The sequence below is a fragment of the Poseidonocella pacifica genome, assembly GCF_900111875.1.
Classification (GTDB): Bacteria; Pseudomonadota; Alphaproteobacteria; order Rhodobacterales; family Rhodobacteraceae; genus Poseidonocella; species Poseidonocella pacifica.
Window position 1 is genome coordinate 624,627 of the sequence record NZ_FOJU01000003.1, and the last position, 54,732, is coordinate 679,358.

A 54,732-nucleotide genomic window follows, 5' to 3' on the forward strand; every position below is an offset into this window, starting at 1 on the left:
TATCCGCAATCGGGCCGTTGCCGTCGAAGCGCAACGGATAGGCGCCGGTCAGGTAGGTCTTCGCGGCCGCGAGTTCCTCCGCCGTGACGCCGTTTTCCGCCATGTCCGCCCATACCTGCCTCGTGACCTCGACAGCCTCGGCAATCCGGTCGTTCGCCGAGGAGACGGACCCCATGACAAGCTCGGCGTAGTCCTTCGGCACAAGGTAAGAGTAGATCCCATACGTCAGGCCGCGATTTTCACGCACCTCCGTCATCAGTCGGGACTCGAAGTTTGATCCCCCAAGGATGGTGTTGACGATATACGCCGCGAAAAAGTCCGGGTCGTCGCGCTTCATGCCCAGATGACCAAAGAGCGCCACGGATTGCGGCGTCGGGAAATCCACGACGGTCGTGCCACCTGTCAGCGCAACGTCCACATGATCCGGCATCGGCGCGCCGGTCTCCGGCAATCCGCCGAGAAGATCGTCCAAGAGCGGGCCGAGTTCTTCGGCCGTGATGTCGCCAACTGCCGCCACATAGATCCGATCACGGGCCATGACGCGATGCTTGGCGGCCAATAGGTCGTCGCGGGTCAGGGCGGAAACGCTCTCGACTGTGCCAGACCGATCGGAGCCATAGGGATGATCCCCAAAAGCCAATCGGTCAAAGGTTTTGCCAGCGATGTCGTCGGGATCTTTCTCGGACGAGCGAATGTTTGACAGAACCTGCGCGCGAACCCGTTCGATGGCATCGCCATCGAAGCGAGGTTCGGTCAGGGCGGTTTCCAGCAAGGCTATCGCCTCCGGTCTGTTTTCCGTCAACATTCGCGCGGAAACCGAAAGGGCATCGTCATAAGCGGAGAAGCCAAAGGATGCGGCCAGCCCATCCCGGGTCTCGGAAAAGGCGCGGGCATCAAGCTCCCCGGCACCCTCTTCGAGCAGGGCGGTCATAAGATTGGTCGCACCGCGTTTCCCTTCGGCGTCGAGCGAGGAGCCGCCACTGAACCGGATTTCCAAGGACAGAAAGGGGATTGAAGGTTCCTCGACCAGCCAAGCGGTAATCCCGCCGGGGGAGGTCACCTCCTGGATATTCACCTCGGCGCGTGCCGGGAGCGCAGCCGCGAATGCCAACAGCGTCAGGGCAAAACGGATCATTGAATGGCCTCCTCAGTAGGGGAACCGGACACCAGATAGCCGGTGACGGAGCTTGCGGGCCGCCAAAGATCCCGAGCGGCGGCGAGTATGTCGTCTTCGGTCACGGCCTCAAGGATCGCGGGCCATTCCTGCACGTCCTCGACCGTCAGTCCCGAAGTAAGAGCCGACCCATAGCGCCGGGCCAGTGCGGCCACGTCGTCGCGCTCATAGACAGTGGAGGCACGTATTTGCATCTTGAGGCGATCAAGCGCGGCGGAATCCACACCCTCTTCAAGGAAACTTTCCATCGCATCGTCAAGCGCGGCCTCCGCCTCTTCGAGCGTGACACCCTCAGCCGGCACCACGATCAGGCTAAAACTGGTGTCGTCCAGCGAGGTCGCCCGGTACCCCGCGCCCGTATAGACAGCGATCTGTTGCTCGAACTGCAATTTGCGCGCGAGGTGCGAGGTTGTCCCATCCCCGCCCAGAAGATCGGCGAGCAGCGTCAGGGCCGCTGCGCGCTCCTGCGCGCCGGGATCGCGCTCCGGTGCGAGGTAGGTTCGCGTGACATAAGGCTGTGCCACCCGCACATCGCTGAAGACCATGCGCCGCGCGGCAAGATGGGTGGGTTCCTTGACCCGTTCACGCGGCTTCAGATCGGGGTTCGGCGGAAGCGGGCCATAGTGTTTCTCCGCGAGGGCCAGCACATCCTCCGGGGCAACGTCGCCCGCCACAACGAGGATCGCGTTATTGGGGGCGTAATACTGCTTGTAGAAGGCGAGCGCATCGTCGAGGCCCAGCGTCTCCATCTCGTGCCGCCAGCCGATGACCGGTGTGCCGTAGGGGTGATGCAGATAGAGGGCGGCGTCGCGCTGTTCGCCGAACAGGGCGGAGGGATTGTTCTCTGTGCGCTGGTTGCGCTCTTCGATGATGACGTTGCGCTCCGTCTCGATCTCTTCTTCGCCAAGTTGAAGGTTGACCATCCGGTCTGCCTCCATCTCCATCATCAACTCAAGCCGGTCGGCGGCGACGCGCTGGAAATAGCCGGTGTAGTCGTTGGAGGTGAAGGCGTTATCAGAACCGCCATTCTCGGCCACCACGCGCGACAATTCGCCCGGCTCCATTTTTTCAGTGCCCTTGAAGAGCAGATGTTCAAGGAAATGCGCCACCCCGGAGGAACCCTGCGGCTCATCGGCGGCACCTGCGCGATACCACACCATGTGGACGACAACAGGGGCGCGATGATCCTCGATCACGACGACCTCCATCCCGTTGTCGAGGGTATAGGTCGTCACCATGTCACTGGCACGGGCCGGAAGGGCAAAGAATAAACTGGTGAGAATGAGGGCAAGCAGGCGCGGCATGGGCATCCTCCATAAGGCGTGCGCCATAGGTACGCAGAAGCGCAGCGCGTTCAACCATATATACGCAGACGTGAGCGGGCGCGACTACGGTAAGGGCGGCCGCTGCGGCAGGGACTACTCTGCGGGCGGCGCGCTCGGCGTCGGCAGGCCTGCCGCACGGAAACGGGCAGCTTCGGCCGCTGCATCCAGCGCTTGCGCCGAATAGGCCGCAAAGTAAGGATCCGACCCGCCAAGGCCGCCTGTGCTTATCCGGCCCCGGCGTGCGCGGAAAGCGGCATCCTCCTGCGCGAGCAAGGCACGAATGCCGACCCTTGTCCCAGCCTGAGACACCGCGGCAACGAGGGCCGCGTCCGAGGCGGGAAGATCGCCCGCCACCAGCGCGCTCGGGCTTCCACCAAGCGCAGCCACGGCATCGGCCTTGGGGTGCTGGTCTGCGAGGTTGGCTCCCGAGGCGGGCGGCGGCAGGACGGCCATGGACTGTGGCATCTCTAGCGGGCGCGCAGGAAGCGCGCGAAATTCCTCTGGTCCCCCGCTTATCTCGTTAAAGCGGTGCAGGCGATCATTGCCGCCACAGGCCGCAAGAGCCGAGACAAGACCGGTGCAGAGCAGAATGTGAGCCAAGCGCATGAATTTCCCCCGGTTTGCGGACCGCGACCAGTGTTAGCCGATCTCTTTGGCGGCGTCACCAGCCGATTGAGCCCTACTTCTTTCCCGTAAAAAGCACGAGCCCGATCGCGCCTGCAAAGATCGCCACATCGGCAACGTTGAACGCAAAAGGGTTCTCGATCCCGCAACAGGACATGTTGATGAAATCGGCCACTGCCCCATAGGCAAGACGGTCCACCACGTTGCCGAGCGCGCCGCCGACCAGCACCCCGGCGCTGATCTCGGCCCATTTTCCCGGGCGCTCGCGGCGCATCCAGATCAACACGGCGATCACGATGGCAAAGGCCACCGCGATCAGGATCCAGCGCGCGCCCTGCCCCGAAAAGAGACCGAAGTTGATCCCGGTATTCCAAGCCATCCGAAAATTGAGCCAGGGCGGCAGTACGTCGATACCGCCGCGCAGGCGCAGATCAAGCCATTGCACCACCAGAAATTTGGTCGCCTGATCCAGCAAAAAGACGATTAGTGCCGCGGCCGAGAGGTGTGGGGAAACCGGGCGCATCAGTGGCGGAAGTGGCGCTGGCTGGTGAAGACCATGGCAAGCCCGGCCTCGTCGGCCGCCGCGATCACCTCGTCATCCCGCATGGAACCACCGGGTTGGATCACGGCCGTGGCGCCTGCCTGCGCAGCGGTCAGAAGGCCATCGGGGAAGGGGAAAAAGGCGTCTGAGGCGACAACGGAGCCCTTCGTGGGGCTTTCCGGCAGGCCCAGCACTTCGGCCATGTCTTCGGCCTTGCGCGCGGCGATACGCGTGCTGTCCACGCGGCTCATCTGGCCCGCGCCGACGCCAACGGTCGCGCCGTCCTTGACGTAGACGATGGCGTTCGATTTGACGTGCTTGGCCACCTTCCATGCAAAGAGCATATCGGCAATTTCCTGCTGGGAAGGAGCGCGTTTGGTCACGACCTTGAGGTCGGCTTCGGTGATCACGCCATTGTCCTTGTCCTGCACCAAGAGACCGCCCGAGACTTGGCGGTAAGTCAGCGCGGCTTCGGCAGGATCGGCGAGCCCTTCGGTCAGCAGCAGGCGCAGGTTCTTCTTGGCGGCAAATATCTCCTTCGCGGCCTCATCCGCACCGGGGGCGATGACCACCTCGGTGAAAATCTGGGTGATCTCCTCGGCGGTCTCCGCATCCAGGGGACGGTTGAGCGCGATGATCCCACCGAAGGCGGAGGTGCGGTCGCAGTCGAAGGCGCGTGTGTAGGCGTCCTTCATGGAATCGCCGCGCGCCACGCCGCAGGGGTTGGCGTGTTTGATGATGGCGCAGGCCGGGCTACCGCCGCCAAATTCGGAAACCAGTCCAAAAGCGGCATCGGTGTCGTTGATGTTGTTATAGGACAGTTCCTTGCCCTGAAGCTGCCACGCAGTAGCGACGCCGGGCCGCGTGCCGCCATCAGTGTAGAACGCAGCACTCTGATGCGGGTTCTCGCCATAGCGCAGGGTTTGGGCGAGGGTTCCGGCAGTCACGCGACGGCGCGGCGCGCGCTCACCTATGGCGCTGGCCATCCAAGTGCTGACGGCGGCATCATAGGCACCGGTACGGGCATAAGCGATCTGGGCCATACGCTGACGGAAGGCGAGCGTCGTTTGCCCCTCATTGCTATCGAGTTCAGTGAGCAGCGCGTTATAGTCCTCCACGTCGACGATCGTCGTAACCGCGCCGTGGTTCTTGGCCGCAGCCCGGATCATTGCCGGGCCGCCAATATCGATGTTCTCGATGCAGGTGTCATAATCGGCACCCTTGGCCACCGTCTCTTCAAACGGGTAGAGGTTCACGACGAGCAGGTCGATCGGAGCGATATTGTGCTCCTCCATCGCCGCCACGTGCCCCGCATTGTCGCGCAGCGCCAGAAGCCCGCCATGTACCGCGGGGTGCAGCGTCTTGACCCGACCATCCATCATCTCGGGGAAACCGGTCACATCCGCGACATCACGCACCTCAAGCCCCGCCTCACGCAGGCTCCGTGCAGACCCGCCGGTGGAAAGAAGCTCCACGCCCCGTTCGGCAAGCGCCCTGCCTAGGTCGATCAGGCCCGATTTGTCGGAGACAGAGAGCAAGGCGCGGCGAAGGGGGGCAAGGTCGGTCATGGGAACTCCGGGTCAAACAAGAGGATTCGCGCATCCGTTACGACAAAACCCGGTCATGTTGAACCGCGAAGGTGCCCCGACACCGTTTCACGCGGGCACAAGAGGCAGTGCTGCGGCGATCAGATCGCGGGTAACAGAGTGATCATCAGGCGTGCGCGTCAACTGCCAGCGCACCCGCGTCGCCTCCCCGGTCGCCCGCCCTGTCAGGATGATCTGATCCGTGGGACGCGGCTCACGCTGGCCCGCCTCGAGATATACGGACGGCGCGAATGTAAGCTCGGCGTGCCCATCATGATCGAAATGCCAGCGTTCGCCACTTGGCAGGACAAGGATCACACCACCATCGGGGTGCGGGGAGGCTTCGACATCTGGATGCAGGTGGAACCGGATCTGGACTGGAATCCCGCCCCCTCCGGTGTTGGCCAGAGCGCGACGGAATTGCGCACCAGCGGCGGCGTCGAGCGTGACGACGAGATCTTCGCCGGATAACCCGCGCCCATCGGGGGACAGGTCGAGAATGCGCGCATGGGTCAGCCCGGTCGCCGCAACATAGGCGTCATGTCCACCTTCAAACCGCAGGCTGCCGCCATGCAGAGACAGCTTGGCCGGAACGTCGCGCGGGCCATCGGTCAGCATATCCGTCTCAGGTTGCAGCCGCGCGGAAGAACGCCCGTCGAGAACGAGACCCGAATGAGACAGCGACGCACGTCCGGCGCGGCGCCAATCCGCATCAACGTCCACACTGGTGCCGCAACTGACGATGATGGGGCGACGCCCGGAGGTAAGCTCAAACGCGAGAGTCGAGGCGTGCGCCGATCCAGCTGCGGGCCCGGTTGGCGGCGGCGCGGCATCCACGATCAACGTGCTGCGTCCGGCCGTACGCCGCGCATACCCCATGGCCAGACCCTGCGCGGGTCCACCGCGCAGCCGTGCCTGCGCCAAGGCACGATCAATGGCGGCAGGATCCCCGGCACCGCCCCCGTGAAACCGCGCCAGAGTTCCATCGGCATGTCGTACAGCGCGGAGGATCGCCCCGGACCGGGTCAGCACGCGGTCAAGATCCTCCGACGGGGCGAGCCCCAAGGCGGCGATCGCTGCCCGCAGATCGGAGAGGGCGCGAAACGCGGCAAAAAGGTCATCCGGCGCGCGGCTGGCAACGCCGCCCTCGGGCGTGAGAATGGCGCTGATATCCGAGATCGCCGCGCGGATCAGTGGCCGGGCGGAAACCTCCGCCCCCTCCACGAATGCCTTCGCTTTCAGCAGGGCATTGATCGCCCGGAGTTGCGGCAGCCCCCGCGGGGCCGCGCGCCACCGACGCCGAAGAAACAACAGGTGCCGTCCGAGCGCACGAGAGACTTCCTCGGGGGCAGCGCCAGAGAGAAGGATCTCCGCATGGCTCAGCATCTGCCCGAGGCGAAAAGCTGCAAGCTCTGGCGTCCACCCCGGACCACCGCCGCGCCCAAAGCGCGTGATCCACCCCAGCGTCCACGTTTGCGCCAGCGTCCGGGCGCGCGGCGTACCCGCAGCGGACAGATCATCAAGCCAACCGAACCCCTGTCGCGCCGCTTCGAAATTTGCATTAGGTGCGGGAATTTCCCATAGGTCCGCCCCGTTCCCCGTCACGCCCGCGAGATGAACATGCCCCTCCACGAGTTCCTGTCCGCGATCGGGGTCGCCCGCTCCTTCGGGCAATGGCATCTCGCGCAATACGGTCATCGGCCGCGTCAATCCGCACAGCCGCGCCTGCAATCGGTTCATGGCACCGACCCCGCGAGGAACCCTTGGTTGGGACATCTTGCTCGCCTCCTCGGCCGCGCGCTTGCGGGCCAAGCTCAACCTAGCGAGGCAATCTGATCAAGTCACGCAGGCAGGCACCGCCACAGTCGATTTTCAATCCCGAGCAAGAAGCGCCATGTAAAATCCATCCATGCCACCCCGTTCCGGCCAAAAATCGGGGCGCAGGCGAACGCCCCCCTCCTCGGTGGTCCAGGCGGACTCGAATTCCGGGCCGCAGGCAGGGACCACGCGCAAGCCCGGATGGCGCAGCAAAGCGGCGTCAATCTGGCACTCGCCTTCGTCCGGAAGAAGCGAACAGGTGCAAAAGACCAGCCGCCCCCCCGGCGCGAGGAGAGACAGTGCGTGATCCAAAAGAGCCGCTTGAAGGTCGATCAATCCGGCAATTTCCGCCCCATCCCGCGCATGGGGCAGGTCAGGGTGCCGCCGGATGGTGCCCGTCGCCGAACACGGCGCATCCAGAAGGATCGCATCGTACTTTCCAGTATGCGACAACCCGTCCTCAGCCACTACCTGCGCGGATAGGTGGCACCGTGCCAAGTTCTCCTCCAGACGCACAAGACGCGCGGCGGAAAGATCCACCGCTACCACATCGGCCCCTGCCGCAGCGGCTTGCAACGTCTTTCCGCCCGGTGCGGCACAGAGGTCCAGCACGCGCTCCCCAGGTTTTGGGGCGAGCAGTTTTACTGGAAGCGCCGCAGCGGCATCCTGAACCCACCAATCGCCCTGCTCATATCCGTCAAGCGCGCTGACCTGAACTGTGCCGCGTAACCGCACAGAGCCGGTGGAAAGCACTTCCCCTCCCAAACGTTCAGCAAGTTCGGCTGCGCCCCCCTTGGGCGTGAGGTCGAGCGGTGCACCGGCGAAATGCGCATCCTCCATCCCCGAAACCGCGGGCGCGCCCCATGCTGCTACGAGCGGCTTGCGCAGCCAATTGGGCAACCGCGGGGTCCGCAGCTTCTCCCAGCCCTCCGGCATTTCCGCCGCTACCTTCCGCAACACGGCATTGACGAGGCCCTTGAGTTGCGCCGTCCGCTTGCCCGCCCCCGCGATCCCTACCGAGGCATTTACGACCCCGTGTGCAGCCGCGCCCTGTGCAAGTTCCAACGTTCCAAGCCGCAGGATGTTTCTGATCCGAAGCGGCGGCGGTTTGCGCAAATGGCGCGCAAGCATCCGGTCCGTCCGTTCCAGCGCGCGAAGCGTCTCGGTCGCGAGTCGCTGGGCTCTTGCGCGTTCGTCCGGAGCAAGCCGTTCTAAAAGCCCGCTGCCAATCGCATCGGACAGCAGCCGCCCTTCGCCAAGCACAAGGTCGAGCAGATCGACAGCCCTCGTGCGCGCATCGACGGCGATTCGCTTCTCCGATTGATCTTCCGATTGGCTCATCGTCTTACCCGCTTGTCCTGAAAAGTTCCGTGCGTATATCAAGGGGACAGAGACGAGGAAAGCCGACGCATATGACCGACCCCCACAAGGACCTTCCAGACGCTGCAAAACGCGCATTGGCCGAAGCAGAGGAGCGCCGGCGCGCGCAGGGCGATTTCAAACTGCCTAATGAGCTCGGAGGCCGTGATGGCCCCGAACCGGTGCGGTATGGAGATTATGAAAAAATGGGTCTGGCCGTCGATTTTTGATTTGAGATCGTCGGTTAAGCCTTCCTGACGCTGCGTCGTATTTAAAAGGTGGGGTATTCCCGACCCGACAGTGCTTCGGAATACTGTAGAGACACCCCACGCCCGTGCAGTCAATGCGCGGGCTTTGTGTTTGTGCGGCCATCACTCACGGTAAGATACCCGCACGAAGAAGGCCCCGGTGGGGATGCCGGGGCCGACTTTTACTTTGTACCGAAGCGCTCAGCGCGCTAGGGCGCTCTTACCGGTTGATTTCGCTGATCTTGCGGTCTTCGACCAACTCAAAGCGCGCGGGATCATATTCTGGCATTTCCTCGACTTGGTCTTCGGTCAAACCAGTGAGCACAATCTGTTCACCGTTGGCCTCAAAGTTCGACAGCGGAAGCGCGACCTTGTGCTCGCCAATTCCAAGGAAACCCCCTTCTGAAATCACGGCTACGACGGTGCCGTTCTCAAGGCCGACGGCGTCGATTTCCCCGATATCATCGCCCTCGGTATCAAAAACTTCGCGCCCGACAAGTTCGGCGGTTGTGAAGTTGTAGAACGGGCTTTTCGAAAGATCATCGGCCGCCAGTTCAGAGTTATCGGGTGTCTCGACGTTCACTGTGGCCTGATAGCCGTCCGCGAGGGGATCACGGTCCGGGCTGCCGGTGTCGCTGCGCGCGTCGCTCAGGACCGGGTCTTCCTGAGTAGTCTCGGAATCGCTCTCTGCGGCAATGTCCGCATCCGACTCAACGTTTGCTTCGGAATCGGAGTAGGCTGAATCGGCGGCAGAGATATTCTGTTCAATCGTCGTAGATGTGTCCGTATCTACCTCAGACTCTTGTGCGACAGCGGCGCCGGTGCCGAGAGCGAGGGTCAGAGCAGTCGTCGAAATGAGTTGCGTCATGCGGGTCATGGCAAGTCCTTTCTGTTGTTTTGGCGTGGCGGCATCATTGCCGCGTCTCGCCATCCCAACGTCAGACCCCCGCCGAACTGTTCCACTCAGGCATCGCCGGGTTCGGCGGATTTTTGCCTCAGATGATCTCATCCTCGTCAAACAAAGGCGCTGCGTCCTGATGATCGGCAAGACCCTGCGCCGCCGCACGGGCATGCGATTGAGCGCGAAGTTGCGCGATGTGGAACAGCGCATCGCCTTCGTTGACCACGGGCAGATTGCTCCGCCCGACGATGATGCCCGCGTCTTCGGCCCGCACTTCAGCCTCCGCCTCTCCGAAGGGATCGGAGATGATCCCGAGCACGGAACCGGCCTCCACGTAGTCACCCGAGGTCTTGAGCGTGCGCAACAGGCCTCCCGAGGGCGCGCGGGCCCAGGATGAACGCCCGCAGATGACGGGCTGACCACGGCCTTTTGGGACTCCCTTCGCAGGGATCATTTCAAGCGCATGCATGACCCGCAGAATACCAGAAACCCCTGCCCGCGCCGCGACCTCATCAAAACGCAATCCCTCTCCCGCCTCATAGAGAAGCACGTCGACGCCAATTTCCTCCGCGGCATGGCGGAGAGAGCCTTCGCGAAGTTTCGACATGAGAGCGACCGGCGCACCGAATACCTCGCCCATTTCCCTCAACCGCGCATTGCCAGGCGTGAGGCGAATTTGCGGCAGGTTCATCCGGCCCACCGCTGCAGAATGCAGATCAATCCCGATGTCAGATCGCGCGACGACCTCTGTCAGAAAGAGGTGTGCGAGCCTTCCCGCAAGCGAGCCTTCGGAATGGCCGGGAAAACACCGATTGAGATCACGCCGATCCGGCAGGTATCGGGAGTGATTGAGAAAGCCGAATGCGTTGACGATCGGCACCGCAATCAGCGTGCCCGACAGCCGTTGAACCGTGCCAGCGCGCAGGAGTCGGCGGACGATCTCCGCACCGATCACCTCATCCCCGTGAATCCCCGCGGAAACGAACATCACTGGGCCGGGTTTGCGGCCGTGTATCACATGCGCCGAAAGGTTGACCGGGGTGTGATCCGACATGACGCTGACAGGCAGATCGACGGTTTCGCGGTGCCCGGGGGCGATGATCCTGTTGCCGATTTGAAACCCGTCGCGCATATCAGCCTGCTGCCCCATAGAGATCATGCGCCCGACGTTCGAACGCCCGTACGATCCGTTGCATCGCTTCGTTGAACACCATTCCGATGATCCCGCGCAGCATGGCATTGCGAAACTCGAAGTCCACGAAGAACGTCACTTCGCAACCGCCCTCCACATCCACGAAGGCCCAGTTCGACACCATGTATTTGAACGGCCCGTCGATATATTCGGTGTCGATCTTCTTTGGCTCTGGCCAAAGCGTCACGCGGCTTCCGAACCGCTCGCGAAAGACTTTGAAGGAGATCACAAGATCCGCCTCCAGAATCTCCGAGCCGTCCTCGCCGGGGCGTGTTTCACGAATCCGGGCCGCTGCGCACCAAGGCAAAAATTCAGGATAAGAGCCGACATCAGCCACCAGATCATACATCTGTTGGGCGGAATAAGGCAGCGAGCGGGTTTCGGAATGGGTTGGCATGGGGCTCCGGGCGTCGTAGGCGTAACTGCGGGTTTCGACCAGCAGAACGGGAAAATCAAGGGCGTGCAATGTCTCAGGGTACCTATGTCATCGACCGGATGATCTCTGCCAAGCAGATAGCCGCCCGGATCGAAGAACTTGCGCGTGAGATCGAGGCGGAGTTCTCTGGAACCACCAAGTTGGTCGTCGTCGGGTTGTTGCGGGGCAGTTTCGTCTTTATCGCGGACCTCGTTCGCGAGCTTGATCTGCCTGTTGAGGTGGATTTCCTGGAGGCCTCCTCCTACGGGGACGGCACGGAATCCAGCAGGGAGGTGCGCATCCTGAAGGATCTGCGCGGTGCCATTGAGGGGCGCGATGTTCTGGTGGTCGAAGATATCGTCGACACTGGTTTCACACTGCATCACGTCATCGCCCTGCTGAGTTCGAGGGCTCCGGCCAAACTCCGAACGATCGCGCTGCTCGACAAGCCGTCGCGGCGCGAAACGGATGTGCGTGCCGACTGGATCGGCTTTGAAATACCCGACGAATTCGTGGTCGGGTACGGGATCGACTATGCACAGCGCGACCGTAACCTGCCCCATATCGGCAAGGTCAGGTTCACGTGAGATGAACCCGTTCTGGCTCTTGCGCATGTCGAAATGGGCGCGCCGCCCTCCCTCGCGGCGGCGGGTCATGCTGGTACTCGCCATCGCGGCGGTTGGCATCGGCATCGCGCTGGTCGAGAATTACCTCGGCTGGCCAGATTGGGCCACGCTTGAACCGCGGGGCCGTTCCGGTCTGCCGCGGTGACGCGCACGAAAAGGTGAAGTGCCCGCCGGGAAATGGTGTTTCCCCAAGGGCAGTTGTTTTTGCATAGTCACAATAGTTCAGGATCGACAGGGAGTTGACCATGAAGACATTTTTTTCCGCCGCCCTTGCGGCATCGCTTGTTCTCGGTGGCGCGGCTACAGCGCAGGATTACGCGGGACATCTCAAGGCGCGGCAGGGGCAATTTCGGATCCTGGCCATAAACTTGGGAATTCTCGGCAGTATCGCGAAGGGCGAAACCGCATACGATGAAGCAACGGCGGGCGCGGCGGCACAGTCAATCAAAGCGGTCACCATGATCAACCAAGCCCCGCTCTGGCCCGAAGGGTCGGACAACATGTCAATCGACGGGACCCGCGGTCAGCCGTCGATATGGGATGATTTCGCCGATTTCGAAAGCAAGTGGTCCGCTCTGGGCACCGCCGCTGATGCAATGGTCGTCGCTGCCGCCGAAGGCCAGGGCGCGATCGGCCCCGCATTGGGACAGTTGGGCGGCGCCTGCAAGGCCTGCCACGAGAAGCACCGCGCGCCCGAAAACTGATGCGCCGGGTCATTGGCGCTGGCCTCGGCCTAGCGGTGCTTGCGGGCGGCATCGGTTGGTGGATTACCCGGCCGGTTCCCGTCCCCCCGGAGGCAGTGGCGGATGTCACCGGCGATGCCTCGCATGGCGAGGAGGTTTTCTGGGCCGCGGGATGCGCATCCTGCCACATGGCCCCTGACGCCAAGGGAGAAGCACAACTGGTACTCTCAGGGGGGCAGCGTTTCGAAACGCCCTTCGGCACTTTCGTCGCGCCGAATATCTCTCCCAGTCCGGCAGGAATCGGCGGATGGACCCTTGAGGACTTTGCCAGCGCGGTGACCCGAGGCGTCTCTCCCTCAGGGCAGCACTATTATCCGGCGTTTCCCTATGCGTCCTATACCCACATGCGACTGCAGGATGTAGCCGATCTGAAAGCCTTCTTCGAAACGCTGCCGCCATCTGACACGGAGAGCCAACCGCACGAAGTTCCCTTCCCCTTCAGCATCCGCGCCAGCATCGGCGCATGGAAGCTGCTCAACCTTCGGAAAGATTGGGTGATGACCGATGCGGGCGGAGAGGAGATCGCGCGCGGACGCTATCTGGTAGAAGCGTTGGCCCATTGCGGCGAATGCCACACTCCCCGAGATGCCCTTGGCGGGCTCGACCGATCCGCATGGCTTGAGGGCGCGCCAAACCCTTCGGGCGAGGGGCGGATCCCGGGAATCACTCCGGCCCAACTTGACTGGAGCCAGAGCGATATCGCCTATTACCTAGAAACGGGGTTTACCCCGGATTTCGACAGCGCAGGGGGCCATATGGCGCATGTGGTCGCCAATTTCGCGCGGCTTCCCGCATCTGATCGAAACGCCGTCGCCGCATATCTCAAGGCACTGAACTAGAGGCCCAGCACGTCGACCATGTCGTATTGCCCCGGTCCCTTGTCCTGCCCCCAAAGCGCTGCGCGCAACGCTCCACGTGCGAAGACCGACCTGTCGGACGCCACATGACGAAGCACGATCCGTTCGCCCGCTCCCGCGAACAGGACGTCATGCTCACCGACAATGTCGCCCCCTCGAATGACAGAAAAGCCGATATCCCCCCGCTTGCGCGCGCCGGTGATCCCGTCGCGGGCCCGATCAGACACATCGTCGAGCCGGACGCCCCGCCCCTCGGCGGCCGCTTCGCCAAGCATCACGGCGGTGCCCGAGGGCGCGTCGACCTTGCGATTGTGATGCGCTTCGATGACTTCGATATCGTAGTCTTCGTCCAGCGCCGCCGCGACCTTTTTGGTCAATTGCATCAAAAGGTTCACACCAAGGCTCATATTACCTGCGCGGACCACGGTCGAGTGATGAGCCGCCGCCGCGATCTTCGTCAAATGCGACTCAGAGAACCCGGTCGTTCCGATGACATGCACGGCCCGCGCCTGCGCCGCGAGGGCTGCGTACTCAACTGTCGCCTCGGGGGCGGTAAAATCGATGACGGCCTGCGCGCGGGCAAAAAGCTCCAACGGATCATCACTGACCATCGCCCCCACCCGGGCACCGCCCATGGCCTCACCGATATCGCGCCCGACCCATTCGTGGCCCAAACGTTCCAGTGCTCCAACCAGCCGCGCTCGATCGCTTTCCAGCACCGTGCGGATCAACATCTGTCCCATCCGCCCGGAGGCGCCAGTTATCACGATTCCCGGCAGGTCGGTCATGCCATATCTCCTTTTCAGCAGCTTCCCTCTAGCGGCTATGGCGATACTTGGCAAAGCCTGCGCGAAAGCCTAAGTCTCGGCCATGGCCAAAAACACCTTCCATACCGGATCGGGACCCAGTCAGCGTCAACTTCGTGTTGGCGAACTTGTCCGTCGGACCCTTTCCGAAGTGCTCCAGCGGGGCGATGTCCACGATCCGGAGTTAAATAGCCTGTCGGTCACGGTTGGCGAAGTCACCGTCTCCCCGGATCTCAAGATCGCGACAGCGTATGTCCTGCCGCTCGGCGGCGAGGGACAGGATGACGTGCTGAAGCTGCTTGCCCGCAACCGGAGTGAGTTGCGCCGTCTGATCGGTAAGAAGGTCGCGTTGAAATATTCGCCCGATTTGCGGTTCCGCATCGACGAGACCTTCGACCGTCTCGATGAGACGCGCCGGCTTTTCTCGCAAGAAGCCGTGCGGCGCGACGTCGACGGCGAATGATCCGCTGGGTCCTGTTTGCATTGCTCTGGGCCATGCCTGTCGCAGCGCAGGTTGATTGCCGTGACGAAACGCATCTCGGTCAGGGGTTCGCGGTCTGCTCGGTAGATTTGGCGCAAGCCGACCTGCGCACCTTTCTCCGCGATTCCGAGGGTAAGATCCTTGGGAGTTTCTCCCGCGTGGCTCAACGTGTCGAAGCCACGGGCGACACGCTCGCCTTTGCGATGAACGCCGGCATGTTCCACGCTGATCGCTCGCCTGTGGGCCTTTATGTCGAGGATGGCGCGGAGGCCATGCGCGTCATTCCGAACGCTGGGCCGGGCAATTTCGGCATGTTGCCCAATGGTCTTCTGTGCATTGGCGAGGATCGCGCCGACGTGCTTGAGACGCGCGCGTTTATGGCGTCCGAGACGCGGTGCCGATTTGCGACCCAATCGGGTCCGATGCTCTTGGTCGAAGGCGATTTGCATCCACGATTTCTGCCTGACAGCACCTCACGATACGTCCGCAACGGGGTCGGCACCAGCGCCGATGGACAAACCGCGCATTTCGCTATTTCCAACAGCCCCGTGACCTTTCACGAGTTCGCGGAGTTCTTTCGCGATGTGCTGGGGTTAAAGACCGCACTCTATTTCGACGGCTCTGTGTCACGGCTTTACGCGCCGTCCCTGAACCGACATGACCGTGGGCTCCCGCTTGGACCGATGGTGGGGGCGGTGATCCCCGCGAATTGACAGCCCGCAGGACAGGCGCTAGGCAACCGCCCTTATCCCGCAGAGATTTGAGGACTTCCATGGCACGCAAACGCAAGGGGCGCGATATTTCCGGATGGATGATCGTGGACAAGCCTGCCGGGCTTTCCTCGGCCGCTGTGGTCAACAAGGTTCGCTGGGCGCTCGATGCCAAAAAGGCTGGTCATGCGGGAACGCTCGATCCGGAGGCAACCGGTGTGCTGGCCGTTGCACTTGGCGAGGCGACGAAAACGGTGCCTTACGTCACCGATGCTCTGAAAGCTTACGAATTCACCGTTCGGTTGGGTCAGGCGACGAATACCGACGATACCGAAGGCGAGGTGATCGCCTCATCCGACGCGCGCCCCACTGACGCGGATATTAAGGAGGCGCTGCACGGCTTCGTCGGAGAAATCCAACAGGTCCCACCGAAGTTTTCGGCTGTGAAGATCGACGGGGAAAGGGCCTACAAGCTTGCCCGCGACGGGGAAGAGGTCGAGATTGAGGCGCGGCCACTTTGGGTCGAAAGTCTGCTCATGCTGGACCGCCCCGACCAAGATCACGTGACGCTGGAACTTGTCTGCGGCAAAGGCGGCTATGTGCGGTCCATCGCGCGCGATCTGGGGGAGACGCTCGGCTGCCTTGGCCACGTGTCGCGTCTTCGCCGTGTCTGGTCGGGGCCATTTCATTCCAAAGAGGCGGTGACGCTGGCAGAGATTGAGCGGCTTGCCCGCGATCCCGCATTGGATGCGCATATCCTGCCGCTGGAAATCGGCCTTGCCGACCTACCCCAAGCGCGGATCACTCCGGAATCGGCGGCGAGGCTTCGGAATGGCAATCCGGCGATGGTGATTGCGACGGACTTGGAGTACGGCGACGAGGTCTGGGCCGCGCTCGACGGGCAAGCCGTAGCCGTTGGGACGTATCGCGCGGGAGAATTGCACCCCAGCCGTGTGTTCCTTCACTGATGGGCGCGGGGGCCCTGATCGAGCGTGGTTTCCTCAAGGGTGACGCGCAATCGACCGCGATCTATTCCCCTTGCGAGCGCTATAGGTATTCTCTCACTCGCATTTGGGACGAACGTGAACGGCGGGCGCTTTTTGTCATGCTCAATCCCTCCACGGCGACGGAGATACAGAACGATCCGACAGTGGAGCGATGTGAGCGGCGCGCACGCGCATTGGGGTTCGGCAGCTTTACCGTGACGAATATCTTTGCGTGGCGCGACACCGATCCGCAGGCGATGCGCCGCGCAGAAGATCCTGTAGGGCCACGAAATGATGACGCGATCCGCGCTGCGGCGATGGAGGCGGACCAAATCATCGCGGCCTGGGGTACCCACGGCGTTCACTTGGGTCGCGGTCCCGCCGTTGCAAACCTGCTGAGAGAAACCGGGAGGCCGCTCCATCACCTCGGCTTGACGAAGGATGGCCACCCGCGCCACCCGCTCTACATTGGGTATCACGTACAACCGACACTCTGGACCTCGGCCGACGAGCGAGCCCGCGCATGACCGACCGCCTCCCCGATACCGAATCCATTGAGGGCTTGCGCCGGGAACTGGCCCGGATGAACAATCACAGGTTCATCCGCATCCACAATTCCGCCTACCGCCTGATGTGGTTCCAATTTCTGAGGGGGCTGGCATTCGGCTTGGGGTCCGTGCTCGGCGCATCTATCCTCGTATCGATCCTGACCCTGATCTTGAGCCAGTTCGAGTTCGTTCCGGTGGTCGGAGAGTGGGCCGCGCAGGTCGTCGAGGAAATCCGGCGAGAGCTGCCGGATCTGGACCAGTAGCGCGATCCATTAACCTACCATCGCGTTTCCGGCTATTTGCAAAGGGCTGTTTCGCATAGGTTCTTCGGGATTTGGTGTGAGGCGCGTGTTCATGTTGGCTATTCTTGGTTTACTGGGCCTAGTGACCACCGGGGTGGCGATGTCCGGCCTGCTCGACGAGGGCATGGATACCGACGACGCCAATGGCGAATTCTCAGAATCGGCGGAAAACGAAGACCAGCCGCACAACCAACATGCCCCCGATCTTCTGGAAGAGAGCCAGCATGATCTTGCCCGGGAGGATACGTTTTCCGGCAACCAAGGCGCGGATGGTGGAGGGTCCGTTTCGGAAATCCATGCGGGCCGCTACGCCAGCGCCGAAGACGACGCCGAGCTTCCACAGATGCCTGAAGAGCACCCCGGCGAAGTCCCCGAGTTCACTGAATTCGATCCCCGACAAGATATCTTGTCGATCTATTATCAGGAGACCGGCACGGGCCAAGCGCCCGAGCTTATTGTCGAGCCCGACCCCCAAGACAGCGGCGTCACCCTCGTATCCGTGGATGGACAGCCCGTCGCCCGCATGCTCGGGGAACCAGAGGAAGTCGCTTCGGCCATCGCGCTTTTCCCAGAACCCAACGTCTAAAGCTTCTCATGGGTCCGCATCTAACACGTGGCGGACTTGCGACGACGCCGGTAGGTTGGTAGCTGTCCGCCCGTGTCTGGACACCGATGGAGGATGCCATGGACGAGACGACGCCGGAGCTCCTCAAATTCGGTTGGGAAGAATGGGTGGCCCTGCCCGGGCTTGGTGTGCCCGCCATTCGGGCAAAGGTAGATACCGGCGCGCGCACCTCTGCATTGCACGCCTACGAGATCGAAACGTTCGGCCCCGCGAATGAGCCGAAGGTTCGATTTCTGCTCCACCCTGTGCCCGGACGTGACGATCTCGTGATTCCATGCTCTGCACCGATCCTTGATCGACGCGAGGTGACGTCTTCGAATGGTGAAAGCGAATCCCGCTTCGTAATCGAAGCGCGGCTTGAGGTCGGCGGTCAGGCGTGGCCCATCGAGATCACCTTGACGAACCGCGACCGGATGAACAGCCGGATGCTGCTCGGGCGGCAAGCGCTGAAAGATCATATCTCCATCGTCGCGACGGATCGCTTCTGTCAGCCGGAGTTGAGTTTCGACGTCTACACGACCCGCAAGATGCGCGAACAGGCGCCCAAGCGCTCGCTGCGCATCGCCGTGCTTTCCCGTGAAAATAACTACAGCACTCGGCGTCTCGTCGAAGAGGGCGAAGCGCGTGGCCATACCGTTGAGGTGATCGACACCACACGGTGCTATATGGCGATCAACGCACTGGCGCCCGAGGTGCACTATGATGGCAAGCGCCTCCCCCGATATGATGCCGTGATCCCGCGCATTGGCGCGTCGATCACGCCCTATGGCACGGCAGTCGTGCGTCAGTTCGAAACCATCGGGACCTTTTGCGTCAACGGTGCAGCAGGCATCACGGCCAGCCGCGACAAGCTTCATGCCCATCAAGTTCTGGCCAGCCAGCGTATCGGCATGCCGACCACGGCGTTTGCGGCTTCGCCCAAGGACACCTCAAACCTGATCGGGTTGGTCGGGTCCGCGCCAATCATCGTGAAACTGCTCGAATCGACCCAAGGCAAAGGTGTCGTTCTGGCGGAAACCAAAAAGGCCGCGGAATCGGTGATCGACGCATTCCGCGGGTTGAAGGCGAACTTCCTCGTTCAACATTTCGTCAAGGAAGCCGCGGGCGAGGATATCCGCTGTCTTGTCGTTGGTGGGCGGGTCGTCGCCTCAATGAAGAGAACCGGCGCCGACGGCGATTTTCGATCCAACCTGCACCGCGGCGGGTCCGCGACCGCAGTAAAGATCACCAAGGCAGAGCGCGAAACAGCCGTTCGGGCCGCCAAGGCCTTTCGTTTGGGTCTTGCCGGTGTCGATCTGCTGCGCAGTTCCGAGGGGCCAAAGGTGCTCGAAGTCAATTCCTCACCCGGCCTCGAAGGGATCGAAGGCGCGTCGCGCAAGAATATCGCGGCCCTGCTCTACGATACGATCGAAACACGTGTTCGCCCGGCCCCCGTTCGCAAACGCGCTGTCCGCACCACCGGACAGGGTGACTGACTAGAAGGGCGCCTTTTTCCTGAACTTCATGCCGCGCCCTCCATCGGGGTGGCGCAGGCGCAATTCCTCGGAGTGTAGCATCAACCGGGGATAATCGCGCGCCGCGCCCTCGGCATAGAGCGGATCCCCGAGGATTGGGTGCCCAATGGCGAGCATATGGACTCTGAGTTGGTGGCTGCGCCCTGTCTGGGGCATCAGGCGCACGCGGGCCTCTCCGTCCCTTGCGGAGACGACCTTGTAATCGGTCAGCGCCGCCCGTCCATTTTCGTGATCCACATGCTGTCGGGGCCGGTTCGGCCAGTCGACACCGAGCGGGAGGTCAATCTGACCCGACCGTTCCGCCGGGCAGCCGCTGATCCGCGCCACATAGCTTTTGCGTACCTGTCGCTTTTCGAACTGAAGACCCAGATGGCGTTGCGCATGTGGGGTCAGGCCAAAGACGATGATCCCGGACGTGTCCCGATCAAGCCTGTGCACCAGCAGCGCCTGCGGGAAGGCAACCTGGATACGCGACAGAAGGCAGTCGGCAAGCTCGGGTCCTTTCCCCGGCACGGAGAGCAAGCCCGCCGGTTTGGCGACGACAACAATTTCGTGGTCGGCATGTACTACATCAAGCGGATCGTCGGGTGGGGAATAGTCGCTGCTCATTACCCCCATGTGGCCTATAACCCGCTACAGGACAAGATGCGCCTAGCCCACGGCAAGCCGCGCCGCCAACCCACCGAACAGAACCGCCGCGATGCGATTGAGAAGACGCGCCCCACGCCGTATGCGGGCCGCAAGGAGCCCCGCGAAATATCCCAGCAAGCACCCTGTCGCCGCCGCACTCAGGACGAGAAAGCTACCCAGCCACAGGATCTGGTGGGCAACGGGGCCAGCCTCGGGGTTGGTGAACTGGGGCAGAAACGCCAGTATGAAAAGAGCCACCTTGGGATTGAAGAGGTTGGTGAGCAACCCGCGCCTGAACGCCTGAACGACATCCGAGCGCCCTCTTACGGTCGTCGGCTCCGACGCGTTCCAGCTTCGCCACGCGATATAGAGAAGGTAGGCAGCGCCTCCGAAGCGGATCACGTCGAGCGCCATAGGCACTTGCGTCAGAAGTGCGGCAAGACCTGCCGCAGCCAAAAGGATGTGACAGAAAACACCCGCCGCAACACCGAGCGCCGCCGCGCAGCCGCCGCGCAAACCGCCCGCAAGGCCGGACGCGGTGATAAACATCATGTCGGGCCCGGGTGTCACGTTGAGCAGCAATGCCGCCATTGCGAACACACCGATCACAACCGGATCCATGGCAAGCAAAGTGGTTAGCATGGAAGGGCCTCAAACACGCCGCGCAGAATTCGGCTCAATTCGCGCGCATCCGTCTCATCGAACGAAGCAGGCTGATTGCTGTCTATATCAAGCACACCGATGATTTCTCCCCGACCGTTCCGCACGGGCAGGACAATTTCGGAGCGGGTGGAACTGGAACAAGCGATATGACCGGGGAAAGCCTCTACATCATCGACAAGCTGAACCTCGCCTGTGCGCGCCGCCGCGCCGCACACGCCCCGATCAAAGGAAATGGACAGACAGCCATGGCCGCCCTGATAGGGTCCGATCTTTAGCAGACCCGGAGCGACGACCCGATAAAACCCGGTCCAGTCAAAGCGCGCATCACTATGATGCAGCTCGCACGCAATGGTCGCCATGAGAGCTACTTCGTCCGTCTCCCCCTCCGTCAGAGAGGAAATCACCTGCCGCAGGTCATCGTAGTTCACGCGCATATCATGCCCCTTCTCGCACTTTGCCCAGATGCTCTTCTTTTCGTCCAATCGCAAGCCATGCGGATTAACACCGGGGAAAGCATTTACATTCTACTCTGCGCTGAACCGATGGAAGAAGAGTGGCAAGCGTGATGGATATCCGAATCGAACCCCATCCCGATGCACATGTCGTGCATGTGGCAGAATCGCGTATCGACGCGAGTTCCGCGATCCAGTTCAAGGACAAGGTACGCAACCTGATCGACGGGGTCGAAGGGCGCGTCCTGCTGGATCTTGGTGAAGTCGATTTCGTAGATTCCAGCGGTCTGGGCGCCATAGTGGCCGTGATGAAGATGCTCGGCGCGGGCCGCCGGCTTGAACTCGCGGCGCTGCGGCCAAATGTCGAGAAGGTGTTCCGTCTCACCCGGATGGACAAGGTCTTCATCATTCACGACAGCGTGGAAATCGGGCTTGCCCCTCACGCGGCATAAGCCGATGGGGCCATCCGCCTAGAGGGCTGTCTTTCATGCGTTACGACATCCCCGCCACGTCTCACGAGGTCCACCGCGCCCTCTCGTCGCTGACGGGCGATTTTGCCGATCACGGCCTTGGAACGGAAACCTCGGGGACACTGCAACTCGTCCTTGCAGAAGCGCTCAACAACATTGTCGAGCATTCCGGCTGCGCGCCGGAGGATTGCATCACCCTCACATTGGATTTTCAGTCGCACGCCGTGCAATGCGCGCTCCGGGATGCAGGCATGCCCCCTCCTGACGGGCTGCACAGCACGGATGCCGAGTTTGCAGCGGTCGAGGAACTCCCCGAAGGCGGCTTCGGACTACAGATCATTTTCGGGCTCGTGACCGATCTGACCTATCGTCGATGTGGGGCGTACAACATCCTGTCCTTTTCTCTGCCCCATCAAACCTGAAGAGCCGCGAAATTGCCCCATTCGGCCCTGAAAGCCGCCGCATTCATCCCCTAGTTTCACTACAGTAGCTGCTTGAGGCTCCCCCGGGGTTGCACATAAATTGCCCCCACCCAAGTGTGGCGCCGGGGACCTCACAGCGAAGACCGCCCTCCTCGCCAAGAGGGCATTGGCTTCCCCATTTTCACCCGCTACGGTCCCAGGGATATTCAAATGGGGAGACGAAGATGCGCGATTTTCACCAACCAGGCCGATCGGCCGTCTACGCCGATAACGGGATGGTGGCGACGTCGCATCCTCTTGCTGCCCAGGCCGCCCTCGACATCCTGAAGAAGGGCGGCAACGCAATGGATGCGGCGATAGCGGGGGCGATACTGCTGGGGATCTGCGAGCCGCAGATGACCGGGATCGGTGGCGACTGTTTCGCCCTTTGGTCACCCGCAGGCAGCGACGAGATCCACGCGATGAACGGATCGGGCCGTGCGCCGGCGGGATCAGATGCGGACGCTCTGCGCGGCGAGGGCCACTCGACCATGCCGCTCAACGACGCGCGCTCCGTAACCATTCCGACGGCCATTGATGCGTTTTGCCGCCTGAGCGAAGAACAAGGTAAATTGGGGCTTGAGGCGATCCTCGCCCCCGCGATCCAGTATGCGGACTCCGGCGTTCGGGTCGCCCCAAGGGTCGCCTTTGATTGGCCAAATTGCGCAGACGTTCTTCAGGGCGATGCGCTGCGACATTTTCTGCCCGCGGGTACCCCGCCCAAACCCGGCACACTCTTCCGCGCTCCGGGTCAAGCGGAGGTACTGCGCCGGATCGCAGCGTCCGGGCGCGATGCATTCTACACCGGCGAAGTGGCCGAAGACATGGTCTCGGCGCTTCGGCAGTTGGGCGGCGCGCATACTCTCGACGATTTCGCAGCGGCTCGCGCGGATTATTCCGACCCCATCAGCAGCCACTATGGCGGGATCGAGCTTGTCGAGCACGCACCCAACGGGCAAGGTGCCACCGCCATGCTCATTCTCAACATCCTCGCGCAATTCGATATCGCAGCGATGGAGCCTTTTGGCCCCGAGCGTGCACATATCGAGGCCGAGGCGACCAAGCTGGGCTATGACGCGCGAAACCGCTTCCTTGCCGATTTCGATTATGTCACCCGGCTTGAGCATATGCTCTCCATGGATACCGCGAAAAAGCTCGCGGCACAGATCGATCCCAAGCGCGCGATGGCACAGGCCAGCACCGTCTCGGAGGCAATCCACAAGGAAACGATCTATATCACTGTCGTGGATCAGGATCGCATGGCCGTATCGCTGATCTATTCGATCTTTCACGGGTTCGGATCGGGCATTGCCTCTGACAGGTTCGGGATCCTTTTCCAGAATCGCGGCGCGGGGTTCTCACTCGAACACGGGCACCCGAACGAACTCGCCCCCGGCAAGCGGCCCATGCACACGATCATTCCCGGCATGACGCGCCGCAATGGAGCGGTCGAAATGGCGTTTGGCGTTATGGGCGGCGCGTATCAGGCGAACGGTCATGCGCGGGTGCTCACCAATATGGAAGACTTCGGTATGTATCCCCAAGCCGCGCTCGATGCCCCCCGCAGCTTTCCCGACGCGGGCATTTTGACCGTCGAGCGTGGGTATTCCGACGCAACACGCGCTGCCTTGTCGGAGATGGGGCATCATGTTGAGATCCCGCAGACACCGATCGGCGGGGCACAAGCAATCCGGCTTGATACGGATGGATATCTCGAAGGAGCGTCAGATCCCCGCAAGGACGGTTGCGCGCTCGGGTACTGACCGGTCAGTTCATCTGGACGTCGAGGTGATAGGCGCCATCTTCGAAGGCCCCAAAAATATCCTCGATGTCGGGGTGATCCACCGGTTCGCCTGACCTGTCGACTTCGAGGTTTTGCTCGGAGACGTAAGCGATGTAGTAGGATTGCTCGTTTTCAGCCAGAAGATGATAAAACGGTTGCTCCCGCGTGGGGCGGCTGTCCTCTGGTATGGCCGAATACCACTCTTCGGTGTTGCTGAATTCTGGATCAACGTCAAAGATCACCCCCCGGAAGGGGTGTTTCCGGTGGCGGACCACTTGACCCAGACGATATTTAGCGCGTGATTTCAGCATGACATAGCTCGGCAAACAAACACGGAACTTGCCATGAGTGCGTGGCAATGTCCACCGACCGCGCCCAGAATCCCGGAAACAGAGTGTCGCAAGGCGCACTCCCACGCTGAACCACCGGAATTATCGTTTCCCCGCCTGCACAGATCGGGTAGGATGCCGGCAACAATGCCGAAAACGGCAAGATAACGAGCGAGAGGCAGATGAGCAGACTTCTTCGCGCTTTGGCGATTACGATTCTATTGGCGTCCTGTGGTGGCGGCAATTATTCAGCGCCGCGCAACCTGGACAACGCATGCCGCATTCTGGCGGAACGCCCACAATTCAGGCGCGCATTCCGTGCCACCGAGCGGCGGTGGGGCGTGCCCGTGCACGTGCAAATGGCGACGATCTATCAAGAGAGCAAGTTCATCGGTAACGCGCGAACGCCTTACCGCTATGCCTTGGGGATCATCCCGATGGGGCGCCAAAGCTCCGCCTATGGTTATGCGCAAGCGCTGGACGCGACGTGGGACGAGTACAAGGACGAGACGAGTAGCCGCTTTGCCCGGCGCGATGACATCGGCGACGCGACGGACTTCATGGGTTGGTACATGACCCTCACCAGAGAGCGGAACGGCATTTCGCTTTACGATGCGCGCAATCAATACCTCGCCTATCACGAAGGCCATACCGGTTATTCGCGTGGCAGCTATAACGCCAAGTCCTGGCTCGTACGCGTGGCAGGTTCGGTTGATAGTCGGGCAAACATGTACCGCGCACAGCTCGCCACCTGCCCCTGATCCCGGAGCGATGCATGGCCGCTGGCTGAAATGCCACAGCGCGCGCTGCCTCTCTCTGCACGGCTAGACGCAGCGCACCCTCGCGGGGTATCATTTTTGCAACGAACGGGGCGAAACGACCCCGGCATCTGAGGCACGACGCATGTTTCCCGAACGGTTTTCGGACCTTCCGGCCTACGCCTTTCCGCGCCTGCGTGCGTTGTTGGATTGTCGTGAACCGGGAGGGGACATTTTGCACATGACAATCGGGGAGCCGCGCCACGCGCCGCCCGATTTCGTCATGCGTATCGTCGCCCAGACCAGCGCCGATTTTGCGAAATACCCTCCCAACGACGGGACCGAGGCATTTCAATCTGCCATCTCGGGGTGGGTCCTTCGCCGCTATGGGGTCGAACTGGCGGCCGCGTCTCAGGTCCTGCCGCTCAACGGAACGCGTGAGGGTCTATACAACGCGGCGATGGCGCTTTGCCCGGAGCAAAAAAACGGGGCGAGGCCGGTGGTTCTCATCCCGAACCCCTTTTATCAGGTCTACATGGTGGCCACGCTGTCGACCGGCGCGGAGCCGGTCTTCGTACCCGCGACCGAGGCCACCGGCTTTTTGCCCGATTATGCCGCGCTGCCTGCGGATGTGCTGGACCGCGTCGCGCTGGCTTATGTCTGCTCCCCGTCGAACCCTCAGGGTGCTGTCGCCGATCGGGACTATTGGAAGGCCCTCATTTCCCTTGCCGAGAAACACGATTTTCGGATTCTCGCAGATGAATGCTATTCGGAAATCTACCGCACTGCACCGCCGGTCGGGGCCCTCGAAGTCGCGAAAGAGATGGGTGCGGATCCCGAGCGGATGGTAATCTTTCACTCCCTTTCCAAGCGTTCCAACCTGCCCGGATTGCGCAGCGGATTTGCCGCCGGCGGCCCCGAGAGCATTGCGCGAATGAAACAACTGCGCGCCTATGCGGGCGCGCCCCTGCCTCTCCCCATCCAGCATGCCTCTGCCGCTGCTTGGGACGATGAGGCCCATGTGGTTGAGAACCGGGCGCTCTATCAGGAAAAGTTTGCGCTGGCGGATCAGATATTCGCCGGGATTCCGGGCTATGCAGGGCCCGAAGGGGGATTCTTTCTCTGGTTGCCCGTCCCCGATGGGGAACAGGCCGCCGTGAAGCTTTGGGAGGAAACAGGCATCCGGGTGCTTCCCGGTGCCTATCTCGCTCGCGAAGTCGATGGCGTGAACCCCGGCGCGAGGTATCTGCGCGTGGCCATGGTTGCCCCTGCTGCGGAATTGGCGGACGGGCTCTCCCGGCTCCGCGCGTGTTTGTATGATTAATCAAGAAGGGATTGGCTGATGGCGTCGTACCAGACCAGGCAACGGGATCCGCTCCTCGACAGCAAAATGCAGGCCGCGATCGAACGGCGGGGCAAGGAACTGCTCGGGGTCGTCCTCTTTGTGGTCGGAATGATGTTCGCCGCCATGATCTTTTCCTATTCGCCGGATGATCCAAGCTGGCTCTCCGCGACGGACGCGCCGGCGCGAAACTGGATGGGCCGGTTGGGGGCGACGATTACCGCGCCGCTCTTCATGATCGTGGGTTGGGCCGCATGGGGGCTGGCGATTACCGGGATGATCTGGGGCGTGCGTTTTGCCCTGCATAATGGGGCAGATCGGGCGAGCCGTTTGATCTTCTTCCCCATTTCCATGGCCATCGCGAGCCTCTATGCCGCCACGCTTTCTCCCCCTGCGAGTTGGACACATTCCTTCGGGCTCGGTGGGCTTTTCGGGGATACGGCCCTTGCCGCACTCTTGAACCTCTCCCCGCTCGATGCGGGCCTGACACTTCGGGTAATTTCAGCGCTTTCCGGGGTCGGGGCACTTGCCCTCATACTCTATGTAACAGGCTTCACGCGACCCGAGCTGCGCCGGATCGGGCATTTCCTCCTGGGTGGCACGGTCATGACCTACGCCGCGCTTCGCACCTTGGGTGTGCGCGGGGCAAGCACCGCAGTCACCGGGGCCGGAGCACTGCAATCCCGCGCGTCAGAGCGGATCGCCGAACGGCGGACTTTGCGTGCAACCCGCGCCATTGAAGATAACGATATCGTCGACGACGATGCCTTCACTGTCGACGACGACGGGCCAGAAGCCCCTGCGCCGGAAAAACCCGGCCTCCTGACGGCGCTGCGCCGCTTGAAACAGGAGCCGATGCCGGAGAATGAGCTTGTCGAGTACGGGGCTGATGCAGAGGAAATCGACGCCCCGGGCGAGGACCACATTCGCGCACGGATCAGCGATGCCGTACGGTCCCGACTGCGGCGCACCCCTGCAGCGGAAGCGCCACTGACGGGCGGGCGCGGCCGCCGGCCAGAGCCGCTGATCTATCGCGACCCCCCTGCCCTGCCCCCTGAGCCTGTTCTCTCCGCGAACGCGCAGAGGGAAGAAGTCGATTTCGTGCTGGAATCGGAAGATTTCGACGACGCACCGGTCTTTGAGGATGATTTCGACCTTCCCGATGCCGCCCCCGAAACCGTGCCCGAACCGGCGCCACGGATGCAAATCCCCGTGCCTGAGCCAAAGCGCGTGGTGCAGGCCGACGTGCGCAGGCCGATCCAACCTTCGCGCCGCGCCCAGTCAGAAGCGCAACCGGGACTTTCCTTCGAGGACAGCGCAGCCGGCTATGAGCACCCGCCGCTTGGTCTTTTGATGAGCCCCGAACGGATCGAACGGCACCACCTGTCCGATACCGCGCTCGAAGAAAACGCGCGGATGCTCGAAAACGTACTGGATGACTACGGGGTCAAAGGGGAGATCGTCTCTGTTCGTCCCGGCCCCGTCGTTACCATGTATGAGTTGGAACCTGCGCCCGGTCTCAAGGCGTCCCGCGTTATCGGCCTTGCCGACGACATCGCCCGCAGCATGTCGGCCCTCTCCGCCCGCGTTTCCACTGTGCCGGGCCGCTCGGTCATCGGGATCGAGTTGCCGAACGAGAAGCGTGAGATGGTGGCCCTGCGGGAAATCCTTTCGACGCGCCAGTTCGACGATGGGAACCTGCGCCTGCCTCTGGCTCTGGGCAAGGATATTGGCGGTGAGCCTATCGTCGCCAACCTCGCCAAGATGCCCCACCTGCTCATTGCAGGGACCACGGGCTCGGGTAAGTCGGTGGCGATCAACACCATGATCCTGTCGCTGCTCTATAAATTGTCGCCCGAGGAATGCCGCCTCATCATGATCGACCCCAAGATGCTGGAACTCAGCGTCTATGACGGCATCCCGCATCTGCTCTCCCCCGTTGTTACCGATCCCAAGAAGGCCGTCGTGGCGCTCAAGTGGGTCGTGGGCGAGATGGAGGAGCGTTATCGCAAGATGTCCAAGATGGGCGTGCGCAACATCGAGGGCTACAACGGGCGTGTCCGGGACGCGCTTGGCAAGGGAGAGATGTTCTCCCGCACCGTCCAGACCGGCTTTGATGACGAGACCGGCGATCCGGTGTTCGAAACCGAAGAGTTCGCCCCCGAAATCCTGCCCTTCATCGTCGTCATCGTCGACGAAATGGCCGACCTGATGATGGTGGCGGGGAAAGAGATCGAAGCCTGCATCCAGCGGTTGGCGCAGATGGCGCGGGCCTCCGGCATTCACCTCATCATGGCGACGCAGCGACCATCGGTTGACGTCATCACCGGCACGATCAAGGCAAACTTCCCCACACGGATCTCCTTTCAGGTCACCTCCAAGATCGACAGCCGTACCATTCTCGGGGAGCAGGGCGCGGAACAGCTTCTTGGACAGGGCGACATGCTCTACATGGCGGGCGGTTCGCGTATTACACGTGTGCACGGCCCCTTCTGTTCCGATGAGGAGGTCGAAGAGATCGTGAATTACCTCAAGGCCTTTGGCCCGCCGGAGTATATCGGCGGCGTGGTCGAAGGGCCCGACGGCGAGAAGGAAAGCGACATCGACGCGGTGCTCGGCCTCGGGGGCAACACGACCGGCGAGGATGCGCTCTATGATCAGGCGGTTGCCATCGTGATCAAGGACCGCAAATGCTCGACCTCCTACATTCAGCGCAAGCTGGGCATCGGCTACAACAAGGCCGCGCGTCTGGTGGAGCAGATGGAGGACGAAAGCCTCGTGTCTCCGGCGAACCATGTCGGCAAGCGCGAAATTCTGGTGCCAGAGCAAAACTGATCGCGGGCGGATATCCGCAATGTGATGGTGCCGAGAGCGGCGCACTCTCGAACCTGCCTTCTCCGCATGGCATAGAATGGAACTGGCCCCGTCCTCGTGACGTTGGGCCGGAACCTCGCCGATGGAGAAGCCTATGCGCCGCCTGATCGCCTTGACCCTCTCAGCCCTCGTGATGGCATTGCCGGCAAGCGCTGAGCCTCTGTCACTGGCTCAGATTTCCACCTATCTCAATTCGCTGCGCACCGTGACTGGGGATTTCACCCAAGTGAACCCCGACGGAACGATCACAACGGGCCAGATCGCGATCAAACGCCCCGGTCGTGTCCGCTTTGACTATGCACAGGACGACGCGCTTGTGATGTCGGGCGGCGGTCAGGTCGCTGTGTTCGACCCGGTTTCCAACGAGCCGCCACAGCGGTTTCCACTCGCTCGAACGCCCCTGTCAATCATCCTTGCCGATGACGTTGATCTGACGCGCACGAACATGGTCACGGGCCACAACAGCGATGGTCAGACCACAAGCGTGGTGGCGCAGGATCCCGAGCATCCTGAATATGGCAGCATCGAATTGGTGTTTAGCGGACCGCCCGCCCAACTGCGGCAGTGGGTCGTGACCGATGATTCCGGTGCGCAAACCACAGTAATCCTCGGGGATACGAAGGAAGGCGGGACCATCAACAACATCGCCTTCAACATCCGGGCCGAAATGCGCAAACGCGGGTTCGACTGATCTTCGCTATCGCGCCGCGCAGGCCGAGATCGGCAACGCTACGGCCCTGGGCCCCGTCATCACCGCAAGGCCGGAATCGTCGATCAGTCGATTGAGCGGCGCGGCCCGCGCGGCGAGCCCCCCGGTATAAGTGCCAAATGCCGGAAGGATGATGCGCGAGCCACAGATCAAGAATGCGGGTCTGGCGCGGATCGACGTGCGTTCTGGGCGCGCCTTGGGATGGTAATGACCGGAAATCTCGCCTTGAGCGCTGTCTTGGGCGATGTGGCGGAACGTGATGCGCCCTCTGGTGTGATCAGCGAGCGTTTCACCCCCCAGGTCAAGGGGGGCGGGGTCGTGGTTCCCCTCAAGCCAGATCCAACGCCGCCCCGCCTGCAGGCGCAGAATCCACTCGCGGGGTTCATCCTCCAGCTCTGCTCCAGCGAGGAGATCGTCAAAACTGTCCCCGAGGCAAAGCACGGTCTCAGCCTCCGTGGCCGCGATCTCTGCTTCGAGACGCAGCAAGGTATCCGTCACCTCGTAAGGGGGCAGCATCCGCCCCTCCCGCCGATTGATCCGCGCCGCCTTGCCCAAGTGCAGATCCGACACACACAGCAACTTCTCAGCAGGCCAGAAAAGCGCACCGGTGTGTCTGGCCTCTAGGGCCGCATCCGCGAAGGTGAATGAATAGGCGTTCATGATCCGTTCGATGCCCTGCACACCGGGGATTCGCAAGGCATCAGGCGAGGCCAGCTTCCTCCATCAGTCTCTCGGCCTCTTCCGCGAGCAAGCGTTCCCTCCCCGCTCCTTCCACCGGAACTTTGCCGGGCTCCAGAAAAAGTGGCGCGGCGAGCGGCGTAACCCGCTGAAGCGTGAGGTGGTCTATGCGCCCTTGCACCCGCATCGCCATTTCCTCGATCCGACCGAAATCGACAAGGCCTCGCATGGCTTCGGTCCGGGTGATCCGCATCATCAAATGGTCCGGGTCGTATTTCAGCAGGGTGTCATAGAGGATATCCGAGGAAAATGTCGCCTGCCGCCCGCTCTTGCGTTGCGCATTGGGAAGGTTCCGCTCGATGAGGCCTGCGATCGTGGCGGAGGTCTTGAACGTCCGCTTCATCACGGCGTTCCCGGCAAGCCACGTCTCAAGTCCCGCGCGCAAGGCTGCGATATCAAACAGCGGGGCGGGGTCGGACAGCGGCTCCAGCCCCCAGATCAGGGTCGCATAATCAGTGGCCACGAACCCAAGGGGATGCAGGCCCATCTCCTCCATTCGTTTTGTAAGGATGAGGCCGAGCGTCTGTTGGGCATTTCGCCCCGCGAACCCATAGACACATGTGTGCGCCCGACCGTCGCGGGGAAAACTCTCTATCAGCAGACGGCCCTCTTCGGGAAGTCGCGACACCTCCCGCTGAAGCGCGAGCCAGCGGGCCGTATGATCGGGAAGCTCCGGCCAACTTGGCTGTCGGAACATCCCCAGGATCCGATGGGAAAGTTCGGTAGAGGTGGCGAATTTGGTTCCCATGAAGGTGGCGATCTTGGGTTCACGATCCGCGCGCCGCGTCACCTCGACCGTCATCTCGCGCAGATTTTCATAGCGCACGATCTGTCCCCCGATCAGAAACGTGTCGCCCGGCGTCAGGGTCGCGGCAAAACCCTCTTCGACCTCTCCCAACGGTGCCCCGCCCCGCCCCTTGATGCGAACCTTGAGCGTATCGGTATCCATGATGGTGCCGATGTTCATTCGGATGCGCTGCGCCGCGCGGGGATCACGGAGTTGCCAAAGCCCGCCTTGCATCAGCAATCGCTGCCACCGGTCATAGGCGCGCAGCGCGTATCCCCCGGTTGCACAGAACTCCAGACAATCGTCGAAGGCCGCGCGCGCCAGATCTGCATAAGCCCCAACAGTGCGGACCTCCGCAAACAACGCGTCGGCCTCGAAAGGCCCCGCGCAGGCTCGGATCAGGATATGCTGGCACAACACGTCGAGTGGCCCCGGCCCCTTAAGATCCCCGTCGAGATCGTTCTCCTGTGCGGCTTGCAAGGCGGCGATACACTCGACCACTTCGAACCGGTTCGCAGGCACCAGTCGAGCCTTGGACGGCGCGTTATAGCGGTGGTTGGCGCGCCCGATCCGCTGGACAAGGCGCTTCACGTTCTTCGGCGCGCCAATCTGGATGACGAGGTCCACATCACCCCAGTCGATCCCAAGATCGAGCGATCCGGTACAAACAATCGCGCGCAACTCACCTCGGACCATGGCGGCCTCGACCTTCTCACGCTGTTCCCGAGCGAGAGAGCCATGGTGAATTCCGATGGGCAGGTCGTCGTCGTTTTGAAGCCAAAGCGCGTGGAAGAAAAGCTCCGCCTGTGCGCGGGTATTGTGAAAGATGAGTGTCGTGCGATGCTGTCGCACTGCCTCCAGCACTTCGGCGATAGCATATCGCCCCCCTCCCCCGGCCCAAGGCGGGGGTTCGGGCAAATCGAGCATCGCGATATCTGGAGCAGGGCCTGGATCAGCAACGAGCACGCGGCATGGATCGGGATGACACGCGAGCCCGCGCGCCATGGCGCCGGGGTCCTCCACCGTCGCCGAGAGGCCAACCCGCCGCAACCCCGGAGCCATGGCCTGTAACCGCGAGAGGGCGAGTATGAGTTGATCGCCCCGTTTTGATTCCGCCAAAGCGTGGATCTCATCCACGATGACCCGTTGCAGGCCAGCGAACATGCGCGGCGCATCCTCATAAGAGGTCAGCAGCGCGAGCGATTCCGGAGTGGTCAGCAGGATATGGGGCGGGTCGGCCCGCTGCCGCTTTTTGCGTGTGTAGGAGGTGTCACCCGTTCGGTCTTCGATCCGGATCGGCAGCCCCATTTCCGCCACCGGAGTTTCAAGATTGCGCCGAATATCCGCCGCCAGCGCCTTGAGCGGGGAGACGTAGAGCGTATGCAACCCCTCGCTCGGTGCCGAGGCGAGTTCCGCCAGCGTGGGGAGGAATCCGGCCATCGTCTTGCCACCGCCGGTAGGCGCAACGAGCAAGGTCGCAGGCTCAGAGGCTACCTCCAGCATCGCCAACTGGTGGGGATGAAGCGACCAGCCGCGAGTGCTGAACCACTGGGAAATGGGATCGGGGAGTTGGGTCATCGCGGCCAGTTATTCATCCCGTAGAGGGCGCTTCAAGTGGCCGTCGGGTGAACCGGACCCGTGCGAGCAAGAAATCGGTGCATGTCTGGCCTCTCTCCCAGCATTCGAGGGGTTTTCATTTACCGACGCCGATGTATAACCCTGATCCTATGACACGGAATGCCCATATCGCCCTCGCGACCGCGCCTTTTGCGCGTCAGCTTCCGCTCGACCTACTCCTAAGCCGCCCCTGAGCGTGCCCTTCGGCGCGATTCGCTTAGGGGAAAATCGGCTCGCGCCAAGAGGTTTAGGACACAGAAAGATACCAAAATGACTGATACCGTATCCAAAGATCGCGTTTTGATCTTCGACACGACCTTGCGCGATGGTGAGCAAAGCCCCGGCGCGACCATGACCCATGAGGAAAAGCTCGAAATTGCGGGCCTGCTTGATGACATGGGCGTCGACATCATCGAGGCAGGATTTCCTATCGCCTCCGAGGGCGATTTCCGCGCCGTCTCCGAGATCGCTCGGCAAAGCAGGAATTCCACGATCTGCGGCCTTGCCCGCGCCAACTTGACCGATATCGACCGATGCTGGGAAGCGGTTCAACATGCCAAAAGCCCGCGCATCCACACATTCATCGGCACATCCCCCCTCCACCGTGCGATCCCCAATCTCGACATGGATCAGATGGCCGAGCGTATCCACGATACGGTGACCCATGCGCGCAACCTCTGTGACAACATCCAATGGTCGCCGATGGATGCCACGCGGACGGAATGGGACTATCTCTGCCGCGTCGTGGAAATCGCGATCAAGGCGGGCGCGACGACCATCAATATCCCCGATACGGTCGGCTACACCGCCCCGCGCGAAAGCGCGGATCTCATCCGGCGCCTCATTGAGACGGTACCCGGTGCCGACGACATCATCTTTGCCACCCATTGTCACAACGACCTTGGCATGGCGACGGCCAACGCTCTTGCCGCCGTCGAAGGCGGCGCGCGACAGATCGAATGCACGATCAACGGCCTCGGGGAGCGCGCGGGCAACACCGCCCTCGAAGAGGTTGTCATGGCGCTCAAGGTGCGCGGCGACATCATGCCCTATGAGACGGGCGTGGACAGCCGCAAGATCATGAACATCTCGCGGCGCGTGGCCACCGTGTCTGGCTTCGCGGTGCAGTTCAACAAGGCCATCGTGGGCAAGAACGCCTTTGCCCATGAGAGCGGCATCCATCAGGACGGCATGCTCAAGAACGCCGAAACCTTTGAGATCATGCGCCCCGAAGATGTGGGTCTTTCGGAAACGAACCTCGTCATGGGGAAACATTCGGGTCGCGCGGCGCTTCGGGCCAAGCTCAAGGATTTGGGCTTTGAGCTTGGGGACAACCAGCTCAAGGATGTCTTTGTCCGGTTCAAGGAACTCGCCGATCGCAAGAAGGAGGTCTATGACGAAGACCTCATCGCATTGGTTTCTGCCGCCACCGATCCTGCGGCGGATCATCTTCAGATCGTGTCGCTCAAGGTTCTCTGCGGCACAGGCGGTCCGGCAGAAGCGACGCTTGAGATGGAAATCGACGGCAAGGATTCCATCGCCACGGAACACGGCGACGGCCCGGTGGATGCTGCGTTCAAGGCGATCCGCGTGTTGCACCCCAACAAGGCACGCCTGCAACTCTATCAGGTGCACGCCGTCACCGAAGGCACCGACGCCCAAGCCACCGTCAGCGTCCGGCTCGAGGAGGATGGTATGATCGCGACCGGCCAGTCGGCCGATACCGACACGGTCGTTGCCTCTGCCAAGGCCTATGTCAACGCGCTCAACCGCCTCGTGGTGCGGCGCAACAAGACCGGACCGGGGGCAGATACGCGTGAGGTTTCCTACAAGGACGTCTCATAGTTCGCCGCACCGGCGGATTTGCGTCGTTTTGCTCGGACGCGGCCCTTTAACCTCGGTGCTGCCGCGCCTATAAGACTTTCGGCCCTCGATGATTGAGTCGAGGGCCCAATTATCATCTGCATGAGGCACTCGATGGCAATCTTCGGAAATCTCGGCGGCCTGTTCTCCTCTGATATGGCGATCGACCTCGGCACGGCAAACACGCTGGTCTACGTAAAAGGCCGTGGCGTGATCCTGAGTGAGCCCTCCGTTGTGGCTTATCACGTGAAGGACGGCGTGAAGAAGGTGCTCGCCGTGGGGGAGGATGCCAAGCTGATGCTGGGGCGCACCCCCGGCTCGATCGAGGCCATTCGGCCCATGCGCGAAGGGGTCATCGCGGATTTCGACACCGCCGAAGCGATGATAAAGCACTTCATCCGCAAGGTTCACAAGCGGACGACCTTTTCCAAGCCCAAGATCATCGTCTGCGTTCCGCATGGCGCGACCCCCGTTGAAAAGCGCGCGATCCGCCAGTCGGTGCTGTCCGCTGGCGCGCGCCGCGCGGGCCTTATCGCCGAGCCTATTGCCGCAGCTATCGGTGCGGGCATGCCCATCACCGATCCCACCGGCAACATGGTGGTTGATATCGGTGGCGGGACAACCGAGGTCGCGGTTCTGTCGCTGGGCGATATCGTCTATGCGCGGTCCGTGCGCGTGGGCGGCGACCGGATGGACGAATCCATCGTCTCCTACCTCCGCCGCCAGCAGAACCTGTTGATCGGGGAAGCCACGGCCGAAAGGATCAAGACATCCATCGGCACCGCCCGCATGCCCGACGATGGGCGCGGGGCCTGCATGATGATCCGTGGCCGCGACCTGTTGAACGGCGTGCCGAAGGAAATCGAGATCAGTCAGGCTCAGGTGGCCGAAGCTCTCGCCGAGCCGGTTCAGGCGATCTGTGAGGCGGTCATGACCGCGTTGGAAGCAACTCCGCCGGATCTTGCCGCAGACATTGTGGACCGCGGCGTGATGCTGACGGGTGGTGGCGCTCTGTTGGGCGAGTTGGACCTCGCGCTTCGCGAAGAAACGGGTCTTGCGGTTTCCGTTGCCGACGAAAGTCTGAATTGCGTGGCTCTGGGGACTGGCAAGGCGCTGGAGTACGAAAAACAGCTTCGGCATGTGATAGACTACGACAGCTGACGCTATCCGTGGAGAGGCCGCCACGTGGCCAAGACCGGCACCAACAATGAGGACTATGTCCGCCCGATACGCCGCCTGCTGACGGCGATCCTCGTGTTGTGCCTGCTCGGGTTGTTCCTCGTCTGGCGCATCGACAGCCCGCGCGTGGAACGGTTCCGCATGGCGGTGATCGACAGGGTGGTCCCGAGTTTTGATTGGGCGATGACCCCTGTTACGGCCTCGGTGAACCTCTTTCGGGACTTCCAGAGCTATCAGCGGGTTTACCAGCAGAACAAGGACCTGCGCCGCGAATTGCAGCAGATGCGCGCCTGGAAAGAAGCCGCGCTCCAGCTCGAACAGGAAAACGCCAAGCTTCTCGATCTCAACAATGTGCGACTTGATCCACGCCTCACGAAGGTGACGGGTGTCGTAATGGCTGACAGTGGTTCCCCATTCCGTCAATCGGTCCTGCTCAACGTGGGCGCGCGCGACGGAATTCGCGATGGCTGGGCCACGATGGACGGCGTCGGCCTTGTTGGACGGATCTCGGGCGTGGGACAGCAGATCTCCCGCGTTATTCTGGTCACCGACAGCAACAGCCGCATGCCGGTGACGATCCAGCCGTCCGGACAGCGCGCTATCCTTCAGGGCGACAACACCGCGACCCCCGTGGTCAGCTTCCTCGAAAACCCCGACCTCGTGCGTCCCGGCGACAGAATCGTCAGCTCCGGCGATGGCGGGGTCTTTCCCGCGGACATTCTCGTGGGGCAGGTTGCCGAAGATCCCCGGGGCCGATTGCGCGCTCGGCTGGCCGCCGATTTCGAACGTTTGGAATTCCTCCGCGTACTTCGCAGCCACGAGGCGGAGGTTATTTCCGACCCCGGATCACTCATCGCGCCACCCACCCTGCCGGAAACCGCTGAGGTCCCTGATGGCTGAGCGCGATGCATGGCACACATGGGCGTCGCGGGGCCTGTTTGCGTTTATAGCGCTCGGCATCATGTTCTTTCATCTGCTGCCGCTTGAGACCACTCCGCGTGGCTGGGCCGCGCCAGACCTCATGCTCGCCACCACCATTGCATGGACGATCCGCAGGCCGGACCACCTGCCGGTTCTACTGGTGGCGTTGCTGTTCCTGATCGAGGATTTGCTCTACCAACGCCCGCCCGGCCTTTGGCCGGCGCTGATGGTCCTGTTGACGGAACGTCTCCGGCTTGGGGAGGCAGGTTATCGCACCATGCCGTTCTTGCAGGAATGGTTTTATACCGCCTTTCTGATGGCTGCGTCCGTCACGCTCTATCATGTCCTGCTTTCCGTCTTTTTCGTAGATCGTCCGCCTCTTGGCCTGTCACTGTTTCAAACGGGGGCCACGATCCTTTTCTATCCGGCCGTGGTTGGCGCGCTGCACTTCCTCATCGGCATTCGCAAACTCTCGCCGGGCGAGTCGGAAACCTCGGGGGTGAGATCGTGAAAAGATCGCCGAAGGATACCGCGCTTTCTGTCACGCGGATCAGCCGCCGGGGTCTTGTCCTTGGGGCTGCTCAGATGGGGTTCATCGGGCTGCTTGGCCTGCGCATGCGCCACCTGCAGGTCGAAGAGGCCGATCAGTTTCGCCTGCTCGCCGAAGAAAACCGCGTCAACGTGCGTTTGATCCCTCCATCACGGGGCCAGATTTTCGACCGGAACGGAATTCCCATCGCGGTCAACGCCCCCGCCTACCGGATCGTGCTTGTCCGCGAGGATGCGGGCGACATCGAAGAAACCTTCGCACAGCTGGCCACCCTGATCGACTTCGACGACTCCGACGTCGCCCGCGCCAAGGCGGAAATGAAGCGCAGCCCGCCCTTTTTGCCGGTAACAATCGCCGATCAGGTCAGTTGGGCCGAAGTCAGCCGGGTGGCCGTCAATGCGCCTTCCTTGCCCGGCGTGACACCCGAGGTTGGCCTGTCGCGTCACTATCTGTCGGGAAGCGACTTTGCCCATGTGGTGGGATACGTCGGGCCGGTAAGCGAGCGTGACCTTGCGCGCTATGAAGAACCCGATCAGGTGCTGCGCATTCCGCGGTTTCAGATTGGCAAAATCGGCGTCGAAGCCAAACTTGAAGAAGAGTTGCGCGGCAAGGCCGGGGCCAAACGTGTCGAGGTCAATGCCGTGGGCCGCGTCATGCGTGAACTTGACCGGCGCGAGGGCGAAGCCGGCGCGGATATCCAACTCTCCGTCGATCACAAGCTGCAAAACTACGTTCAAGCGCGACTCGGCTCCGAAAGCGCCTCTTGTGTAGTGATCGATTGCGATACCGGGGATGTTCTCGCCTCCGCGTCCTCGCCGAGTTTTGATCCGAACCTGTTTGTCCGGGGCATCAGCGTGAAGGATTACGCGCTTCTGCGGGACAATGACCACCGCCCCCTCGCCTCCAAGACGGTGCAGGACGCCTACCCCCCCGGTTCCACCTTCAAGATCGTCACGGCGCTCGCGGGGCTGGAGGCTGGCGTCATCTCCCCCAACGACACCGTTTATTGCCCCGGACACATGACAGTGAGCGGTCGCCGCTTCCATTGTTGGAAACGTGTGGGGCACGGCTCAATGGATCTCAACACCTCGCTCCGCGAGAGTTGCGACGTGTATTATTACGATCTCGCGCTGAAGGTCGGTATCGAGCGGATCGCGGAGATGGCCCACAAGCTCGGGTTGGGCGCGCGAACCGGCGTGCCGATGTCCGCCGAGACCGAAGGCATCATCCCCACCAAGGAATGGAAGCGGGTAAACCGCGGTCAGGAATGGGTTGTGGGCGATACGGTCAACGTGTCCATTGGGCAGGGCCTTGTGCTGACCTCGCCGTTACAGCTTGCGTTGATGACGGCGCGTGTGGCCACGGGCCGCTCGGTGACGCCGCGCCTGATCCGCAGCCTCGACGGCGTCATGCAGCCTGACGGTGCTGGGGAGGATCTTGGGATCGCCCCCGAAAACCTTCGCCAGGTTCGCCGCGCGATGTTCAACGTCTCCAATCACCGGCGCGGCACGGCCTATCGTTCCCGCATCGAGAACGATGCGATGCGTATGGCCGGCAAGACCGGGACGGCGCAGGTGCGCTCCAAGGTGGTGCGCAACGAGGACGTGCCATGGAATGAGCGGGACCACGCCTTGTTCGTGAACTTCGCGCCCCATGATACACCCCGGATCGCGGTATCCATCGTGGTCGAACATGGCGGCGGTGGGTCGGCCACAGCCGCCCCGATTGCCCGCGACATCACCCTGCAGGCCCTCTATGGCGGAACGCCGCCCCTGGACGCCTATCCCGCCGCCGACCGGGCGCGCATCGAAAAGCAGCAGGAGGAGCTCCGCCAGCGGATCACCCCGAATGAAGCCAGCACCGAGAGCGACCGCGCATGAGTTATCTGGAGTACTCGGTCAAGACGGCACCCACGGGTTTCTCCAAGGTGTTCTACCTCAACTGGGCCCTGATCCTGTTGCTGTCGGCGGTGGCCTCGGTCGGATTCCTGATGCTGTATTCCGTTGCGGGGGGCAGCTTCTCCCCTTGGGCCGAACCGCAGATGAAGCGCTTTGCCATGGGCCTCGGCGCGATGTTCGCGGTCGCCATGGTGCCCATCTGGTTCTGGCGTAACATGGCGGGATTGGTGTTTGTCGCGGCGTTGGCATTGCTTGTCGCGGTGGAATTCATCGGGGCGGTCGGCATGGGGGCGCAACGCTGGATCGACATCGGCTTCATGCGATTGCAACCCTCCGAGGTCGCCAAGATCGCGCTCGTCATGCTCCTCGCGGCCTATTACGACTGGCTTCCGGTCCAGAAGGTTTCCCGGCCGCTCTGGATTATCGTGCCCGTCCTGATCATTCTGCTGCCGACCTATCTGGTCCTGCGCCAACCGGATCTCGGCACCGCACTCCTGTTGCTAATCGCCGGAGCGGGCATGATGTTTTTCGCGGGCGTCCACTGGGCCTATTTCGCCGCCGTTGCCGCGCTTGGGATCGGGACGATCACGGCGGTGTTTCAGTCCCGCGGGACGGACTGGCAACTGCTGAAGGATTATCAATTCCGGCGGATCGATACGTTTCTTGATCCTGCCTCCGACCCGCTCGGGGCCGGGTATCACATCACCCAATCCAAGATCGCGCTTGGATCTGGGGGCTGGACGGGCCGGGGGTTCATGCAAGGAACCCAATCACGCCTCAACTTCCTTCCCGAAAAGCATACCGATTTCATCTTCACCACGCTGGCCGAAGAATTCGGCTTCATCGGTGCGGCCTCGCTTCTGTTTCTTTATGCGTTGATCATCGTCTTTTGCATTGCGACGGCGTTGCGCAATCGTGATCGCTTTTCTTCCCTTCTCGTGCTCGGCATCGCGCTGACCTTCTTTCTCTTCTTCGCCGTCAACATGTCGATGGTGATGGGTCTTGCGCCGGTTGTCGGTGTCCCTCTCCCGCTGGTAAGCTATGGCGGATCCGCCATGCTTGTCCTTATGGGAGCTTTCGGCCTCGTACAGAGCGCCCATGTCCACAGACCACGGTAGACCCATGACAAATGTTCTCTTCGCCGCCCCCGTTTCCGTCTGGGAGGCTTACGAAGCGCCCCTGCGGGATGCGTTTGCGCAAAAGGGCCTTTCGGTCAATCTCGCGACCGACCTCCCCCCAGAGATGGTGGACTACATCATCTATGCGCCGCAGTCGGGTCTGCGTGATTTTCGGCCCTTCACGCGGGCGAAGGCTGTCTTGAACCTCTGGGCAGGGGTGGAAACCATTGTGGGGAATGAGACGCTGACCCAACCGCTCACGCGTATGGTTGACGAGGGTCTTACCCAAGGCATGGTCGAATATGTAACGGGCCATGTTCTGCGCCATCACCTTGGCATGGATATCGATCTCCTCCGCGATACCCCCAGTTGGGAGCCTCGTGTGCCACCGCTTGCCAGCGAGAGGAAGGTCACGATCCTTGGGCTCGGCATCCTTGGGGCCGCTTGTGCGACCGCACTGTCGAACCTCGGGTTCGCGGTCAGCGGCTGGGCACGCCGCGCCAAGAGCATCGAAGGGGTGCAAAGCTACGGCGGCGAAGCGGGGCTGGTCGACGCGCTCCACGGGGCAGAGATTGTCGTGCTGCTGCTACCGCTCACCGACGACACGCATCATTTGGTGGACTCCCGCACGCTTGCCCTACTGGCGCCGGGGGCTTTCGTCATCAATCCCGGTCGCGGCCCGCTGATCGACGATCAATCCCTGCTGGAGGCGCTGGACACAGGCCACGTCGCCCATGCCACACTCGATGTGTTCGCGACCGAGCCATTGCCAGCGGATCACCCTTATTGGGCGCATCCCCGCGTGACTGTCACGCCGCACATCGCATCCCATACACGCCCCAAAACCTCTGCGAATGTCATAGCCGAGAACATCCGGCGCGGTGAAGCGGGCGAGCCACTTTTGCACCTCGTCGACAGGGGCGCCGGCTACTAACGCAGTCGGGGAGGCTTATCGGGATCAGATCCGGGAGCGCCGAGTGCAGCCCGCTCCACCCGTGCAGGCTCAGGCAGATCAAAGCGCAGGCCGACCCGAAGCAGTTTTTGCGCCACTGAGGTTTCCGCCCTGAAAAAGGCGACGTCCATCGCCCCCTGATCAATTCCGGAGAAGGTGAGCGCCTCAGACGCTGCGCGGGCCAAGGCTCCTTCAGCGCCCGGCTGCGCCCCGATGAACCCCAAGAGGTGGCCGTTCGAGCCGTCGCCATAGCTCACCGACGCGAGACACGCGGCCTGTGCAAGCCCCGCCGCCGTTGCGAGCTTGGCGTCCAGCCCATCCAGCAGCGCTTGCGGCACGTCTCCGGGTGCACTCAGCGCCTCGGCCCGGAGTTCGGCCTCCAGCGGCGCATGAGCAAGCGTGCCTGCGAGCCAGCCCACTGCCTCGGGATCTAGCAGCGTAGCACTCGGGGCCACATCGAGGTTGACGCCAAGCGAGACACCCTGCCCAGTCAGCATCGACACAATGACCCGCCCAGACAGCGCCGCATATGGCGCCACCCGTCCGGCGAACTGGGCCAGACGATCTTCGCGATCAAAGGCGAGAACCATCGGCCCTGTTTCCAGCGGGAACACCTCGGGATCAAGCGTCTCGCCGACCGGCTCTTCGGTCAGGAGCAGGAACAACTCTGAATCGGCGAGCCGTTCGTAAAAACGGAGCCGCACCGCATCGTCGTCGGGGTCCGATGCCATAGCCGCATGGGCCAGATCGAGCGCTGTTTCGTCAGTCAATCCAAGATCTCCTTCACCCGCCCGCGAACTGCCGGGACCACGTCCCGCTCAAACCACGGGTTTCGCTTCAGCCATCCCGTATTGCGCCACGACGGATGGGGCAAGGGCACGGCGTCAGGCCACCATTCCTCCCACCGGGCAACCGTCTGGGTCACGCCGTCCCGTACCCCGAGGTGATACCGCTGCGCATAGCCGCCCACGATGACGCGAAACCGCAAGTTGGGCAGGGAGGCGAACACCCGGTCATGCCATGTTTCGCGGCAGATTGCGGGCGGAGGCAGATCGCTGCCCGCCTCATTGTAGCCCGGAAAACAAAAGGCCATGGGCACGATAGCCACTTGGCTCGTGTCGTAAAACGTAGCCCTGTCCAACCCGAGCCATGTCCGCAGCCGATCACCAGAGGCGTCATCGAAGGGCAGCCCCGATGCGTGCACCCGCATGCCGGGAGCTTGTCCCGCGATGAGCAGGCGCGCACCGGGATCAAACCATGCGACAGGCCGCGGCGCATGGCGCGTCGCCGTTGCGGCAAAGCGCTCCTTGCAAAGGCGGCACGCCCGGATCGTTTCACAAAGGTCAGCCATGCACTCAATGGGTAGCTGCGTCCCACGCAAAGGCAAGCGGGTTGCGCCGCCGGACCACGCCCGCTCTAACGGGCCGCAGCAAAACAGGATGGCTACCGGCATGGATATACGTGCACTCTTCATGGGATTCGCATTCGCCCTCATGTGGTCGAGCGCGTTCGCCTCGGCGCGGATCATCGTGGCTGCGGCACCGCCTCTGGCATCCCTGTCACTTCGGTTCCTGCTCTCGGGCCTGATCGGCGTTGGGATCGCGTTGGCCCTGGGGCAAAGCTGGCGCCTGTCCCGGCTGCAATGGCGCGCGACCATCCTCTTCGGAGTTTGCCAGAACGCGCTCTACCTCGGTCTGAACTTCGTTGCGATGCAAACGGTACAGGCCGGATTGGCCGCCATCATCGCCTCTACCATGCCGCTGATCGTGGGGCTCGCCGGGCTGTTCCTCGGAGAGAAGCTTCGGCCCCTCGGCATGATCGGACTGCTCGCGGGCTTTGCCGGGGCTGCGCTGATCATGGGGGCGCGCATAGAGGCTGGCGTAGACCTCCACGGGGTCATGCTCTGCGGCCTTGGTGTGCTGGCGCTCGCCTTTGCCACTCTTGCGGTGCGCGGCGCGACTTCGGGCGGGAATTTCATGATGATCGTTGGTCTGCAAATGCTGATCGGCGCGGCGACCCTTGGCGTCATCTCCCTTGCAACCGAAAGCTGGTACGTGGACTGGAGCCCGCAATTGGTGGCCGCGTTTCTCTACACCACCTTCGTGCCCGGTTTGGCGGCAACCTTCGTCTGGGTCTGGCTGATTGATCGGATCGGTGCGGTGCGGGCCGCAACGTTTCACTTCCTGAACCCGTTCCTGGGCGTCGCGATCGCCGCCCTTCTGCTGGGCGAGGAACTTGGCCCGCGCGATATCGTCGGGGTGGTTATCATCACTGCAGGCATCTTTGCCGTGCAATACTCCCGCGGAAAGGATGCCCCCCGCAAACCCGTTCGCGCGAGTTGAGGACCGGCGACCACCCTTCCCAATTGCCATATTCCGGGGCATGCGCGCGGTCCAAGGGCCGACTAATCGTTTTGCGGCCCTCGCCCGAAGATCGTCCCGGGGGAGACATTTTTTGACCTCAATTGAAACCAATGCTGCGTTCAGATCGTTTAACGGAGCATGAACATGATGTCAGACCTCCACCGCCCGATGGCCGACCCTGCTTCCCCGGCTGAGTTACCCACTCCACTGGACTTCGAGACGAAAGTCCTGCTGCGAGGGTTCCTCCTCCCCCTTATCGAAGATGCGGAAAGCTGGGAGCAGCTACGCGAGGCTCTGGGCGAACGCGGCTATGACATCGCCTTCAGGATGGGCCATATGGTCATTGTCACGCAAGAGACGGGACAGCCGCTGTGCACAGGTCAATGCCTTGGCACTCCCCTAAAATCCTTGGCGGCCCGCCTTGGTCGCCCTCAGATCCGGCTGCACCAAGGCGGACACTCCGCCGAATTTGACGCCTGATCAAACAGGCTCAAACGTACCCTTCTCGGGCTGGTAGCACGACAGGCCACCTGCCCCGATATCGTTCCACAAGCCATGGAGCGTCAGGTTCTTTTTCTCGACGGCCTCTTTGACGAAGGGAAACGTCATGAGGTTTTCCAGCGAAACGAGTACGGCCTGATGCTCCAGCGCCTGCGCCTGATCCTCCGGTTCGACATTCTCGATTCGCTCATATCCGGGGCGAAGGATGTCCATCCAGCGACCAACGAAGCTTTCCTTGGTCTCAAGCTCTGGCGCCCGGCCCGAGCACATATCGAGACAGCCTTGCACACCGCCACACCGTGAATGACCCAAAACCACGAGATGCGCGACCTTCAGGACGGTGACCGCATATTCCACGGTGGCAGAGGTCCCGTGCTGCGCCCCATCGGGCTCATACGGTGGGACGAGGTTGGCAATATTGCGATGAATAAAGAACTCACCCTGATCCGCCCCGAAAATCGAGGTCACGTGCACGCGGCTGTCGCAGCATGAGATGATCATGGCCCGGGGTCTTTGACCCTCGTCGGCAAGGCGGCGGTACCATGCGGCGTTTTCCGCATACGTCGTGGCTTTCCAGCCGTGGTAGCGCTGAACGAGATAGCTGGGGAGCGGTTTTGCGTGCTGCATGACTGTCCTCACTGGAAATCGGCTCGCCCGCAATAGCGCGCATTCGCAGAGAATTCGAGGCACAAAGCTCTTCGCCGTCAACGAATTGGGAATCCCTTTGCGGCTAGAACCGCCGCATCGTGGGGGCACGAGTAAAAGGATAAAACAGGTGGCAGAGTTAAAGACGCTTCAGGCACAGCAACGGGTGCGTGTGGATTCGGGACGGATCCTTGATTTGACCCAACAGCTCGGACCACATGGAGCAGAAGAGGTTGTATGCCGGGCCATGGAAGAATTGGCTGTACGGCTGACCTACCTCGAAGATCGGTATCGCAGCGCGGATTCCTCGCAGTTGCGCAAAACGGCCCGCTCGCTCGCGAAAATCGCTGAGCAAATCGGGATGTCTGACGTGAGCCGCGTGGCGCTCGACGTGCTGAATTGTGTGGACGCCGAAGATGAACACGCGCTTGCCGCGGTCATGACACGGCTGCTGCATGTTGGTGAACGCTCGCTGAGCGCCATCTGGGATCTGCAGGATATGACGATGGGCTAAGGGTTGCAGCGGCCTGTGGGCTCGGTCAGGGTTGCGGGGAAATCCGACGCCCGAAAGGAGCCCGCATGCCGCTGACCTTCGCCGATCCGTCCGCCGAAGCCATTCCTCTTCATCTCGTGGAAACCGAGGCGCTCGACAGCTTCCTCGGTGATCTGCCTCCGCGTGCGGCTGCAACGGCCCGAACGCTGGGGTTTAGCGGCGCCCTCGGGCGTTCGGTGATTCTGCCGGGTGAAGACGGGACGCCGGAAATGGCGCTCGTTGGGTATGGGTCTGCGTCGGAGCGGGCGCGCGGGCGCTTTCACACGGCCGCAGCGGTGCCCGCATTGCCTGAAGGGGTCTATGAGATCGCCTCCGGACTGCCTGAAGATGCCGCCGAGAGCGAGGCGCTCGGTTGGCTCTTGGCCAGTTATCGCTTTGATCGATACCGAACGCAGGGCACAATTGCAGCCCAGTTGAAAGTACCGGCGGGCGTCGATCCCGTGCGGGTCGAGGCCATGGCGACTGCCGAGGCGTTGACGCGGGATCTGATCAACACACCCGCCTCCGACATGGGCCCCGAAGAGCTAGAGACCGCCCTGAGTGATCTTGGTCAGGAATTCGGAGCCACGGTTACGGCAATCGTCGGTGATGACCTGCTCGCCCAGAACTTTCCGATGATTCACGCGGTCGGGCGGGCCTCACCTCGGGCGCCGCGCCTTTTGGAAATGACCTGGGGTACGGCGGGGCCCAAGCTGACACTCGTGGGCAAGGGCGTCTGTTTCGACACCGGCGGGCTGAACCTGAAGCCCGGAAGCTCCATGGGGCTCATGAAGAAGGATATGGGCGGCGCGGCCACGGTGCTCGGCCTTGCCCACATGATCATGGCGCTGGAGTTGCCTTTGCAGCTTCGGGTTCTGATCCCCGCAGTCGAGAACAGCGTGTCGGGCGCCTCGTTTCGCCCTCAAGACATCTTGACCGCCCGCAATGGCGAGACTGTCGAGATCAACAATACCGACGCGGAGGGTCGTCTGGTGCTTGCCGATGCGCTCGCGCTTGCTGCCGAAGATCCGCCGGATCTTCTGGTTTCCATGGCCACACTGACCGGCGCGGCGCGCGTTGCCGTCGGCCCGGATATCGCGCCATTTTATACTGGCGACGAAGATCTCGCCGCCGCGCTTTGGGCCGCCGGGGGCAAAGCATCCGACCCCTGCTGGCGGATGCCTTTCCACGAGCCTTATGAGGCCATGATCGAACCCGGTATCGCCGATCTCGACAACGCGCCCTCGGGCGGGTTCGCCGGGTCCATCACCGCTGCGCTCTTTCTGCGCCGCTTCGCTGGCGATTGTCGCTATGTTCATTTCGACATCTACGGGTGGCAACCTTCCCCAGCCCCTGCGCGTCCCAAGGGTGGCGCGGGACAAGGTGCTCGGGCCCTGCTGGATGCGTTGCCCGCGGCTCTCGGCCTATGAGCGATCCTCGACTGACGCCCGCGAACGCCCGGGTCGCTGCGAACCATTTGCGGGAGATCGTCGATGCCCCAAAATACGTCGCAGGCGTTCCGCGCTCCATCGCAGCGCCTGTTGCGGACGTCTCCGACGAAAAGGGCACGCGGCAACGGCAGCTCCTCTGGGGTGACACGGTCACGGTATGGGAGGTGGACGACGGAACCGCCTTCGTCACCCGCAAGGCGGACGGGTATTGCGGCTATTTGGATGCCGCGCTGCTCGCCGACCCGGAAACCCCGACACATCGAGTCGCCGCGCGCCAAACGCATCTCTACAACACACCGGATTTCAAGACCCCGGAACGCGCCGCGCTGAGTCACGGAAGCCTGCTCAAGGTCCTGACGGACGGGGACCGGTTTGCGGAGACGTCGGCCGGGTTCGTACCGAAATCCCATCTCGCGCCTCTGACCGAGGTGGAGCAAGATCCCGTTGCCGTCGCTGAGCGCTATCTCGGTACCCCCTATCTCTGGGGTGGCAATTCGTGTTTCGGGATCGACTGCTCTGGTCTCGTACAGGCGGCCCTGTTGGCCTGCGGCATCCCCTGTCCGGCCGATAGTGACCTACAGGCGGAGGCTCTGGGCGAGGATCTCCCGAGCGGGGCGGATTACCGGCGGGGGGATCTTCTTTTCTGGCGCGGGCATGTCGCCTTTGTCGTCGACGCGGCAACCATTCTTCACGCCAACGTCCATCATATGGCGGTGGCCTACGAGCCGACCGATGCCGCGCTACAGCGTATTAAGGCGCAAGGCGACGGCCCGGTTACGGGGCATCGTCGCCTTGCGCTGCACTCTTGACGGATCGGCGCGCCTTTCGCAAAGGCGCGCCGGTATGGCTTGATCAACCCTTCTTGAGAACCCGATTGCCGAGTGTTTCGGCGATCTGGACCGCATTGAGCGCAGCGCCCTTACGCAGGTTGTCGCTCACGCACCAGAGGTTCAGCCCGTTGTCGATCGTGCTGTCCTGGCGGATACGGCTGATGAAGGTCGCAAAATCGCCCACGCATTCGATGGGGGTGACGTAGCCGCCGTCTTCACGCTTGTCGATCACCATGATGCCCGGCGCTTCACGCAGTATGTCGCGCGCCTCGTCTTCATCGAGGTGATCTTCGAACTCGATATTGATCGCTTCAGCGTGACCTACGAAGACCGGCACGCGCACACAGGTGGCCGTCACCTTGATCGAAGGATCGACGATTTTCTTGGTCTCAGCGACCATCTTCCACTCTTCCTTGGTGGAGCCGTCTTCCATGAACACATCGATATGCGGGATGACGTTAAAGGCGATCTGCTTGGTATAGACCTTCGGCGGCTTGTCGTCCGTGGGGTTATAGACGGACTTGGTCTGGTCCCAAAGCTCATCCATGCCCTCTTTCCCCGAGCCGGAAACCGACTGGTAGGTAGAGACGACAACGCGCTTGATCGTTGCCCTGTCATGCAATGGCTTGAGCGCCACGACCATCTGCGCAGTGGAGCAGTTCGGATTGGCGATGATGTTTTTCTTGGCGTAGCCCTCAACGGCCTCGGGATTGACCTCTGGCACCACGAGCGGAACGTCGGGGTCGTAGCGATAGAGCGAAGAGTTGTCGATCACGATACAGCCCGACGCCGCCGCCTTGGGCGCGTATTTCTTCGTAGCGTCCGAGCCGATGGCAAAAAGCGCAATATCCCAACCGGTAAAGTCAAACGTATCGAGATCCTGAGTCTTGAGGGTCTTCTCGCCAAAGCTCACCTCGGTGCCGAGCGAACGGCGCGACGCCAGCGCAGCCAGCTCATCGACGGGGAATTCCCGTTCGGCGAGGATGTTCAGCATTTCGCGACCCACGTTTCCCGTGGCGCCGCAGACGACGACCTTGTAGCCCATGTGGCTCTCCTCTTTCTGTCTTCAGATCGCGCGGGTGCCCCCCGCGCCGGTTGACGCGCGACATAGCGCAAGCACGGGGCGTTTTAAAGGCCCGCCCCGCACCGGCGCTCTTGCATTGGGCAGCCCCCGCAGCCAGAACATGGCCCATGACCGGCACACTTCTCTCTTTCGGCCACGGCTATTCCGCGCAGGCATTGGCCCGCCGCCTGCTTCCGTCGGGTTGGAAAATTATCGGCACGACGCGCTCGGCAGAGAAGGTCGGTGCTCTGGCCGAAACCGGTGTCATGCCCCTGCTTTTTCCCGGTGGGGAGGTGGCCCAAGCGCTTGACCAAGCTACGCATATGCTCATCTCCGCAGGCCCCGGAGAGGACGGTGACCCCGTTCTCGCCGCGCTAGGGGATGACATAGCGCGACGGGCCGGGCAGTTCGAATGGGTCGGCTACCTGTCGACCACGGGCGTCTATGGTGACCATGGTGGGGACTGGGTAGACGAAAACACCCCGCTTGCCCCAAGCACGCGGCGCGGGCAACTGCGTCTCCTGGCTGAGGAGCAATGGGCACAAATTCCCGGTCTGCCGCTCCACATCTTTCGCCTTGCGGGGATCTATGGCCCCGGTCGGGGGCCCTTTGCCAAGGTGCGCGCTGGCAAGGCGCGGCGCATCATCAAACCCGGCCAAGTCTTCAGCCGAATCCATGTGGATGATATCGCACAAGTGCTTGCAGCGTCCATCGAGCGGCCCGCGCCCGGTACCGCCTATAACGTTTGCGACGACGATCCCGCCCCGCCTCAGGATGTCATTGCTTATGCCGCCGAACTGCTCGGATTGCCCGTTCCGCCCGAGATCGCTTTCGAAAAAGCGGAACTCTCTCCCATGGCGCGTAGTTTCTATGCCGAATCCAAGCGGGTCCGAAACGACCGCATCAAGAATGACCTCGGCGTTCGGCTCCTCCATCCCACCTATCGGGCAGGGTTGCGCGCTTTGATGGAGTGAGACGCATGAATGTAGCCGACGAGCGTATTCAATCCCTGAGCGATATCGTCGGCGCCATTCGGCAGGCCTCCTGTGACAAAGCCGTATCCGTCCGTGACGTGATGGAGGAAATCGGCACTCGGTCCTTCGGGCCGGCAATCCTTGTCCCGTCGCTGCTTCTCGTATCACCGATCTCGGGCATTCCGGGCTTTCCGACCATCGGTGCGATCTTTGTTGTCATAATCGTGGCGCAGGCCCTCTTGGGGCGGGATCATCTGTGGCTGCCGGATTTTCTGTTGCGCCGGTGCCTGCCATCAGACCGCATGCACCAAGCGCTCGACTGGCTTGAGAAACCTGCAGCTTTCGTCGACGCGCGGTCTCAAAGCCGCCTCAAGTTCCTGACGGACGGACCGGCACGCACGCTTTGTCTGATCGTGATCCTGCTGATCGCTCTGGCGTGGCCTCCGCTAGAGCTTCTTCCGATGGTCACGTCCGTGGGGGCGCTGGCTGTGGCGCTCTTTGCACTTGGGTTGCTGGCACGGGATGGCGCGTTTGTGCTGGCCGGGTACTGCGTCGTCGCCCTCGCGGTATTCGGTGTACTGCAACTTACGTCCTAGGCCCGCTTCTCTCCAAGCTTCGCGACGCCAAGCACCTCCAGCACCTTTGTCTCGATGTCCGAAGCGTTCAGACCCGCCACCGCATACATGTCCGCCGGGCTGGCCTGATCGATGAAGATGTCGGGCAGAACCATCGAACGGAACTTGAGGCCATGGTCAAATACGCCCTCATCCGAGAGTAGCTGCGCGACGTGGCTCCCGAAGCCGCCCACAGCACCCTCTTCGATGGTGATGAGCGCTTCGTGCTCTTCAGCAAGGCGCAGGATCATCTCGCGATCAAGGGGCTTGGCAAAGCGGGCATCGGCAATGGTTGGGGTAATTCCGCGCGGGGCAAGCGCCTCGCACGCGTCTTGTACTTCCTTGAGCCGCGCGCCGAAGTTGAGCAGCGCAACACGCGCGCCCTCGCGGATCATACGGCCCTTGCCGATCACGAGCGGGACTCCCCGTTCGGGCATTTCCACGCCCACCCCTTCCCCCCGGGGAAAACGGAAAGCGATAGGGCCTTCGTCATGCGCAGCGGCGGTCGCGACCATATGGGTCAACTCCGCCTCATCCGAAGCGGCCATGACCACCATGCCCGGAAGGTTCGCGAGAAACGCGGTGTCGAAGCTTCCTGCATGGGTCGCGCCATCTGCACCCACCAGCCCTGCCCGATCGATCGCGAACCGCACTGGAAGCCTCTGGATCGCGACATCATGCACGACTTGATCATAGCCGCGCTGCAAGAAGGTCGAGTAGAGCGCGCAAAAGGGCTTGAGCCCCCCAGCGGCCAAACCAGCGGCGAAGGTCACGGCATGCTGCTCGGCAATGCCGACATCAAAGACCCGGCCCGGAAACCGATCACCAAACTTATCAAGCCCGGTCCCGCCGGGCATTGCCGCCGTTACCGCGCAAATACGGCTGTCCTCTTCGGCCTCGCGGATCAGCCCCTTGGCAAAAACGGCCGTGTAGGCGGGCGCGTTGGACGGTGCCTTCTTCTGCTTGCCGGTGACGACATCGAACTTGGCGGTGGCGTGGCCCCCGTCGTGGGCTTCTTCGGCGGGGGCATATCCCTTGCCCTTCTTGGTCAGCACATGGATGAGCGTCGGCCCGGTAGCATGGGCTTTGACCGCGCGAAGCATCGGCAAAAGCTGATCAAGGTCATGCCCGTCGATGGGCCCGATATAGGAAAAACCGAGTTCCTCGAAAAGCGTGCCCCCCATGGCCATGCCTTTGAGAATTTCCTTGGCCCGCTTCGCCCCCTCGCGAAATGGCGGCGGCAGAAAACTCACGGCGCCCTTGGCGACCGCTTTGAGATCGTGAAACGGCTCTCCCGCATAAATCCGCGACAGATAGGAAGAGAGCGCCCCGACCGGCGGGGCAATGCTCATCTCATTGTCATTGAGGATCACGATCATCCGGGTGCCAAGATGGCCCGCGTTGTTCATTGCCTCGAACGCCATGCCGGCGCTCATGGCGCCGTCGCCGATCACCGCGATGGCATCGCCAAGCCCCGCCTCGCAGGTACCACCCAAATCACGGGCCACAGCAAACCCGAGCGCGGCAGAGATCGAAGTGGACGAATGCGCAGCGCCGAAAGGGTCATAGGGAGATTCCGAGCGCTTGGTGAACCCCGAAAGCCCGTCTTTTTGCCGCAACGTGCGAATGCGATCCCGGCGACCGGTCAGGATCTTGTGCGGATAGCATTGATGCGACACGTCCCAGATCAGCTTGTCGCGCGGTGTGTCAAAGACCGCATGCAGCGCGACGGTAAGCTCCACCACCCCGAGCCCGGCCCCGAGATGCCCCCCGGTTTCCGACACGGCGGAGATCGTTTCGCTGCGCAACTCCTTGGCCACTTGCCCAAGCTGGCTGTCGCTCAACCGTTTCAGGTCTGCCGGGCTGTGTACCGTGTCGAGCAGCGGTGTGCTGGGTCTGTCGCTCATCAACCCCTCCGAAGGGTGCCGTTCAGGTTTGTCGGGAGATAACGAACCGTGCCGCCTGCCGCAAGCTTTCCGCCTCCCCACCATAGGGAGATAGGGCGGCACAGGCTTTGTCGACCAACTCTTGCGCGCGGCGGCGTGCCCCCTCCACGCCGAGCAGGGAAACGAATGTTGCCTTGCCGCGTTCCGCGTCCTTGCCCACCGCCTTGCCTACGGTCTCGGCATCGCCCTCTACATCCAGGAGGTCGTCAGCGATCTGGAAGGCGAGGCCAAGAGCGTCCGCATAGGTATCCAGGATGTCCGCATCCGCATCCGCCATGATCGGCCCCGCTTGCGCGGACCAGCGGATAAGCGCGCCCGTCTTGCCAGCCTGCAGGTCCGTCACCTCCGTAAGCGAAAGCGCCCTGCCCTCGGCGAGCATATCAAGCGCCTGTCCGCGCACCATGCCCCGATCTCCCGACGCGAGGGCCAGCGAGTGGACCAGAGCCACTTGGCGCGCAGGCGATAGGTCTGAGGACGTCAGCATTTCAAAAGCCAGCGTCTGAAGCGCATCACCCGCCAGAATCGCCGTCGCCTCGTCCCACTTGCGATGTACCGTCGGAAGGCCGCGTCGCAGGTCGTCGTCATCCATCGCGGGCAAATCATCATGCACCAGTGAATATGCGTGCACCGCCTCAATGGCCGAGGCGGCCCAGAGCGCGTCAGCCACCGCTACCCCATGCAGGCGCGCGCCTTCGAGAACGAGAAAGGCCCGGAGACGCTTGCCGCCCGAAACCGCGTAGCGCATCGCCTCCACCACGGGCAAATCTCCGCGCGGGGCCAGAACCTGCATCAGATGCGCCTCGACAACCTCTTGAGTTGCCGCGAGCCGTTCGTGGAACATCAAAGACCGTCGACCGGCGTTGTCCCCTTCGGCTCACCATCGGCATCCAGCGTGATGGCGGCGACCTTCTCTTCGGCTTCTTTCAGCTTTACTTCGCAACGTTTCTTGAGTTCCGCACCGCGCTCATAGAGGCGAATGGAATCGTCGAGCGGCACGTCGCCCCGTTCCAGCTGTCCCACCACGTGTTCCAGTTCGCGCATCGCCTGTTCGAAGGTCATCTCGGTCACCGGGGTCTCGGTCATCGTGGGCTCCTGTGAGGTTGGTCGGGCGCACCATATCTTCGGTGCAAACCGGGTGCAATTGCGGTTGACCGGGCGGACCTGCGGCGCGACGCTCCGGCAGATGTTCGATCCTGAAGAAATCCTCTCGGCCGCGGCAAGGATCGAGGCGGCGCTGCCCGGCGCTCAGGCAAAGGCGTGCCTGCGGGCAGTTCCCAATGATCGCGCGGTTTTCAGCGGCCATCTCAACGATGTGCCCGCCGTTTTCCGCCTGCGCCTTCCCGAAGCGCTTGCCCGAGAGGAAATAGCCGAGTTGCGGCGGATGCAGCCGCACATGGACGGCCCGGATCAAATCCCCCTGATCCTTGCCGAATCCGGGCCGGTCTTCGCCTTGAGCATGGCCGCTGGCACCTCCGTGATCCAGCAGATGGAAAGCCCGGATCACCGTACCGTACTTGTCGCGCGTGCGGCGCAATGGCTGCGCCGCTATACCGCACCAACGGAGCAAACCTCCCAAGGGCAGGCCAAACGTTTCGATCTCTGGCTCCGCAAAGCCGCAGAGCAATCGCGCCGCCAACCGCATCCGGCGCTCGCCGCACTGGAGGCGCAGGTGCTGGACAAGATGCGCACCCTCGCCGCGCCCGCCGTCTGGCGCACCGCTATCTGCCACGGTGATTTTCATCCCGGCAATCTGATCTATGACGGCGAGGTCATGACCGGTATCGACACGGGCGGTTCAGCGCGGCTTCCGCTTTATAAGGATATCGCCCGCTTCGCCGCACACGCCGCGCGGCGTAATCTCATGATCGGCACGTCGCGGCGCTTTGGGGTGGACGCGGCAACGCTCGATCACTTTTCCAAGGCCTTCACCCTGAATGACGAAGAACGGACCGTCTTGCTTCCGTTCTTCGTCGGATTCGAACTGCTCGTGCGAGTCGAAAGCGCAAAGACGCCTGCATGGCGTCTGGAAATCGCCGAGGAGATGCTGAGAAACTACCTCTGCTGACCGCGATGGAGCAGGACATCCACATGGGCGCGGGCCGAACGCCCAAGCGCGTCGAGGTCATATCCCCCTTCGAGTGCGGAAACGATCCGCCCCTCGCAGAGTTCATCCGCCAAATCGCAGATCCGTTCGGTAACCCAAGCGAAGTCATCTTCATGCAGTTGCAGACTGGCCAGCGGATCAGCCGCGTGGGCATCGAACCCGGCTGAGACGAGGATCAGCTGCGGTCTGAACCGGCGTGCCGCAGGGAAGATCTCTTCTTCCCACCCCTTCCGA

Annotated in this window: 59 protein-coding genes (2 of these 59 running past the window's edge); 34 read left to right on the top strand and 25 right to left on the bottom strand. The window is 62.3% G+C overall.

Annotated features, from left to right (window positions below):
• From BM234_RS11630 to BM234_RS11660, 7 genes are all read right to left on the bottom strand, one after another.
• Positions 1–1,135, bottom strand: partial view of a M16 family metallopeptidase gene (locus BM234_RS11630; protein ID WP_092064926.1) — the 5' portion only. The gene continues 167 nt to the left of window position 1, outside the view; 1,135 of the gene's 1,302 nt are visible here — the first part of the coding sequence; its start codon is at positions 1,133–1,135; its stop codon lies off the left edge, out of view.
• A complete protein-coding gene (locus BM234_RS11635) occupies positions 1,132–2,478 on the bottom strand; it encodes a M16 family metallopeptidase (RefSeq protein WP_245752604.1) in 1,347 nt (448 codons plus the stop codon). The genes BM234_RS11630 and BM234_RS11635 overlap by 4 nt, the downstream gene beginning before the upstream one ends.
• Before the next feature lie 114 nt (positions 2,479–2,592).
• A complete protein-coding gene (locus BM234_RS11640) occupies positions 2,593–3,105 on the bottom strand; it encodes a DUF3035 domain-containing protein (protein WP_092064931.1) in 513 nt (170 codons plus the stop codon).
• A 73-nt stretch (positions 3,106–3,178) separates the two neighbouring features.
• Positions 3,179–3,646: a signal peptidase II gene (lspA, locus tag BM234_RS11645; protein ID WP_092064934.1), complete on the bottom strand. Its 468-nt coding sequence runs from the start codon at positions 3,644–3,646 to the stop codon at positions 3,179–3,181.
• Entirely contained in the window at positions 3,646–5,232 is a 1,587-nt protein-coding gene (gene purH / locus BM234_RS11650; protein ID WP_092064937.1) for a bifunctional phosphoribosylaminoimidazolecarboxamide formyltransferase/IMP cyclohydrolase, read from the bottom strand. The genes lspA and purH overlap by 1 nt, the downstream gene beginning before the upstream one ends.
• An 87-nt stretch (positions 5,233–5,319) precedes the next feature.
• On the bottom strand, positions 5,320–7,026 hold the full coding sequence (locus BM234_RS11655; RefSeq protein ID WP_092064940.1) for a heparinase II/III family protein: 1,707 nt from the start codon (positions 7,024–7,026) through the stop codon (positions 5,320–5,322).
• A gap of 96 nt (positions 7,027–7,122) precedes the next feature.
• Complete coding sequence (locus BM234_RS11660; RefSeq protein ID WP_092064943.1) at positions 7,123–8,409, bottom strand: RsmB/NOP family class I SAM-dependent RNA methyltransferase; 1,287 nt, start codon at positions 8,407–8,409, stop codon at positions 7,123–7,125.
• A 71-nt stretch (positions 8,410–8,480) separates the two neighbouring features.
• Between BM234_RS11660 and BM234_RS11665 the strand changes: the two genes are divergently transcribed.
• Entirely contained in the window at positions 8,481–8,657 is a 177-nt protein-coding gene (locus BM234_RS11665) for a DUF1674 domain-containing protein (protein ID WP_092064946.1), read from the top strand.
• A gap of 238 nt (positions 8,658–8,895) precedes the next feature.
• Here the strand turns inward: BM234_RS11665 and BM234_RS11670 are convergent, their stop codons facing one another.
• The 3 genes from BM234_RS11670 to BM234_RS11680 all read right to left on the bottom strand — a co-directional run bounded on the left by BM234_RS11670 (position 8,896) and on the right by BM234_RS11680 (position 11,165).
• On the bottom strand, positions 8,896–9,552 hold the full coding sequence (locus BM234_RS11670) for a PRC-barrel domain-containing protein (protein WP_175501258.1): 657 nt from the start codon (positions 9,550–9,552) through the stop codon (positions 8,896–8,898).
• 118 nt (positions 9,553–9,670) lie between these two features.
• Positions 9,671–10,708 (bottom strand): succinylglutamate desuccinylase/aspartoacylase family protein, encoded by a 1,038-nt coding sequence (locus BM234_RS11675; RefSeq protein ID WP_092065261.1) that lies wholly within the window; start codon positions 10,706–10,708, stop codon positions 9,671–9,673.
• Between the two features lies 1 nt (position 10,709).
• Positions 10,710–11,165: a type II toxin-antitoxin system RatA family toxin gene (locus BM234_RS11680; RefSeq protein ID WP_092065264.1), complete on the bottom strand. Its 456-nt coding sequence runs from the start codon at positions 11,163–11,165 to the stop codon at positions 10,710–10,712.
• Between the two features lie 68 nt (positions 11,166–11,233).
• Between BM234_RS11680 and hpt the strand changes: the two genes are divergently transcribed.
• From hpt to BM234_RS11700, 4 genes are all read left to right on the top strand, one after another.
• The gene (gene hpt, locus BM234_RS11685) at positions 11,234–11,770 is read left to right on the top strand and encodes a hypoxanthine phosphoribosyltransferase (protein WP_092064952.1); all 537 of its coding nucleotides are present in this window, start codon (positions 11,234–11,236) and stop codon (positions 11,768–11,770) included.
• Position 11,771: 1 nt separating this feature from the next.
• Entirely contained in the window at positions 11,772–11,954 is a 183-nt protein-coding gene (locus tag BM234_RS11690; protein ID WP_092064955.1) for a hypothetical protein, read from the top strand.
• 100 nt (positions 11,955–12,054) lie between these two features.
• Positions 12,055–12,513, top strand: coding sequence for a c-type cytochrome (locus BM234_RS11695; RefSeq protein WP_092064958.1), 459 nt, complete (start codon positions 12,055–12,057; stop codon positions 12,511–12,513).
• Positions 12,513–13,391: a c-type cytochrome gene (locus tag BM234_RS11700; protein WP_092064961.1), complete on the top strand. Its 879-nt coding sequence runs from the start codon at positions 12,513–12,515 to the stop codon at positions 13,389–13,391. The genes BM234_RS11695 and BM234_RS11700 overlap by 1 nt, the downstream gene beginning before the upstream one ends.
• Here the strand turns inward: BM234_RS11700 and dapB are convergent.
• Positions 13,388–14,197, bottom strand: coding sequence for a 4-hydroxy-tetrahydrodipicolinate reductase (gene dapB, locus BM234_RS11705; RefSeq protein ID WP_092064964.1), 810 nt, complete (start codon positions 14,195–14,197; stop codon positions 13,388–13,390). The genes BM234_RS11700 and dapB overlap by 4 nt on opposite strands.
• Before the next feature lie 82 nt (positions 14,198–14,279).
• Between dapB and rbfA the strand changes: the two genes are divergently transcribed.
• From rbfA to rimK, 7 genes are all read left to right on the top strand, one after another.
• Entirely contained in the window at positions 14,280–14,678 is a 399-nt protein-coding gene (gene rbfA / locus BM234_RS11710) for a 30S ribosome-binding factor RbfA (RefSeq protein ID WP_092064967.1), read from the top strand.
• Positions 14,675–15,409, top strand: coding sequence for a phosphodiester glycosidase family protein (locus tag BM234_RS11715; RefSeq protein WP_092064970.1), 735 nt, complete (start codon positions 14,675–14,677; stop codon positions 15,407–15,409). Before rbfA ends, BM234_RS11715 begins: the two co-directional genes overlap by 4 nt.
• Before the next feature lie 59 nt (positions 15,410–15,468).
• Entirely contained in the window at positions 15,469–16,374 is a 906-nt protein-coding gene (truB, locus tag BM234_RS11720) for a tRNA pseudouridine(55) synthase TruB (RefSeq protein ID WP_092064973.1), read from the top strand.
• A complete protein-coding gene (locus BM234_RS11725; protein WP_092064976.1) occupies positions 16,374–16,919 on the top strand; it encodes a DUF1643 domain-containing protein in 546 nt (181 codons plus the stop codon). Before truB ends, BM234_RS11725 begins: the two co-directional genes overlap by 1 nt.
• The gene (locus tag BM234_RS11730; RefSeq protein WP_092064979.1) at positions 16,916–17,203 is read left to right on the top strand and encodes a DUF5665 domain-containing protein; all 288 of its coding nucleotides are present in this window, start codon (positions 16,916–16,918) and stop codon (positions 17,201–17,203) included. Before BM234_RS11725 ends, BM234_RS11730 begins: the two co-directional genes overlap by 4 nt.
• A 91-nt stretch (positions 17,204–17,294) precedes the next feature.
• Positions 17,295–17,828, top strand: a complete 534-nt coding sequence (locus BM234_RS11735; RefSeq protein ID WP_139226799.1) for a hypothetical protein — start codon at positions 17,295–17,297, stop codon at positions 17,826–17,828.
• A gap of 98 nt (positions 17,829–17,926) precedes the next feature.
• Positions 17,927–19,342 (top strand): 30S ribosomal protein S6--L-glutamate ligase, encoded by a 1,416-nt coding sequence (rimK, locus tag BM234_RS11740; protein WP_245752606.1) that lies wholly within the window; start codon positions 17,927–17,929, stop codon positions 19,340–19,342.
• Here rimK and BM234_RS11745 read toward each other — a convergent pair whose 3' ends face one another.
• The 3 genes from BM234_RS11745 to BM234_RS11755 are packed head-to-tail and all read right to left on the bottom strand — an operon-like array spanning position 19,343 to position 21,108.
• Complete coding sequence (locus tag BM234_RS11745; protein WP_092064989.1) at positions 19,343–19,990, bottom strand: pseudouridine synthase; 648 nt, start codon at positions 19,988–19,990, stop codon at positions 19,343–19,345.
• Positions 19,991–20,032: 42 nt separating this feature from the next.
• The gene (locus BM234_RS11750; RefSeq protein WP_092064992.1) at positions 20,033–20,653 is read right to left on the bottom strand and encodes a LysE family translocator; all 621 of its coding nucleotides are present in this window, start codon (positions 20,651–20,653) and stop codon (positions 20,033–20,035) included.
• Positions 20,647–21,108, bottom strand: a complete 462-nt coding sequence (locus BM234_RS11755) for a GAF domain-containing protein (protein ID WP_092064995.1) — start codon at positions 21,106–21,108, stop codon at positions 20,647–20,649. The genes BM234_RS11750 and BM234_RS11755 overlap by 7 nt, the downstream gene beginning before the upstream one ends.
• A gap of 131 nt (positions 21,109–21,239) precedes the next feature.
• Between BM234_RS11755 and BM234_RS11760 the strand changes: the two genes are divergently transcribed.
• From BM234_RS11760 to BM234_RS11770, 3 genes are all read left to right on the top strand, one after another.
• Entirely contained in the window at positions 21,240–21,578 is a 339-nt protein-coding gene (locus tag BM234_RS11760; RefSeq protein ID WP_092064998.1) for an STAS domain-containing protein, read from the top strand.
• Positions 21,579–21,613: 35 nt separating this feature from the next.
• The gene (locus BM234_RS11765) at positions 21,614–22,018 is read left to right on the top strand and encodes an ATP-binding protein (protein WP_092065004.1); all 405 of its coding nucleotides are present in this window, start codon (positions 21,614–21,616) and stop codon (positions 22,016–22,018) included.
• Between the two features lie 224 nt (positions 22,019–22,242).
• Positions 22,243–23,820 carry a gamma-glutamyltransferase family protein gene (locus BM234_RS11770; RefSeq protein ID WP_092065007.1) on the top strand — a complete coding sequence of 526 codons (1,578 nt, stop codon included), beginning with the start codon at positions 22,243–22,245 and terminating at the stop codon, positions 23,818–23,820.
• Between the two features lie 4 nt (positions 23,821–23,824).
• Here the strand turns inward: BM234_RS11770 and hspQ are convergent, their stop codons facing one another.
• A complete protein-coding gene (gene hspQ / locus BM234_RS11775; protein ID WP_092065010.1) occupies positions 23,825–24,151 on the bottom strand; it encodes a heat shock protein HspQ in 327 nt (108 codons plus the stop codon).
• Positions 24,152–24,351: 200 nt separating this feature from the next.
• On the opposite strand from hspQ, the gene BM234_RS11780 reads away from it, so the two are divergent.
• The 4 genes from BM234_RS11780 (at position 24,352) to BM234_RS11795 (ending at position 29,834) form a co-directional block, all read left to right on the top strand.
• Positions 24,352–24,930 (top strand): transglycosylase SLT domain-containing protein, encoded by a 579-nt coding sequence (locus BM234_RS11780; RefSeq protein ID WP_092065013.1) that lies wholly within the window; start codon positions 24,352–24,354, stop codon positions 24,928–24,930.
• A gap of 142 nt (positions 24,931–25,072) precedes the next feature.
• Complete coding sequence (locus BM234_RS11785; protein ID WP_092065016.1) at positions 25,073–26,251, top strand: aminotransferase class I/II-fold pyridoxal phosphate-dependent enzyme; 1,179 nt, start codon at positions 25,073–25,075, stop codon at positions 26,249–26,251.
• 18 nt (positions 26,252–26,269) lie between these two features.
• Positions 26,270–29,104 carry a DNA translocase FtsK gene (locus tag BM234_RS11790; RefSeq protein WP_092065019.1) on the top strand — a complete coding sequence of 945 codons (2,835 nt, stop codon included), beginning with the start codon at positions 26,270–26,272 and terminating at the stop codon, positions 29,102–29,104.
• Positions 29,105–29,237: 133 nt separating this feature from the next.
• Positions 29,238–29,834: a LolA family protein gene (locus BM234_RS11795; protein ID WP_245752608.1), complete on the top strand. Its 597-nt coding sequence runs from the start codon at positions 29,238–29,240 to the stop codon at positions 29,832–29,834.
• A gap of 6 nt (positions 29,835–29,840) precedes the next feature.
• On the opposite strand, the gene pdeM is transcribed toward BM234_RS11795, so the two are convergent.
• Both pdeM and BM234_RS11805 read right to left on the bottom strand, forming a co-directional pair.
• A complete protein-coding gene (pdeM, locus tag BM234_RS11800) occupies positions 29,841–30,512 on the bottom strand; it encodes a ligase-associated DNA damage response endonuclease PdeM (protein WP_092065267.1) in 672 nt (223 codons plus the stop codon).
• Positions 30,513–30,552: 40 nt separating this feature from the next.
• Positions 30,553–32,955, bottom strand: coding sequence for a ligase-associated DNA damage response DEXH box helicase (locus tag BM234_RS11805; RefSeq protein ID WP_092065025.1), 2,403 nt, complete (start codon positions 32,953–32,955; stop codon positions 30,553–30,555).
• Positions 32,956–33,264: 309 nt separating this feature from the next.
• Here BM234_RS11805 and BM234_RS11810 point away from each other — a divergent pair, with 309 nt between their 5' ends.
• The 7 genes from BM234_RS11810 to BM234_RS11840 all read left to right on the top strand — a co-directional run bounded on the left by BM234_RS11810 (position 33,265) and on the right by BM234_RS11840 (position 41,457).
• Positions 33,265–34,839 carry a 2-isopropylmalate synthase gene (locus tag BM234_RS11810; RefSeq protein ID WP_092065028.1) on the top strand — a complete coding sequence of 525 codons (1,575 nt, stop codon included), beginning with the start codon at positions 33,265–33,267 and terminating at the stop codon, positions 34,837–34,839.
• 132 nt (positions 34,840–34,971) lie between these two features.
• Positions 34,972–36,018, top strand: a complete 1,047-nt coding sequence (locus BM234_RS11815) for a rod shape-determining protein (protein WP_092065031.1) — start codon at positions 34,972–34,974, stop codon at positions 36,016–36,018.
• 24 nt (positions 36,019–36,042) lie between these two features.
• The gene (gene mreC / locus BM234_RS11820) at positions 36,043–36,936 is read left to right on the top strand and encodes a rod shape-determining protein MreC (protein WP_092065034.1); all 894 of its coding nucleotides are present in this window, start codon (positions 36,043–36,045) and stop codon (positions 36,934–36,936) included.
• On the top strand, positions 36,929–37,468 hold the full coding sequence (locus BM234_RS11825; protein WP_092065037.1) for a hypothetical protein: 540 nt from the start codon (positions 36,929–36,931) through the stop codon (positions 37,466–37,468). Before mreC ends, BM234_RS11825 begins: the two co-directional genes overlap by 8 nt.
• A complete protein-coding gene (mrdA, locus tag BM234_RS11830) occupies positions 37,465–39,387 on the top strand; it encodes a penicillin-binding protein 2 (protein WP_092065040.1) in 1,923 nt (640 codons plus the stop codon). Before BM234_RS11825 ends, mrdA begins: the two co-directional genes overlap by 4 nt.
• Positions 39,384–40,523, top strand: coding sequence for a rod shape-determining protein RodA (gene rodA / locus BM234_RS11835; protein ID WP_092065043.1), 1,140 nt, complete (start codon positions 39,384–39,386; stop codon positions 40,521–40,523). The genes mrdA and rodA overlap by 4 nt, the downstream gene beginning before the upstream one ends.
• Positions 40,524–40,527: 4 nt before the next feature.
• Entirely contained in the window at positions 40,528–41,457 is a 930-nt protein-coding gene (locus BM234_RS11840; RefSeq protein WP_092065046.1) for a 2-hydroxyacid dehydrogenase, read from the top strand.
• Here the strand turns inward: BM234_RS11840 and BM234_RS11845 are convergent.
• Both BM234_RS11845 and BM234_RS11850 read right to left on the bottom strand, forming a co-directional pair.
• A complete protein-coding gene (locus BM234_RS11845; protein ID WP_092065049.1) occupies positions 41,454–42,245 on the bottom strand; it encodes an SseB family protein in 792 nt (263 codons plus the stop codon). The genes BM234_RS11840 and BM234_RS11845 overlap by 4 nt on opposite strands.
• Positions 42,242–42,826, bottom strand: a complete 585-nt coding sequence (locus tag BM234_RS11850; protein ID WP_092065052.1) for a uracil-DNA glycosylase family protein — start codon at positions 42,824–42,826, stop codon at positions 42,242–42,244. Before BM234_RS11850 ends, BM234_RS11845 begins: the two co-directional genes overlap by 4 nt.
• A 100-nt stretch (positions 42,827–42,926) precedes the next feature.
• On the opposite strand from BM234_RS11850, the gene BM234_RS11855 reads away from it, so the two are divergent.
• Together BM234_RS11855 and BM234_RS11860 are read left to right on the top strand one after the other, a co-directional pair.
• Positions 42,927–43,817, top strand: a complete 891-nt coding sequence (locus BM234_RS11855) for a DMT family transporter (protein ID WP_092065055.1) — start codon at positions 42,927–42,929, stop codon at positions 43,815–43,817.
• Positions 43,818–43,982: 165 nt separating this feature from the next.
• Positions 43,983–44,318 (top strand): hypothetical protein, encoded by a 336-nt coding sequence (locus BM234_RS11860; protein WP_245752610.1) that lies wholly within the window; start codon positions 43,983–43,985, stop codon positions 44,316–44,318.
• On the opposite strand, the gene BM234_RS11865 is transcribed toward BM234_RS11860, so the two are convergent.
• A complete protein-coding gene (locus BM234_RS11865; RefSeq protein ID WP_092065058.1) occupies positions 44,319–44,966 on the bottom strand; it encodes a carbonic anhydrase in 648 nt (215 codons plus the stop codon).
• 148 nt (positions 44,967–45,114) lie between these two features.
• Here BM234_RS11865 and BM234_RS11870 point away from each other — a divergent pair, with 148 nt between their 5' ends.
• The 3 genes from BM234_RS11870 to BM234_RS11880 all read left to right on the top strand — a co-directional run bounded on the left by BM234_RS11870 (position 45,115) and on the right by BM234_RS11880 (position 47,776).
• Positions 45,115–45,498, top strand: coding sequence for a hypothetical protein (locus BM234_RS11870; RefSeq protein ID WP_245752612.1), 384 nt, complete (start codon positions 45,115–45,117; stop codon positions 45,496–45,498).
• Between the two features lie 65 nt (positions 45,499–45,563).
• A complete protein-coding gene (locus tag BM234_RS11875; protein ID WP_092065061.1) occupies positions 45,564–46,946 on the top strand; it encodes a leucyl aminopeptidase family protein in 1,383 nt (460 codons plus the stop codon).
• Positions 46,943–47,776: a C40 family peptidase gene (locus BM234_RS11880; protein WP_092065064.1), complete on the top strand. Its 834-nt coding sequence runs from the start codon at positions 46,943–46,945 to the stop codon at positions 47,774–47,776. Before BM234_RS11875 ends, BM234_RS11880 begins: the two co-directional genes overlap by 4 nt.
• 43 nt (positions 47,777–47,819) lie before the next feature.
• Here BM234_RS11880 and BM234_RS11885 read toward each other — a convergent pair whose 3' ends face one another.
• Entirely contained in the window at positions 47,820–48,842 is a 1,023-nt protein-coding gene (locus tag BM234_RS11885; protein WP_092065067.1) for an aspartate-semialdehyde dehydrogenase, read from the bottom strand.
• 146 nt (positions 48,843–48,988) lie between these two features.
• Here BM234_RS11885 and BM234_RS11890 point away from each other — a divergent pair, with 146 nt between their 5' ends.
• Together BM234_RS11890 and BM234_RS11895 are read left to right on the top strand one after the other, a co-directional pair.
• Complete coding sequence (locus BM234_RS11890; RefSeq protein WP_092065069.1) at positions 48,989–49,834, top strand: SDR family oxidoreductase; 846 nt, start codon at positions 48,989–48,991, stop codon at positions 49,832–49,834.
• 5 nt (positions 49,835–49,839) lie between these two features.
• Complete coding sequence (locus BM234_RS11895; protein WP_092065072.1) at positions 49,840–50,430, top strand: exopolysaccharide biosynthesis protein; 591 nt, start codon at positions 49,840–49,842, stop codon at positions 50,428–50,430.
• On the opposite strand, the gene dxs is transcribed toward BM234_RS11895, so the two are convergent.
• The 3 genes from dxs to BM234_RS11910 are packed head-to-tail and all read right to left on the bottom strand — an operon-like array spanning position 50,427 to position 53,477.
• Complete coding sequence (gene dxs, locus BM234_RS11900; RefSeq protein ID WP_092065075.1) at positions 50,427–52,355, bottom strand: 1-deoxy-D-xylulose-5-phosphate synthase; 1,929 nt, start codon at positions 52,353–52,355, stop codon at positions 50,427–50,429. The two genes, BM234_RS11895 and dxs, sit on opposite strands and share 4 nt — an antisense overlap.
• Positions 52,356–52,377: 22 nt before the next feature.
• A complete protein-coding gene (locus BM234_RS11905) occupies positions 52,378–53,235 on the bottom strand; it encodes a polyprenyl synthetase family protein (RefSeq protein WP_092065078.1) in 858 nt (285 codons plus the stop codon).
• Entirely contained in the window at positions 53,235–53,477 is a 243-nt protein-coding gene (locus BM234_RS11910) for an exodeoxyribonuclease VII small subunit (protein WP_092065275.1), read from the bottom strand. The genes BM234_RS11905 and BM234_RS11910 overlap by 1 nt, the downstream gene beginning before the upstream one ends.
• Positions 53,478–53,529: 52 nt before the next feature.
• Between BM234_RS11910 and BM234_RS11915 the strand changes: the two genes are divergently transcribed.
• Complete coding sequence (locus BM234_RS11915; protein ID WP_175501259.1) at positions 53,530–54,459, top strand: phosphotransferase family protein; 930 nt, start codon at positions 53,530–53,532, stop codon at positions 54,457–54,459.
• On the opposite strand, the gene BM234_RS11920 is transcribed toward BM234_RS11915, so the two are convergent.
• Positions 54,447–54,732: the end of a histone deacetylase family protein gene (locus BM234_RS11920; protein ID WP_092065084.1), read on the bottom strand. The gene runs 647 nt beyond the window's last position; 286 of the gene's 933 nt are visible here — the last part of the coding sequence; its start codon lies off the right edge, out of view; the stop codon is at positions 54,447–54,449. The two genes, BM234_RS11915 and BM234_RS11920, sit on opposite strands and share 13 nt — an antisense overlap.

Excerpts from the sequence above, each read along its gene's own strand:
- BM234_RS11730 (WP_092064979.1), top strand. The coding sequence starts at position 16,916 with ATGACCGACCGCCTCCCCGATACCGAATCCATTGAGGGCTTGCGCCGG.
- BM234_RS11880 (WP_092065064.1), top strand. The coding sequence starts at position 46,943 with ATGAGCGATCCTCGACTGACGCCCGCGAACGCCCGGGTCGCTGCGAAC.
- hspQ (WP_092065010.1), bottom strand. The coding sequence starts at position 24,151 with ATGCTGAAATCACGCGCTAAATATCGTCTGGGTCAAGTGGTCCGCCAC.
- BM234_RS11810 (WP_092065028.1), top strand. The coding sequence starts at position 33,265 with ATGACTGATACCGTATCCAAAGATCGCGTTTTGATCTTCGACACGACC.
- dxs (WP_092065075.1), bottom strand. The coding sequence starts at position 52,355 with ATGAGCGACAGACCCAGCACACCGCTGCTCGACACGGTACACAGCCCG.
- BM234_RS11905 (WP_092065078.1), bottom strand. The coding sequence starts at position 53,235 with ATGTTCCACGAACGGCTCGCGGCAACTCAAGAGGTTGTCGAGGCGCAT.
- BM234_RS11665 (WP_092064946.1), top strand. The coding sequence starts at position 8,481 with ATGACCGACCCCCACAAGGACCTTCCAGACGCTGCAAAACGCGCATTG.
- BM234_RS11860 (WP_245752610.1), top strand. The coding sequence starts at position 43,983 with ATGATGTCAGACCTCCACCGCCCGATGGCCGACCCTGCTTCCCCGGCT.
- BM234_RS11855 (WP_092065055.1), top strand. The coding sequence starts at position 42,927 with ATGGATATACGTGCACTCTTCATGGGATTCGCATTCGCCCTCATGTGG.
- BM234_RS11840 (WP_092065046.1), top strand. The coding sequence starts at position 40,528 with ATGACAAATGTTCTCTTCGCCGCCCCCGTTTCCGTCTGGGAGGCTTAC.
- BM234_RS11700 (WP_092064961.1), top strand. The coding sequence starts at position 12,513 with ATGCGCCGGGTCATTGGCGCTGGCCTCGGCCTAGCGGTGCTTGCGGGC.
- BM234_RS11890 (WP_092065069.1), top strand. The coding sequence starts at position 48,989 with ATGACCGGCACACTTCTCTCTTTCGGCCACGGCTATTCCGCGCAGGCA.
- BM234_RS11850 (WP_092065052.1), bottom strand. The coding sequence starts at position 42,826 with ATGGCTGACCTTTGTGAAACGATCCGGGCGTGCCGCCTTTGCAAGGAG.
- BM234_RS11640 (WP_092064931.1), bottom strand. The coding sequence starts at position 3,105 with ATGCGCTTGGCTCACATTCTGCTCTGCACCGGTCTTGTCTCGGCTCTT.
- BM234_RS11750 (WP_092064992.1), bottom strand. The coding sequence starts at position 20,653 with ATGCTAACCACTTTGCTTGCCATGGATCCGGTTGTGATCGGTGTGTTC.
- BM234_RS11885 (WP_092065067.1), bottom strand. The coding sequence starts at position 48,842 with ATGGGCTACAAGGTCGTCGTCTGCGGCGCCACGGGAAACGTGGGTCGC.
- purH (WP_092064937.1), bottom strand. The coding sequence starts at position 5,232 with ATGACCGACCTTGCCCCCCTTCGCCGCGCCTTGCTCTCTGTCTCCGAC.
- rimK (WP_245752606.1), top strand. The coding sequence starts at position 17,927 with ATGGACGAGACGACGCCGGAGCTCCTCAAATTCGGTTGGGAAGAATGG.
- BM234_RS11770 (WP_092065007.1), top strand. The coding sequence starts at position 22,243 with ATGCGCGATTTTCACCAACCAGGCCGATCGGCCGTCTACGCCGATAAC.
- BM234_RS11805 (WP_092065025.1), bottom strand. The coding sequence starts at position 32,955 with ATGACCCAACTCCCCGATCCCATTTCCCAGTGGTTCAGCACTCGCGGC.
- BM234_RS11795 (WP_245752608.1), top strand. The coding sequence starts at position 29,238 with ATGCGCCGCCTGATCGCCTTGACCCTCTCAGCCCTCGTGATGGCATTG.
- BM234_RS11725 (WP_092064976.1), top strand. The coding sequence starts at position 16,374 with ATGGGCGCGGGGGCCCTGATCGAGCGTGGTTTCCTCAAGGGTGACGCG.
- BM234_RS11735 (WP_139226799.1), top strand. The coding sequence starts at position 17,295 with ATGTTGGCTATTCTTGGTTTACTGGGCCTAGTGACCACCGGGGTGGCG.
- BM234_RS11695 (WP_092064958.1), top strand. The coding sequence starts at position 12,055 with ATGAAGACATTTTTTTCCGCCGCCCTTGCGGCATCGCTTGTTCTCGGT.
- BM234_RS11760 (WP_092064998.1), top strand. The coding sequence starts at position 21,240 with ATGGATATCCGAATCGAACCCCATCCCGATGCACATGTCGTGCATGTG.
- BM234_RS11765 (WP_092065004.1), top strand. The coding sequence starts at position 21,614 with ATGCGTTACGACATCCCCGCCACGTCTCACGAGGTCCACCGCGCCCTC.
- BM234_RS11895 (WP_092065072.1), top strand. The coding sequence starts at position 49,840 with ATGAATGTAGCCGACGAGCGTATTCAATCCCTGAGCGATATCGTCGGC.
- truB (WP_092064973.1), top strand. The coding sequence starts at position 15,469 with ATGGCACGCAAACGCAAGGGGCGCGATATTTCCGGATGGATGATCGTG.
- BM234_RS11910 (WP_092065275.1), bottom strand. The coding sequence starts at position 53,477 with ATGACCGAGACCCCGGTGACCGAGATGACCTTCGAACAGGCGATGCGC.
- BM234_RS11680 (WP_092065264.1), bottom strand. The coding sequence starts at position 11,165 with ATGCCAACCCATTCCGAAACCCGCTCGCTGCCTTATTCCGCCCAACAG.
- BM234_RS11715 (WP_092064970.1), top strand. The coding sequence starts at position 14,675 with ATGATCCGCTGGGTCCTGTTTGCATTGCTCTGGGCCATGCCTGTCGCA.
- BM234_RS11875 (WP_092065061.1), top strand. The coding sequence starts at position 45,564 with ATGCCGCTGACCTTCGCCGATCCGTCCGCCGAAGCCATTCCTCTTCAT.
- rbfA (WP_092064967.1), top strand. The coding sequence starts at position 14,280 with ATGGCCAAAAACACCTTCCATACCGGATCGGGACCCAGTCAGCGTCAA.
- BM234_RS11670 (WP_175501258.1), bottom strand. The coding sequence starts at position 9,552 with ATGACCCGCATGACGCAACTCATTTCGACGACTGCTCTGACCCTCGCT.
- BM234_RS11815 (WP_092065031.1), top strand. The coding sequence starts at position 34,972 with ATGGCAATCTTCGGAAATCTCGGCGGCCTGTTCTCCTCTGATATGGCG.
- rodA (WP_092065043.1), top strand. The coding sequence starts at position 39,384 with ATGAGTTATCTGGAGTACTCGGTCAAGACGGCACCCACGGGTTTCTCC.
- BM234_RS11785 (WP_092065016.1), top strand. The coding sequence starts at position 25,073 with ATGTTTCCCGAACGGTTTTCGGACCTTCCGGCCTACGCCTTTCCGCGC.
- BM234_RS11635 (WP_245752604.1), bottom strand. The coding sequence starts at position 2,478 with ATGCCGCGCCTGCTTGCCCTCATTCTCACCAGTTTATTCTTTGCCCTT.
- BM234_RS11745 (WP_092064989.1), bottom strand. The coding sequence starts at position 19,990 with ATGAGCAGCGACTATTCCCCACCCGACGATCCGCTTGATGTAGTACAT.
- pdeM (WP_092065267.1), bottom strand. The coding sequence starts at position 30,512 with ATGAACGCCTATTCATTCACCTTCGCGGATGCGGCCCTAGAGGCCAGA.
- lspA (WP_092064934.1), bottom strand. The coding sequence starts at position 3,646 with ATGCGCCCGGTTTCCCCACACCTCTCGGCCGCGGCACTAATCGTCTTT.
- BM234_RS11780 (WP_092065013.1), top strand. The coding sequence starts at position 24,352 with ATGAGCAGACTTCTTCGCGCTTTGGCGATTACGATTCTATTGGCGTCC.
- BM234_RS11790 (WP_092065019.1), top strand. The coding sequence starts at position 26,270 with ATGGCGTCGTACCAGACCAGGCAACGGGATCCGCTCCTCGACAGCAAA.
- dapB (WP_092064964.1), bottom strand. The coding sequence starts at position 14,197 with ATGACCGACCTGCCGGGAATCGTGATAACTGGCGCCTCCGGGCGGATG.
- BM234_RS11825 (WP_092065037.1), top strand. The coding sequence starts at position 36,929 with ATGGCTGAGCGCGATGCATGGCACACATGGGCGTCGCGGGGCCTGTTT.
- BM234_RS11755 (WP_092064995.1), bottom strand. The coding sequence starts at position 21,108 with ATGCGCGTGAACTACGATGACCTGCGGCAGGTGATTTCCTCTCTGACG.
- BM234_RS11660 (WP_092064943.1), bottom strand. The coding sequence starts at position 8,409 with ATGAGCCAATCGGAAGATCAATCGGAGAAGCGAATCGCCGTCGATGCG.
- hpt (WP_092064952.1), top strand. The coding sequence starts at position 11,234 with ATGTCTCAGGGTACCTATGTCATCGACCGGATGATCTCTGCCAAGCAG.
- BM234_RS11675 (WP_092065261.1), bottom strand. The coding sequence starts at position 10,708 with ATGCGCGACGGGTTTCAAATCGGCAACAGGATCATCGCCCCCGGGCAC.
- BM234_RS11655 (WP_092064940.1), bottom strand. The coding sequence starts at position 7,026 with ATGTCCCAACCAAGGGTTCCTCGCGGGGTCGGTGCCATGAACCGATTG.
- BM234_RS11690 (WP_092064955.1), top strand. The coding sequence starts at position 11,772 with ATGAACCCGTTCTGGCTCTTGCGCATGTCGAAATGGGCGCGCCGCCCT.
- BM234_RS11865 (WP_092065058.1), bottom strand. The coding sequence starts at position 44,966 with ATGCAGCACGCAAAACCGCTCCCCAGCTATCTCGTTCAGCGCTACCAC.